This window comes from Microbacterium sp. AK031 (genome assembly GCF_024807145.1).
In the GTDB taxonomy this organism is placed as follows: Bacteria; Actinomycetota; Actinomycetes; order Actinomycetales; family Microbacteriaceae; genus Microbacterium.
In genome coordinates this window covers 506,703-558,527 of sequence record NZ_JANUCA010000002.1, presented here as the reverse complement: position 1 = coordinate 558,527, position 51,825 = coordinate 506,703, and the positions used below count along the sequence as shown (strand labels likewise).

The 51,825-nt window shown below is 66.6% G+C and carries 52 protein-coding genes (1 of these 52 cut by a window edge); 31 read left to right on the top strand and 21 right to left on the bottom strand.

The genetic code is table 11. The features are described from left to right. Positions 1 to 226 precede the first annotated feature (226 nt). Positions 227 to 1,597, bottom strand: coding sequence for an MFS transporter (locus tag HDC95_RS08020; protein ID WP_259062824.1), 1,371 nt, complete (start codon positions 1,595 to 1,597; stop codon positions 227 to 229). Between the two features lie 76 nt (positions 1,598 to 1,673). On the opposite strand from HDC95_RS08020, the gene HDC95_RS08015 reads away from it, so the two are divergent. After that, complete coding sequence (locus tag HDC95_RS08015) at positions 1,674 to 2,063, top strand: hypothetical protein (protein WP_259062822.1); 390 nt, start codon at positions 1,674 to 1,676, stop codon at positions 2,061 to 2,063. Positions 2,064 to 2,090: 27 nt separating this feature from the next. Here the strand turns inward: HDC95_RS08015 and HDC95_RS08010 are convergent, their stop codons facing one another. Beyond that, complete coding sequence (locus tag HDC95_RS08010) at positions 2,091 to 2,930, bottom strand: serine protein kinase RIO (RefSeq protein WP_259062820.1); 840 nt, start codon at positions 2,928 to 2,930, stop codon at positions 2,091 to 2,093. A gap of 274 nt (positions 2,931 to 3,204) precedes the next feature. On the opposite strand from HDC95_RS08010, the gene HDC95_RS08005 reads away from it, so the two are divergent. Beyond that, the gene (locus HDC95_RS08005) at positions 3,205 to 4,395 is read left to right on the top strand and encodes an MFS transporter (protein WP_259062817.1); all 1,191 of its coding nucleotides are present in this window, start codon (positions 3,205 to 3,207) and stop codon (positions 4,393 to 4,395) included. Between the two features lie 63 nt (positions 4,396 to 4,458). Here HDC95_RS08005 and HDC95_RS08000 read toward each other — a convergent pair whose 3' ends face one another. The 7 genes from HDC95_RS08000 to HDC95_RS07970 are packed head-to-tail and all read right to left on the bottom strand — an operon-like array spanning position 4,459 to position 11,112. After that, the gene (locus tag HDC95_RS08000) at positions 4,459 to 5,367 is read right to left on the bottom strand and encodes a helix-turn-helix transcriptional regulator (RefSeq protein ID WP_259062815.1); all 909 of its coding nucleotides are present in this window, start codon (positions 5,365 to 5,367) and stop codon (positions 4,459 to 4,461) included. A gap of 28 nt (positions 5,368 to 5,395) precedes the next feature. Then, a complete protein-coding gene (locus tag HDC95_RS07995) occupies positions 5,396 to 6,166 on the bottom strand; it encodes an ABC transporter ATP-binding protein (RefSeq protein WP_259062813.1) in 771 nt (256 codons plus the stop codon). Continuing rightward, positions 6,163 to 6,981 carry an ABC transporter ATP-binding protein gene (locus tag HDC95_RS07990; RefSeq protein WP_259062812.1) on the bottom strand — a complete coding sequence of 273 codons (819 nt, stop codon included), beginning with the start codon at positions 6,979 to 6,981 and terminating at the stop codon, positions 6,163 to 6,165. The genes HDC95_RS07995 and HDC95_RS07990 overlap by 4 nt, the downstream gene beginning before the upstream one ends. Next, positions 6,978 to 7,856, bottom strand: a complete 879-nt coding sequence (locus HDC95_RS07985) for an ABC transporter permease (protein ID WP_259062811.1) — start codon at positions 7,854 to 7,856, stop codon at positions 6,978 to 6,980. Before HDC95_RS07985 ends, HDC95_RS07990 begins: the two co-directional genes overlap by 4 nt. Continuing rightward, positions 7,853 to 8,815 carry an ABC transporter permease gene (locus HDC95_RS07980; protein ID WP_259062848.1) on the bottom strand — a complete coding sequence of 321 codons (963 nt, stop codon included), beginning with the start codon at positions 8,813 to 8,815 and terminating at the stop codon, positions 7,853 to 7,855. The genes HDC95_RS07985 and HDC95_RS07980 overlap by 4 nt, the downstream gene beginning before the upstream one ends. A gap of 59 nt (positions 8,816 to 8,874) precedes the next feature. Next, positions 8,875 to 10,362: an ABC transporter substrate-binding protein gene (locus tag HDC95_RS07975; protein ID WP_259062810.1), complete on the bottom strand. Its 1,488-nt coding sequence runs from the start codon at positions 10,360 to 10,362 to the stop codon at positions 8,875 to 8,877. Between the two features lie 30 nt (positions 10,363 to 10,392). After that, positions 10,393 to 11,112, bottom strand: coding sequence for a DUF1684 domain-containing protein (locus tag HDC95_RS07970; protein ID WP_259062809.1), 720 nt, complete (start codon positions 11,110 to 11,112; stop codon positions 10,393 to 10,395). A gap of 173 nt (positions 11,113 to 11,285) precedes the next feature. Here HDC95_RS07970 and HDC95_RS07965 point away from each other — a divergent pair, with 173 nt between their 5' ends. The 3 genes from HDC95_RS07965 to HDC95_RS07955 are packed head-to-tail and all read left to right on the top strand — an operon-like array spanning position 11,286 to position 13,091. After that, a complete protein-coding gene (locus tag HDC95_RS07965) occupies positions 11,286 to 11,714 on the top strand; it encodes a hypothetical protein (RefSeq protein ID WP_259062808.1) in 429 nt (142 codons plus the stop codon). A gap of 51 nt (positions 11,715 to 11,765) precedes the next feature. After that, positions 11,766 to 12,227, top strand: coding sequence for a DUF3817 domain-containing protein (locus HDC95_RS07960; protein ID WP_259062807.1), 462 nt, complete (start codon positions 11,766 to 11,768; stop codon positions 12,225 to 12,227). A gap of 33 nt (positions 12,228 to 12,260) precedes the next feature. Next, positions 12,261 to 13,091: an alpha/beta fold hydrolase gene (locus HDC95_RS07955; RefSeq protein ID WP_259062806.1), complete on the top strand. Its 831-nt coding sequence runs from the start codon at positions 12,261 to 12,263 to the stop codon at positions 13,089 to 13,091. Between the two features lie 37 nt (positions 13,092 to 13,128). Here the strand turns inward: HDC95_RS07955 and HDC95_RS07950 are convergent, their stop codons facing one another. Next, positions 13,129 to 13,806 carry a hypothetical protein gene (locus HDC95_RS07950; RefSeq protein ID WP_259062804.1) on the bottom strand — a complete coding sequence of 226 codons (678 nt, stop codon included), beginning with the start codon at positions 13,804 to 13,806 and terminating at the stop codon, positions 13,129 to 13,131. 159 nt (positions 13,807 to 13,965) lie between these two features. Here HDC95_RS07950 and dnaK point away from each other — a divergent pair, with 159 nt between their 5' ends. The 4 genes from dnaK (at position 13,966) to HDC95_RS07930 (ending at position 18,016) form a co-directional block, all read left to right on the top strand. Then, positions 13,966 to 15,828, top strand: coding sequence for a molecular chaperone DnaK (dnaK, locus tag HDC95_RS07945; protein WP_259062802.1), 1,863 nt, complete (start codon positions 13,966 to 13,968; stop codon positions 15,826 to 15,828). After that, entirely contained in the window at positions 15,828 to 16,493 is a 666-nt protein-coding gene (gene grpE, locus HDC95_RS07940; RefSeq protein WP_259062800.1) for a nucleotide exchange factor GrpE, read from the top strand. Before dnaK ends, grpE begins: the two co-directional genes overlap by 1 nt. Before the next feature lie 11 nt (positions 16,494 to 16,504). Further along, positions 16,505 to 17,491 carry a DnaJ C-terminal domain-containing protein gene (locus HDC95_RS07935; RefSeq protein ID WP_259062799.1) on the top strand — a complete coding sequence of 329 codons (987 nt, stop codon included), beginning with the start codon at positions 16,505 to 16,507 and terminating at the stop codon, positions 17,489 to 17,491. A 99-nt stretch (positions 17,492 to 17,590) separates the two neighbouring features. Next, positions 17,591 to 18,016, top strand: coding sequence for a heat shock protein transcriptional repressor HspR (locus tag HDC95_RS07930; protein WP_259062797.1), 426 nt, complete (start codon positions 17,591 to 17,593; stop codon positions 18,014 to 18,016). Positions 18,017 to 18,033: 17 nt separating this feature from the next. Here HDC95_RS07930 and HDC95_RS07925 read toward each other — a convergent pair whose 3' ends face one another. Continuing rightward, a complete protein-coding gene (locus HDC95_RS07925) occupies positions 18,034 to 18,717 on the bottom strand; it encodes a cytochrome P450 (RefSeq protein WP_259062795.1) in 684 nt (227 codons plus the stop codon). Positions 18,718 to 18,812: 95 nt separating this feature from the next. Here HDC95_RS07925 and HDC95_RS07920 point away from each other — a divergent pair, with 95 nt between their 5' ends. From HDC95_RS07920 to HDC95_RS07895, 6 genes are all read left to right on the top strand, one after another. Beyond that, complete coding sequence (locus HDC95_RS07920) at positions 18,813 to 19,088, top strand: hypothetical protein (RefSeq protein ID WP_259062794.1); 276 nt, start codon at positions 18,813 to 18,815, stop codon at positions 19,086 to 19,088. Positions 19,089 to 19,223: 135 nt separating this feature from the next. Beyond that, complete coding sequence (locus HDC95_RS07915) at positions 19,224 to 19,886, top strand: GntR family transcriptional regulator (RefSeq protein WP_259062847.1); 663 nt, start codon at positions 19,224 to 19,226, stop codon at positions 19,884 to 19,886. Between the two features lie 112 nt (positions 19,887 to 19,998). Next, the gene (locus tag HDC95_RS07910; RefSeq protein ID WP_259062793.1) at positions 19,999 to 20,967 is read left to right on the top strand and encodes a tripartite tricarboxylate transporter substrate binding protein; all 969 of its coding nucleotides are present in this window, start codon (positions 19,999 to 20,001) and stop codon (positions 20,965 to 20,967) included. A gap of 57 nt (positions 20,968 to 21,024) precedes the next feature. Then, positions 21,025 to 21,552, top strand: a complete 528-nt coding sequence (locus HDC95_RS07905; RefSeq protein ID WP_259062792.1) for a tripartite tricarboxylate transporter TctB family protein — start codon at positions 21,025 to 21,027, stop codon at positions 21,550 to 21,552. After that, positions 21,549 to 23,198 (top strand): tripartite tricarboxylate transporter permease, encoded by a 1,650-nt coding sequence (locus tag HDC95_RS07900; RefSeq protein ID WP_259062791.1) that lies wholly within the window; start codon positions 21,549 to 21,551, stop codon positions 23,196 to 23,198. The genes HDC95_RS07905 and HDC95_RS07900 overlap by 4 nt, the downstream gene beginning before the upstream one ends. Then, positions 23,195 to 24,064: a dihydrodipicolinate synthase family protein gene (locus tag HDC95_RS07895; protein WP_259062790.1), complete on the top strand. Its 870-nt coding sequence runs from the start codon at positions 23,195 to 23,197 to the stop codon at positions 24,062 to 24,064. The genes HDC95_RS07900 and HDC95_RS07895 overlap by 4 nt, the downstream gene beginning before the upstream one ends. Positions 24,065 to 24,172: 108 nt before the next feature. On the opposite strand, the gene HDC95_RS07890 is transcribed toward HDC95_RS07895, so the two are convergent. Further along, positions 24,173 to 25,201 carry a lactonase family protein gene (locus tag HDC95_RS07890; RefSeq protein WP_259062789.1) on the bottom strand — a complete coding sequence of 343 codons (1,029 nt, stop codon included), beginning with the start codon at positions 25,199 to 25,201 and terminating at the stop codon, positions 24,173 to 24,175. Between the two features lie 281 nt (positions 25,202 to 25,482). Between HDC95_RS07890 and HDC95_RS07885 the strand changes: the two genes are divergently transcribed. The 6 genes from HDC95_RS07885 to HDC95_RS07860 are packed head-to-tail and all read left to right on the top strand — an operon-like array spanning position 25,483 to position 31,751. Continuing rightward, a complete protein-coding gene (locus HDC95_RS07885; RefSeq protein ID WP_259062788.1) occupies positions 25,483 to 26,799 on the top strand; it encodes an ABC transporter substrate-binding protein in 1,317 nt (438 codons plus the stop codon). A gap of 60 nt (positions 26,800 to 26,859) precedes the next feature. Next, positions 26,860 to 27,750, top strand: coding sequence for a carbohydrate ABC transporter permease (locus tag HDC95_RS07880; RefSeq protein ID WP_259062785.1), 891 nt, complete (start codon positions 26,860 to 26,862; stop codon positions 27,748 to 27,750). Beyond that, complete coding sequence (locus HDC95_RS07875) at positions 27,747 to 28,637, top strand: carbohydrate ABC transporter permease (RefSeq protein ID WP_259062784.1); 891 nt, start codon at positions 27,747 to 27,749, stop codon at positions 28,635 to 28,637. Before HDC95_RS07880 ends, HDC95_RS07875 begins: the two co-directional genes overlap by 4 nt. Further along, positions 28,634 to 30,130, top strand: a complete 1,497-nt coding sequence (locus tag HDC95_RS07870; RefSeq protein ID WP_259062783.1) for an L-fuculokinase — start codon at positions 28,634 to 28,636, stop codon at positions 30,128 to 30,130. Before HDC95_RS07875 ends, HDC95_RS07870 begins: the two co-directional genes overlap by 4 nt. Then, positions 30,127 to 30,783, top strand: coding sequence for a class II aldolase/adducin family protein (locus HDC95_RS07865; protein WP_259062782.1), 657 nt, complete (start codon positions 30,127 to 30,129; stop codon positions 30,781 to 30,783). Before HDC95_RS07870 ends, HDC95_RS07865 begins: the two co-directional genes overlap by 4 nt. 8 nt (positions 30,784 to 30,791) lie before the next feature. Continuing rightward, entirely contained in the window at positions 30,792 to 31,751 is a 960-nt protein-coding gene (locus tag HDC95_RS07860) for a ketose-bisphosphate aldolase (protein ID WP_259062781.1), read from the top strand. Positions 31,752 to 31,779: 28 nt separating this feature from the next. Here HDC95_RS07860 and HDC95_RS07855 read toward each other — a convergent pair whose 3' ends face one another. Further along, a complete protein-coding gene (locus HDC95_RS07855; RefSeq protein WP_259062780.1) occupies positions 31,780 to 32,577 on the bottom strand; it encodes a DeoR/GlpR family DNA-binding transcription regulator in 798 nt (265 codons plus the stop codon). Between the two features lie 130 nt (positions 32,578 to 32,707). On the opposite strand from HDC95_RS07855, the gene HDC95_RS07850 reads away from it, so the two are divergent. From HDC95_RS07850 to HDC95_RS07840, 3 genes are all read left to right on the top strand, one after another. Continuing rightward, the gene (locus tag HDC95_RS07850) at positions 32,708 to 33,691 is read left to right on the top strand and encodes a LacI family DNA-binding transcriptional regulator (RefSeq protein ID WP_259062779.1); all 984 of its coding nucleotides are present in this window, start codon (positions 32,708 to 32,710) and stop codon (positions 33,689 to 33,691) included. Between the two features lie 94 nt (positions 33,692 to 33,785). Continuing rightward, positions 33,786 to 35,273: an FGGY-family carbohydrate kinase gene (locus tag HDC95_RS07845; protein ID WP_259062778.1), complete on the top strand. Its 1,488-nt coding sequence runs from the start codon at positions 33,786 to 33,788 to the stop codon at positions 35,271 to 35,273. A 19-nt stretch (positions 35,274 to 35,292) separates the two neighbouring features. Further along, complete coding sequence (locus HDC95_RS07840) at positions 35,293 to 36,927, top strand: fucose isomerase (RefSeq protein WP_259062777.1); 1,635 nt, start codon at positions 35,293 to 35,295, stop codon at positions 36,925 to 36,927. A 109-nt stretch (positions 36,928 to 37,036) separates the two neighbouring features. Here HDC95_RS07840 and HDC95_RS07835 read toward each other — a convergent pair whose 3' ends face one another. Next, on the bottom strand, positions 37,037 to 37,606 hold the full coding sequence (locus HDC95_RS07835; protein ID WP_259062776.1) for a TetR/AcrR family transcriptional regulator: 570 nt from the start codon (positions 37,604 to 37,606) through the stop codon (positions 37,037 to 37,039). Between the two features lie 69 nt (positions 37,607 to 37,675). On the opposite strand from HDC95_RS07835, the gene HDC95_RS07830 reads away from it, so the two are divergent. Further along, on the top strand, positions 37,676 to 38,251 hold the full coding sequence (locus HDC95_RS07830) for a dihydrofolate reductase family protein (protein ID WP_259062775.1): 576 nt from the start codon (positions 37,676 to 37,678) through the stop codon (positions 38,249 to 38,251). A 74-nt stretch (positions 38,252 to 38,325) separates the two neighbouring features. After that, the gene (locus HDC95_RS07825; protein WP_259062774.1) at positions 38,326 to 39,669 is read left to right on the top strand and encodes an FAD-dependent oxidoreductase; all 1,344 of its coding nucleotides are present in this window, start codon (positions 38,326 to 38,328) and stop codon (positions 39,667 to 39,669) included. Here the strand turns inward: HDC95_RS07825 and HDC95_RS07820 are convergent. From HDC95_RS07820 to HDC95_RS07810, 3 genes are all read right to left on the bottom strand, one after another. Next, complete coding sequence (locus HDC95_RS07820) at positions 39,626 to 40,279, bottom strand: Pr6Pr family membrane protein (protein ID WP_259062773.1); 654 nt, start codon at positions 40,277 to 40,279, stop codon at positions 39,626 to 39,628. The two genes, HDC95_RS07825 and HDC95_RS07820, sit on opposite strands and share 44 nt — an antisense overlap. Before the next feature lie 113 nt (positions 40,280 to 40,392). Next, the gene (gene mgtE, locus HDC95_RS07815) at positions 40,393 to 41,763 is read right to left on the bottom strand and encodes a magnesium transporter (RefSeq protein ID WP_259062771.1); all 1,371 of its coding nucleotides are present in this window, start codon (positions 41,761 to 41,763) and stop codon (positions 40,393 to 40,395) included. A 346-nt stretch (positions 41,764 to 42,109) separates the two neighbouring features. Continuing rightward, positions 42,110 to 42,697 (bottom strand): hypothetical protein, encoded by a 588-nt coding sequence (locus HDC95_RS07810; protein ID WP_259062769.1) that lies wholly within the window; start codon positions 42,695 to 42,697, stop codon positions 42,110 to 42,112. A 156-nt stretch (positions 42,698 to 42,853) separates the two neighbouring features. Here HDC95_RS07810 and HDC95_RS07805 point away from each other — a divergent pair, with 156 nt between their 5' ends. Then, a complete protein-coding gene (locus HDC95_RS07805) occupies positions 42,854 to 44,074 on the top strand; it encodes a glycosyltransferase (RefSeq protein WP_259062846.1) in 1,221 nt (406 codons plus the stop codon). A gap of 2 nt (positions 44,075 to 44,076) precedes the next feature. Continuing rightward, on the top strand, positions 44,077 to 45,267 hold the full coding sequence (locus tag HDC95_RS07800) for a glycosyltransferase family 4 protein (protein WP_259062768.1): 1,191 nt from the start codon (positions 44,077 to 44,079) through the stop codon (positions 45,265 to 45,267). A gap of 36 nt (positions 45,268 to 45,303) precedes the next feature. On the opposite strand, the gene HDC95_RS07795 is transcribed toward HDC95_RS07800, so the two are convergent. Continuing rightward, entirely contained in the window at positions 45,304 to 45,864 is a 561-nt protein-coding gene (locus HDC95_RS07795) for a hypothetical protein (protein ID WP_259062767.1), read from the bottom strand. 28 nt (positions 45,865 to 45,892) lie between these two features. Beyond that, positions 45,893 to 46,054, bottom strand: a complete 162-nt coding sequence (locus HDC95_RS07790; protein WP_259062766.1) for a hypothetical protein — start codon at positions 46,052 to 46,054, stop codon at positions 45,893 to 45,895. A 109-nt stretch (positions 46,055 to 46,163) separates the two neighbouring features. Here HDC95_RS07790 and HDC95_RS07785 point away from each other — a divergent pair, with 109 nt between their 5' ends. Next, entirely contained in the window at positions 46,164 to 47,129 is a 966-nt protein-coding gene (locus HDC95_RS07785; protein WP_259062765.1) for a GlxA family transcriptional regulator, read from the top strand. 20 nt (positions 47,130 to 47,149) lie between these two features. Here the strand turns inward: HDC95_RS07785 and HDC95_RS07780 are convergent, their stop codons facing one another. Both HDC95_RS07780 and HDC95_RS07775 read right to left on the bottom strand, forming a co-directional pair. Further along, on the bottom strand, positions 47,150 to 47,839 hold the full coding sequence (locus HDC95_RS07780) for an NRDE family protein (RefSeq protein ID WP_259062764.1): 690 nt from the start codon (positions 47,837 to 47,839) through the stop codon (positions 47,150 to 47,152). 37 nt (positions 47,840 to 47,876) lie between these two features. Continuing rightward, positions 47,877 to 49,352 carry a peptide MFS transporter gene (locus HDC95_RS07775; protein ID WP_259062763.1) on the bottom strand — a complete coding sequence of 492 codons (1,476 nt, stop codon included), beginning with the start codon at positions 49,350 to 49,352 and terminating at the stop codon, positions 47,877 to 47,879. A 92-nt stretch (positions 49,353 to 49,444) separates the two neighbouring features. Between HDC95_RS07775 and coaBC the strand changes: the two genes are divergently transcribed. Further along, positions 49,445 to 50,647 (top strand): bifunctional phosphopantothenoylcysteine decarboxylase/phosphopantothenate--cysteine ligase CoaBC, encoded by a 1,203-nt coding sequence (coaBC, locus tag HDC95_RS07770; RefSeq protein WP_259062762.1) that lies wholly within the window; start codon positions 49,445 to 49,447, stop codon positions 50,645 to 50,647. Between the two features lie 56 nt (positions 50,648 to 50,703). After that, on the top strand, positions 50,704 to 51,825 hold the 5' portion of the coding sequence (locus HDC95_RS07765; RefSeq protein ID WP_259062760.1) for an ATP-dependent Clp protease ATP-binding subunit. Its footprint extends 1,032 nt past the window's final position; 1,122 of the gene's 2,154 nt are visible here — the first part of the coding sequence; the start codon lies at positions 50,704 to 50,706; its stop codon lies off the right edge, out of view.

Here is a 51,825-nt window from a genome sequence, read left to right as displayed (position 1 = left end):
CTGCGGTTCTGGTTCGAGAAGGGCTCGGACCTCTCCACACACACGCCCGAGGACCTGCGCCGGGTCGCTGCGACGCTGAATCGTCGACCCCGACCGACTCTCGAGCTACAGACTCCAGCCAACCGACTCAACGAGCTACTACTCGCCGCATGACCCCGGCGTTGCTCCCACCACTTGACATTGCCGCGGAATGACCGGCACTTTCCTCCTTTGAGCGGCCTGAGCGCTACTCGATGACGGCCTGCTTGGCTTTCACGGGGATCATCAGCACCAGTCCGACGAGCAGCACGAGCACGATGCCGAGGATGCCGAGGCGGGTGTCGCCGCTGAGGCCGACGAACAGGGCGAACAGGGTGGGTGCCAGGAACGACACGGCGCGACCCGTGGTCGCATACAGGCCGAAGATCTCGCCCTCGCGGCCTTCCGGTGTGATGCGTGCCAGCATCGACCGGCTCGCCGACTGCACGGGCCCGACGAACATGCACAGGATGAGTCCGGCGATCCAGAAGCCCAGCTGCGCATCGCCGATGAACAACACGGCGGTGCCGGCCACGACCAGCCCGACGAGTGAGGTCATGATCACCCGCTTTGGCCCGAATGCATCATCCAGGCGGCCCGCGAGGATCGTGCTGATACCCGCGACGACGTTGGCCGCCACGGCGAAGTAGAGCACCTGCGAACTGGAGAACCCGAAGACCTGTGCGGCGATGATCGCGCCGAAGGTGAAGACGCCGGCCAGTCCGTCGCGGAACACGGCGCTGGCAACCAGGAACATCAGCACCTGACGGTTGCCGTGCCAGAGCTTCGAGATCGTGCCGGCGAGCACGGCGTAGGAGCGGAAGAACCCGACGCGGTTCTGCGATTCGCGCGCCGGGATCTCCGGGACGCGCAGTAGCACGGGAATCGCGAAAGCGCCGAACCAGATGGCTGAGGCGAGCACGGCGAGCCGGATGTGCAGGCCGCCGTCGGTGGTGATACCGAGCGGACCGGGGCTGGAGACCAAGCCGATGAAGCCGACGAGCAGGATGACCAGCAGCACGATCCCGCCGACGTAGCCCATTCCCCACCCGAAGCCCGACACGCGGCCCATGTTCTCCTTCGTGGAGACCTGCACGAGCATGGCGTTGTAGTTCACTCCGGCGAACTCGAAGAAGACGTTGCCGACGGCGAGCAGCGTCGCACCGAGGATGAGGTACTCGGGAGCGCCGACGACAAAGACCATCGCGGCCATGGCGAGCACGACGAGGCCCGTGTTGATGCCGAGCCAGAGTTTGCGTCGCCCTGTGCCGTCGGAACGCTGGCCGAGCACAGGAGCGAGGACGGCGATGAGAACCCCGGCGATGGCGAGTGCCCAGCCGACCAGGCTGGCGTTCCCGGCGAGTGCGGCGACGAGCGCCGGGTCCTTCGCGTCACCGGCCGCCGCGGCCACGATCTCGGGGTCGACGAACAGCTGACTCGCGAGGAATGTGCTGAAAACGAAGGTCGTGACGACAGCGTTGAATGCGGCGGATCCCCAGTCCCACAGGGCCCAGGCGAGGACGCCGCGGCTGCGAGAGGGGCGTTCGTGGCCGTCGGCCGTCGGTGCGGAAGCGCTCATGCTCGAAGTCTGGCGGGATCCGGTGAACGAGAGGTAGCGGCGCGCCGCTCTGGCAGGCCGCGAGTAGTGTCGACGCATGCCGCGGCGCCCTGGTCGGCGCGGCATGCTCAAGGAGGATGGCGATCCGGAAGCCCTGGGCTTCTTCGGCTGTGAGCGCGACCTCGAAGACGAGGTGATCGCGGCGGCCGGCCCGGATCTCGTGCTGGACACGCTCGCCGAGCGCGGCGAACTCAGGCGGTTCCGGATGTTCCAGACGCAGCCGGCGCAGCGCACCCGCACCATCGAGGCGCAGCTGCGCCGTTTCGCCGGCACCGCTGCGGGACGCAAAGCGAGAATCGCGGCCGACATCATCGACGCACTCCCCGTCGAGAGCATGCCGAGGCCGCTCGTCGCCCTGCTCGAAGAGGTGCTCCGATTTCCAGAACCGGACGAGCCTGCGAACGCGTCGAGGCGTGCGCGGGCATAGTCCTCCGTAAGTGCGAGATCGACATCCTCAGGTGTACGAAGAAGCCATCAATTCGGCGAACAAATCCTCTGCATCGCACTCGACTCGGTGTCTGATGAACCAGTCGCACACGTTCACGCAGTCTCGGTGCAGCAGATCGAGCCCCTGCGGGTTCGCGATGATGTCGACGATCTGCGGCAGATCGATCACCCGCACACGCCCGTCGTGCACGAGGAGGTTGTAAGGCGAAAGGTCACCGTGCGCGAAGCCGGCAGCCGCGAAGATACGCATGATGTCGACGATCTGAGTGAAGTAGTCCGCGAGGACGCGACGGTCGCCGCGCTCCTGTGCGAGTCGAGGAGCGGCGGTCGCATCGGTGCCGATGAACTCCATCAGCAACTCGGTGCCGTTGACCTGCACGGGATACGGCACCGGGGCGCCGAGGTCCCACATCCGGCATAGCGCGTTGAACTCGGCGAACGACCACTCGGCGGCGGCGACCCCGCGTCCGAACGACGACTTCTTCGCGAGAGCTCGTCCGTCGCGCGAATTCTGCACACGGCGGCCTTCGGTGTACACCGCCGACCGATGGAAGGAGCGATGCTCCTCGCTGCGATACCGCTTCGCCGCCAGCAGCGTGCGCTGCGTCGGATCATCGGGGACGGCACGTTCGATCAGGAACACGTCGGCCTCCTTGCCGGTCTTGAGGATGCCGAGCTCGGTGTCGAGCGCGCCGGCAGACGTCACGACCCACGCCGGCCACGGCTGCGGTCCGCGTTCGGACGGGGTGATCGCCGGCCACGTGGACCAGCGTTGGTCGTCGCCAGGATCGACGTCGGCGAAGGAGAGAGAAGAGGATGCGTCGAATGACGCGAATGGTTCAGCCACGGTGGTTGCTCCGGAAGGGAGACCACACGCTGATCAGGAGCGGGTGGCCTCGAGGGGAAGGATGTCGGCGAGAGGCGCGACAAAGACGTTGGACATCTGAGGCTCCTTCCGCTCGTTTCTTCCCGGGCAGATCCCGGTACCCTCCGACATTACCGCGAGGGTGCGGGTGTGTCACGTGATGTGCCGAATCCAGGAGTCCCGACCGCGGACGAATGGTCGGATGCCGCGGACGCCCGGTCGGGTGCGGCATCCGCGCGCCTGTCAGCATGGGACGATGACAACGACCGCGCCCGTACCCATCAACGTCTCCGCCCCTGCCGAGCGGATCCGTTACGGCGCTCTCGTCGTAATGATGCTGCTGAGCTTCCTGCTCGTCACGGCGGAATTCCTGCCCAACGGCATGCTCACCGAGATGGCGGACGCGCTCGGCGTCACCCCCGGCCAGGCAGGGCAGACCGTCACGGTCACCGCGCTCGTCGGCCTCCTCGTCGCGCCGACCGTCGGCATGGTGTTCCCAAGAATCGACCGCAGAACTCTGCTGGTATGGATGGCGCTCGCCGCTGCGGCATCGAACCTCATCGTCGCGATCTCGCCGAATCTGATCATCGTCCTCATCGCCCGCTTCCTGCTCGGTGCGGCACTCAGCACCTTCTGGTCGATGTCGATCACGGTCGCGGTGCGGATCGCCGGACCGGAACGACTCGGACGCGCCGTGATGTTCACCTCCGCGGGCACCTCGCTCGCAACCGTCGCCGGCGTCCCGGTCGGCGTCATGCTGAGCCAGATCATGGACTGGCGCGGGGTGTTCGCGCTCGCGGGCGTCGTCACCGGCCTTCTCGCGGTGGCGCTGCGCACCATGCTGCCGCCCGTGCCCGCAGCGCAGACATCGAGCTTCGCGCTGCTCGCCGACACGATCCGGCGCCCCGGCATCGGGCTGGGCCTGACCGGACACGTCCTCGTCGTGCTCGGTCACTTCCTCGCCTACACGTACGTCCGTCTCGCGCTCGAGCGGATTCCGGAAGTCGACGCCGGCACGATCGTCGTGCTGCTGGCGGTGTTCGGCGTCGGCGGCCTGATCGGAAACCTCACGATCGGGCTGATCATCGACCGCTCGTTCCGGCTGTTCGCCGTGCTCGCCCCCGCTGTGATCGCGGTCGCGGTGGCCGCGACGATCCTGCTGTCCGGTTCGGTGCTCGGCGTCGCGATCGCCGTGTTCGTCTGGGGCTTCTTCTTCGCATCGTGGCTGATCGTGGTCAACACCTGGGTCGGGCACCGGATGCCCGATCGCCTCGAAGCCGGCGGCAGCCTCGTCGTGGTCGGATTCCAGGCCGCTATCATGGTCGCCGCCGGCGTGGGAGGGGTACTCGTCGACAGCATCGGCGTGGAACCCTCGTACGGCCTCGGCGCTGCCGCGCTCGTCGTGGGAGCTGTGCTGTTCGGACTCTCGAACCGCGTGCGCGGCTGAGCTCCGCGCTTCGGCACCCGGCCTCCGAGGCTCGCCGTCGTACGGCTGTGACCGGCCCGAGTACTAGGCCGGCACGCCTGCGCGCTGCGCCCGCCATGCCGACGGGGTCATCCCGACGTGGCGGCGGAACGCGCGGCTGAAGCCCTCATCCGAGGAGTAGCCGAGCTCTCTCGCCGTCTCCGACACGGTGCGTCCGGCGGCGAGCAGCGACCTCGCGGCATCCATTCGCACGTCGGTGACATAGCTCGCCGGAGACCGGCCGATCACGGAGCGAAAACGCTCGGCGAACACCGAGCGCGACATCGCTCCGACGCCGGCGAGCGAGTCGACCGTCCAATCGCGTCCTGGCGCCTGATGAATCGCGGTGAGTACCCGGTCGAGGAAGGGATCGCGCGTCCGCGCCGCCCATTCGTCGGGAGCGCAGCCGTTCTCCGCCCATGCGCGGATCACCGAGAGCAGCACGGTGGTCGCCATCATGCGGCAGATCACGGGGTCGCCGTACCGCTTGTTCGGATCGGCGGGAGTATCGAGCCCCAGTTGCGCGGCCAGAGCGGCGGCCGCGGGCTCGAGTGCGGCGAACTCACTGACCACCGCAAAACCTGGCACCATGTGCAGCGACGTCGGGTCGGTGAGCTGCAGTTCGCCGACGACGAGAGTGGCGCCGTCCGGCGCGTCGAGTATGACCGAGCGATCACCCAGCGTGAGCAGTGCTCCGCCGGCGCCGAGCTCTTCGCGCGTGCTCGGCTGCCTGACGCTGATGGTCTGGGTGTTCCGGTCGATGCCGAGGGTGCAGCCGCTGGAGAGCGGCGGATGGCCGCGCACAACGCCCGCGACCACGTGCACGAAGCTCACGACGCCATCGGTGAGCGGGAGCGCTCCGGATGCCGGCAGCTCGACGCGGCGCGTGCCCCCGGAGAGCACATTCACGCTCGAGAGCACGCGCTCAAGTGTCGCCTGATCGATCGTCGCCATGGTGGTGGCAACGATCCGGCGGCGGAGCCTATTCCGCGGAGGGCGAAGACGGCAGGCGTGGGATCGCCGACACGAGCGTGCGGGCGTAGCCGGTCTGCGGGTCGTGCAGCACATCGCCGGTCGATCCGGCTTCGACCACGCGGCCATGCTGCAGTACGACGGTCCGTTCGCAGAGCGCGGCGACGGCGCTCAGGTCGTGGGAGACCATGATGAGTGCGAGTCCCGTCTCGCGGCGGAGCGCCTGCAGCAGCTCGATCACCTGGATGCGGGTGGTGACATCCAGCGCGCTCACCGGCTCGTCGGCGAGCAGCAAGCGAGGCTTCGACACGACGGCGCGCGCGATCGCGATGCGCTGCCGCTGGCCGCCGGAGAACTCGTGCGGGTATCGCCGCAGCACATCGGCATCGAGGCCGACGGCGGCGACGGCATCCATCACTGACCGACGTGCCTCGTCACCGCTCGCGATGCCGAGCGAGCGCAGGGGCTCTGCGACGATCCGATCGATGCGCTGACGGGGATCGAGAGAGGAGTACGGATCCTGGAACACGGTCTGCACGTACGCGCGGAATCGCCGCATGAGGCGACGATCGCGGCGGTCGAGCGGCGCGCCGTCGAAGAGCACGCTGCCTGTGCGGGGTGTGGCGAGTCCGAGCAGCAGCGACAGGATCGTGGACTTGCCGGCGCCGGACTCTCCGACGAGGCCGACGGCTTCGCCTGCGGAGACGCTGAGGGAGACGTCGTCGACCACGGTGCGGTGGCCGTAGGCGAATCCCGCGCCCTGCAGTTCCAGAATGCTCATCGGCTCACCTCCCCGTCCACAGGTGGGGAGGCAGGCGTGTCGAGCGCGGAATCCAGAGCGCGCGCACTCGCGACCAGCGCAGCCGTATAGGGATCGTGCGGTTCGCCGACGATCTGATCCACTGTGCCCTGCTCGACCGCCCGACCGCCGCGCATCACGACGACTCGGTCGGTCATGCGGCTCACGACGGCGAGGTCATGGCTGATGAACATGAGCGCCATGTCTCGTTGGGCCACGAGGCGGTCGAGCAGAGTGAGGATCTCATCCTGCACAGTCACATCGAGCGCGGTGGTCGGCTCGTCGGCGATCAGCAGTTTCGGCCGCGCGGCGAGGGCGATCGCGGTGGCGACGCGCTGCCGCTGCCCGCCGGACAACTCGTGCGGGAACGCCTTCGCGAACCGGGGATCGGGCAGCGAGACGTCTCCGAGAGCCGCGTGCACGGCATGCTGCAGCGATACTCCGCGCAGACCGAGATGGCGGCGCATCGGCTCGGCGATCTGCCGCCCGACGCGCATGAGCGGATCGAGCGCGGTCAGCGGCTCCTGGAACAGGATGCCGGCCACCGGACCGCGCAGCGGACGAAGCCCACGGTCCGGGGTGCCGATGACCTGCGTGCCGTCTAGCAGCACCGATCCGGAGGCGGTGAGCGCATCTGCCAGGAGCCCCGTGACCGCGAGGGAGGTCACGGACTTTCCCGAGCCGGATTCGCCGATCACGCCGACGCGCTCGCCCGGCGCGATCGTGAACGACACGTCGTCGACCAGCCGCTGCTGCCCGGCCGAGACGGTGAGGCCGGAGACGTCGAGAAGCCTCATCGCTGCCTCCTGCGGGTGGGATCGACGAAATCGCGCAGGCCGTCGGCGACGAAGTTCACGCCCAGCACGAGTGTGACCAGCGCGATGCCTGGTGCGATGGCTCCGAACGGGGCCGCGAGCACCGTGCCCTGTGCCTCCTGCAGCAGACGGCCCCATGAGGCGTTGGGCGGCGGAGCACCGAGGCCGAGGTACGACAGGCTCGCCTCGGCCAGCACCGCGGCGCCGAACTGGAGAGCGAGGTTCACACCGAGCGTGGGCGCGATGTTCGGCAGCACGTGGAACAGGACGATGCCGTGCCAGCGCGTGCCGCTCGTGCGCGCCGCGGTGATGAACTGCTCCTGCAGCACGCGACGGGTGAGGATGCGGGTGAGCCTGGCGACGACGGCGGACATGGCGAGTCCGATCGCGAGGATCGCCGACCACAGGGAGGCGCCCTGCACGGCGACGACGAGCATCGCCAGCAGCAGTACGGGGAAGGCGATCACGACATCGAGCGTGGCGGAGAGCGAATCGTCGACCCACGGCTTGGCGAACGCGGCGACGAGGCCGATGAGCACACCGAGCACGGCAGCGAGGGCGACGGAGCCGATCCCGACGAGCAACGCGATGCGTGCGCCGATCATGAGCTGCGTGAACAGGTCGCGACCGAGCTTGTCGGTGCCGAGCAGGTGCTCGAGGCTGGGTGCTTCCAACCGCCCGCCGCTGATGTCGGAGGGCGGGTACGGCAGCCACACGAGCGAGACGATGGCGAGCAGCACGACGACGCCGGTCAGAGAGAGTCCGAGCACGAGGGTCGCGTGACGGCCGATGCGGCGCCGGGGCGCGGCATCCTCCAACTGCTGTTCGACGTGCTGTTCCACAAAGCTGGTGCTCATCGGTTTCCTGCCACGCTGCCGCGCAACCGCGGATCGATCAGTCGCTGGCCGATGTCGGCGACGAAGCCGACGAGCAGCACGAAGAGGGTGCTCACCACGAGCACGCCCTGGATGTTCGCGAAGTCGTGCTGTGCTATCCCGGTCAGGAGCATGCTGCCGAGGCCGGGAAGCGAGAAGACACTCTCGACCACGACCGCCCCGAGCAGGGTGGTCGACAGTTCGATGCCGAGGATGGCGACCACTGGCACGGCGCCGTTGCGCAGCCCATGCCGAAGCAGCGCTTCGCCGAGACCGGAGCCGCTGGCTCTCGCGGTGCGCAGATAGTCGCTGCCCAACACATCGAGTGTTGCCGCGCGCACGTAGCGGGCGAGCGAGGCACTCATGACGAGAGCGATCGTGATGACCGGCAGGGCGAGGGCGCGCAGCGCCTCGCCCGGATCCTCCCAGTCCTCGCGAGGGAAGCCACCGGAGGGAAGGATGCCGAGACCGAGGGCGAAGATCCAGACCAGGATGATGCCGACCCAGAACACCGGGACAGCGATGCCGAGCTGCGAGAATCCGGAGAGCACCGATCCGTACCAGCGGTCGGACTTGACGGCGGCAGTGATGCCGACGACGACCGAGATGACCAGAGCCAGCGCGAATGCGAGGAGCGTCAGCGGGAGGGTGATCAGAAGGCGGGATGCGATCTCCGGCGCGACCGGGAGTGTGCTGATGTACGAGTCGCCGAGGTCGAAGCGCAGCATCTGCCCCGCCCAGATGAAGAACTGCTGCGCGAGGGGCTGGTCAGATCCGACCTGCGCCCGCGCTGCGGCGATCTGCTCCGGCGTGGCATCCACCGACAGCAGCGCGTTCGCTGGGTCACCGGGCAGCAGCCGCAGCAGCACGAAGATCACGATCATGGCGACGACGAGCGACACCACCAGGAACGCGAAGCGACGGAGGAGATAGGGGAGCATGAGCACGAGGAATCAGTGTGTGGGGCCGCTGTCCAGGGCCCGCACACACTGCGAGCGGATCAGGACTTGACGATGTCGTAGGCGAAGAACTGCGAATTCAGGCCATTGACAGGGTATCCGGTGACGTCAGCCGAGGCGACGACGATCTGCGGGTAGAGGTAGAGCCAGACGCTCGCGGCATCCTCGGCGATCTGACGATTCACCTTCTTGAGCAGCTCGGTCTGCTCCTCCGGTGTGGCCGCCTGCTCGGCTTCCGCGACCCACTGCTGCACGTCGGCATTGTCATAGCCCCAGTAGAAGTCGGGGTTGCCGTACCAGACGACATCGCGGTCGTTGACGTGCTCCTGCAGTGTCGCTTCGAAGTCGCGTTCCTTGAACACCTTCGTGTACCACTCGTCGGCGCTGATGGTGTTGATGTTCACCGTGATGCCGACCTCGGCGAGCTGCGACTGCAGGAACTCCGCGACGGCGGGGTGCGGGTCGTAGCTGGGGGTGTCGAGGGTGAACTCGAAGCCATCAGGGAAGCCCGCCTCGGCGAGCTGCTGCTTCGCGAGGTCGACGTCGTAGGGGTTAACGTCGGTGAGGTCTTCGTACCAGGGGTCGGTCGGCGGCACCATCGATCCGATGAGCGTGCCGTAGTCGGCCCAGATCGAGTTCAGCAGCTTCTTCGTGTCGACCGCCGAGTAGATCGCCTTGCGCACGAGCGGGTCGTTGAAGGGCGCGACGCGGTCGTTGAAAGCGAGCAGCTCCTTGGTCGTCGAGGTTCCTTCGCTGATCGTGTACGAGTCGTTGTCGAACTGCTCCAGGGCGTCGGGGCTCTGGATGCTCGTGATCAGGTCGATCTCGCCGGTGAGGAGCGCGTTGTTCTGCGCTGTCGCGTCGGTGTAGTAGTTGAAGACGACCTCGCCGTTCTTGGCGGCCTCACCCCAGTAGTCGTCCCAGCGGGTGAGGGTCAGGGTGCTGCCCTGCTTCCACTCGTCGAGCGTGTACGGTCCGGTGCCGTCTTCGGTCGTGGTGAGATCGGTCGCCTCGCCGTTGACGATCCAGATGTACGCGAGGTTGTACAGGAACGAGATCGACGGCTCGGAGAGCGTGAAGACCACGGTCGCCTCGTCCGGTGTCTCGATGCCGGAGATCACAGCGAAGGCCGAGGCGCGGGCCGACTGCGAGTCCTCAGCCGTGACGGCCTCGACGCTGGCCTTCACATCTGCCGAAGTGAGGGCCTTGCCGGAGTGGAACGTCACGTCGTCGCGCAAAGTGACCGTGTAGGTGAGCCCGTCTTCGCTCTTCTCGGCATCCGTCGCGAGCAGCGGCTCGACTTCGCCGTCATCCGTGAGCCGGTACAGGCCCTCGTAGACATTGCCGTTGAAGGCCTCGGTGACACCCTGCCCGCCGCCCTGCGTGTTGCTGAGGTTCTGCGGTTCGTAGAGCGAGCCGATGTGGATGCCGGCGTCCTCTTCGGCCGTCTCGCTTCCGCTCGAGGAGCAGCCGGCGAGGACGAGTGCCGAGACGGCGATGGCCGCGACGAGCGCGAGTGGACTTCTCAAAGGGTTCTCCTGGGCGTGTTCGGTAGTGAGTCAGAGCGCGGCGTAGATGTCGAAGTCGCCCTGGAAGACGACGTTCTTCTCTCCGGCGCGGATCGGCTCGGTGAAGCGGTTCTGCGGCGGCGGCATCGGGCAGTTGTACTGCGCCGAGAAGCCGCATGGCGGCACGAAGGCGCGGTTGAAATCGAGGATGACAGTGCCCGCGGAGCCGAACTCGGCGGCACCTCGCGGCACGAAGAGGAAGCGTCCGGCCCCATACGTCTCCGTGCCGTTCGTGGCATCGCCGAAGACGAGCAGCAGCGAACCGGCGTCGTCGAACGCGGCGAGCCGGTGCTCGACGCCGCCCAGGGTGAAGGTGATGTCGCCGGGCACGACCAGTTCGCGAGAGCCGCCGTTGTCGCGGATGTGCTCGAACGGCACGGTGCGGTCGGTGTCGACCGGTGTGAACTGCGCCTCGATCACCCAATCCGGGTCGTACTCGTACGTGTCGATGTGGTCGAATGCCCTGATGGCCGGTGACTCGGCGTCCCAGATCCGCAGGCCGTACTCGGCCTCGCCTGTCGTGAGGTCCTTGCGCTCGAGTGCTGTCACGGTGACGGAGGCTGAGGCCTGTTCAGCGGCGAGGTCGGGCCGCTCGGATCCGGTCCAACGCGTCTCGATGAGTGCGAGATTGCCGGTCCGCGCCGTCACGGCATCGCGCCGCTCGGCGCGCCAGCGCGTGTGTTCTTCGGACGTGGTCAGAGATGTCGACATGGCTCTTCGATGGTAGGAGATCGGGTGGTGGCGTGCAGACAACGGCGTCACGGTGGGCAACAGGGCATTGCCTCGGGGAGAACGCGGGTCTTCTCGCCTCTGTCCCCAACGCCGGAGGGCGCGGGACTATTCCGGCGGGATGCGCGACCGACGCTTTGGCTACGTTCAAGACCATGGTCACGATCGCGCTCATCGCCGCTGCCGTCCTCATCGCGGCGCTCGGCGCCGCGCATTCGATCCTCGGTGAGAAGTACATCATCGGCTGGCTGCTGACGCACGACCTTCCCCGCTTGTTCGGAGGCACGTCCTTCACAGCCGGGACGATCCGGTTCGCCTGGCACCGCACGACGGTTCTCTTCGTGGGTCTAGCCGGTGTGCTCCTCGCCATTGCGCTGGGCGCGCCTACGTCGACCGTGCTCGTGGGTGATCGGATCCACCTTCATCGTGAGCGCCGTGCTTCCGATCTGGTTCACGCGGGCACGGCACTTATCGTGGGTCGTCCTGCTGGTGGCGGGCGGGCTGTGCTTATGGGGCGCCGTCGGCTTCTAGCGTCAGAGTTCCGTGTGACCGCACCGAAGCGCTCAAGTCCCGCAGGGAGATAGCGCATAACCCGGACGCGTACTGTGGAAGCACCCAGATCAGCAAGGAGCACGATGTTCCGTACGCCCGCCCATCTCTACCGCGCCCTCGCGATCGCTGAGGCCATCACCTGGACGATCCTGATCGCCGCGCTGATCGCGCGTGCGGTCGGAGCGCCGGGAATCGTCGTCACGATCGGCGGTGGCATCCACGGATTCGTCTTCCTCTCCTACGGCGCGACGGCGATCCTCGTGGCGTTCAACCAGCGCTGGTCGATCGGCGTCGGAGTGCTCGCCGTGGCCAGCGCGATCGTTCCCTATGCGACGATTCCGATGGAGATCTGGCTGCACCGCACCGGGCGGCTCAAGGGCGACTGGCGTCTGGAAGAGAGCGACCACCCGCAGGACCGCACCTGGTACGACCGCACGATGCGCTGGTTCCTGCGCCGCGCGTGGGTTCTTGTGGTGCTCATCGCCGCCGCGGTGATCCTGCTCTATGTGGTGCTGCTTCTGATCGGCCCGCCTGGCGGCAAGTGATGGAATGCTCTGCTTCTGGCGGATGATGCTCAGATGATGACGTACGAACTCCGGGAGACGCTCGAGTGGCGAGGGCGCAAAGTCGCCTGGGACCGCTTCGGGTCTGGTCCCGCGCTCGTGTTCCTGCACGGGACGCCATGGTCATCGGTGCTGTGGCGCCCGCTCGCGGATGCGCTCGCCACGAGGTACACCGTGTATCTCTGGGACATGCCCGGCTACGGCCAATCATCGATGGATGCCGCTCACGCAGTGGATCTCGGTGCGCAAGGCGAGTTGTTCGCCGCGCTCCTCGATGAGTGGGGTCTTGACCGCCCGCACGTCATCGCGCATGACTTCGGCGGAGCGGTGGCGCTGCGGGCCCGCCTGTTGCACGCTGCTCGCTACGGTTCGCTCTGCCTCGTCGACGTCGTCGCACTCCACCCGTGGGGCTCACCCTTCTTCACGCTCGTCCAGCAGCATGCCGACGTCTTCGCCCGACTGCCGGCCGCCGTGCATCGAGGTGCCGTGGAGGCCTACATCCGCGGTGCCAGCCATCGCGGCCTCCGCGCGGAGGAGCTCGAGATGCTCGTCGCTCCATGGACGGGAGAGGCCGGACAATCAGCGTTCTACCGCCAGATCGCGCAGGCCGACGAGCGCTACACGGACGAAGTGGAGTCGCTCTATCCTCTGATCGACCACCCAACGCACGTCATCTGGGGCGCCGACGACACGTGGATCCCCGTCGACCGTGCGCATCGACTGCAGTCCTTGATCCGCGGTTCGTCGCTTTCCGTCATCGACGGCGCCGGGCACCTCATCCAGCTCGATGCCCCCACGCATCTCTCCGTTGAGATCACCCGCTGGGTCGATGCGCAGACGTCCTGAACGGGAGCGGAGTGCTACTCCAGATCCGTACGCATGATCAGTACGCGATGAGAGCGTTCTTCTCGATGACTTCCGCGAGCACGGCCTTCGTGTCACCGCCGGTGCAATCGACGATGAGGTAGACGCCGAGACCGGGTGTGGCGAAGGCGCGAGCCGACATGATCCACGTGCGATCGCCATCCTGACCTGTGATCTGCCGATTCGCGACGTCAGTGTTCCCGCCCACCTGGTAGCTGAAGGCGCCGTCGACGGCGTTCGGGGTGATCGTCGCGGCATCCGTCTGGAGAATCGCGCCGAGCATCGCATCGGAGGACGCGCTGTCGTCCCCAGGGGTGACCTGCACATCTGAGGTGTATCCCTGCCAGAACTGCGCCGTGCATGTGCCGTCGATCGTGCCGTACGCCCACCCACCGTTGCCGTCGTCAGCAGAGGTGGTCTCCCATCCGTCATCCGTCATGAGGCCGTCGCCCCATTCGATGTACACGGAGTCCGAAAGCAGATCGCCGTCTTCGAACGAGAGGGTGGCGGGCGCTCCGTCGTTTTCCCCTGAGTCGCCGCCGGTGGTCGGTTCAGGAGTGCTGATCGGGTCTTCAGCCGCCGGTGTGTCGGCGGGGATGGAGTTGAACAGGCATCCGCTGAGCGGCAGGATCGCGAGCGCCATGACGGCACCCGCAGCCAGGCGGGACGGGGAGGCCTTCGTGCGCATGCTGCTCATGCAGGTCAGCCTAGCCTCCGAGTAAACTTGAGCGCAGTCGTATCAAGTTTGTTTGACAACTTTTCGATCGGTAGGTACAGTTGAGCCATCGCGACTCAGGTTTGCCTGGTCGCCGCAGGTTTGCGAATCAACCAACGTCAGCAATAGAAGGAGAATCACATGGCACGTGCTGTTGGAATCGACCTCGGTACGACGAACTCCGTCGTCAGCGTCCTCGAAGGTGGCGAGCCGAAAGTCATCGCCAACGCCGAGGGCTTCCGCACAACTCCCTCGGTGGTCGCATACACGAAGGACGGCGAGGTGCTCGTCGGTGAGACCGCGAAGCGTCAGGCCGTCACGAACGTCGACCGCACCGTTGCATCCGTCAAGCGCCACATGGGCACCGACTGGAGCTTCGACATCGACGGCAAGAAGTGGACGCCGCAGGAGATCTCCGCGCGCATCCTCATGAAGCTCAAGCGCGACGCCGAGTCCTACCTCGGCGACACCGTGACGGATGCCGTCATCACCGTTCCCGCATACTTCAACGACGCCGAGCGCCAGGCCACGAAGGAGGCCGGCGAGATCGCAGGCCTCAACGTGCTGCGCATCATCAACGAACCGACCGCCGCCGCTCTGGCCTACGGCCTCGACCGCGGCAAGGAGGACGAGCTCATCCTCGTCTTCGACCTCGGTGGCGGAACGTTCGACGTCTCGCTGCTCGAGGTGGGCAAGGACGACGACTTCTCCACAATCCAGGTGCGCTCGACCGCAGGCGACAACCGCCTCGGCGGTGACGACTGGGACCAGCGCCTGGTCGACCACCTCATCAAGCAGTTCAAGGAGACCAGCGGCGTCGACGTCTCGGGTGACAAGATCGCTCTGCAGCGTCTGAAGGAGGCTGCAGAGCAGGCGAAGAAGGAGCTCTCCTCCTCGACCAGCACCTCGATCAACCTGCCGTACCTGTCGCTGACGGAGTCGGGTCCCGTCTCGCTGAGTGAGACGATCACGCGCGCGAAGTTCGAGGACCTCACCAAGGATCTGCTCGATCGCACCAAGAAGCCCTTCGAGGACGTCATCCGCGAAGCGAACGTCAAGGTCGCCGACATCGACCACGTCGTGCTCGTCGGTGGCTCCACGCGTATGCCCGCCGTCGCCGACCTCGTCAAGCGCGAGACCGGCAAGGAAGCGAACAAGGGCGTCAACCCCGATGAGGTCGTCGCCGTGGGCGCCGCTCTCCAGGCCGGAGTCCTCAAGGGCGAGCGCAAGGACGTTCTGCTCATCGACGTCACCCCGCTGAGCCTCGGCATCGAGACCAAGGGCGGGCGGATGACCAAGCTCATCGAGCGCAACACGGCCATCCCGACCAAGCGCAGCGAAACCTTCACCACGGCAGACGACAACCAGCCGTCCGTCGCGATCCAGGTCTTCCAGGGCGAGCGCGAGTTCACTCGCGACAACAAGCCGCTGGGCACGTTCGAACTCACCGGCATCGCCCCGGCTCCCCGTGGCGTCCCGCAGGTCGAGGTCACGTTCGACATCGACGCGAACGGCATCGTGCACGTGTCCGCCAAGGACAAGGGCACGGGCAAGGAGCAGTCGATGACCATCACCGGCGGCTCGTCGCTGTCGAAGGAAGACATCGAGCGCATGGTCCGCGAGGCCGAGGAGAACGCCGCTGAGGACAAGAAGCGCGCCGACGCTCTCGAGCAGCGCAACCAGGCCGAGACTCTGTCGTACTCGATCGAGAAGCTCATCAAGGAGAACGAGGACAAGCTCCCCGCTGACGTCAAGGACACCGTCCAGGCTGACGTCGATGCTCTGAAGACGGCGCTCGCAGGCGAAGACGATGACGCCGTGAAGGTGGCGTTCGACAAGCTGAACGAGTCCCAGGGCAAGCTCGGTGAGGCGATCTACGCACAGTCCCAGACGGATGCCGCTGCAGGCGAGTCCGCTGAGGGCGAGGCTCCGGCCGACGACGCTTCCGCTGAGGAAGACGTCATCGACGCCGAGGTCGTCGACGACGAGGACGAGAAGAAGTAATGACGAAGAAGAACTTCGACGAAAACGACGAGGTTCCTGAGGACGAGGGGTCGGATGCTGCGGCATCCGGCCCATCGCCGCAGGAAAGCCCGTCACCGCACGAGAACCCCGACTCCTCCGAGGCGGCTGCCGCCGAAGGATCTGACGAAGAACCCTTCGACGTGGCTGAGGACGAGCTCACGATCGACGACATCCTCGGGGCGGAGCAGACCGGTGAGGCCGCGGCAGAGGATGCTGTGCTCGCAGACCTCGAGACCACGCTGCTGAACGACCTCAAGCGCCTCCAGGCCGAGTACGCCAACTATCGTCGGCGCACCGAAGAGCAGCGTCAGGTCGAGATCGACCGCGCCCAGGGCGAGGTGGCCAAGGGTCTCATCCCTGTGCTCGATGATCTCGACCGGGCGACCCAGCACGGCGATCTCGTCGAGGGGACGCCGTTCTTCGTGATCGGCGAGAAGATCCGCACGGTCGTCGAACGTCTCGGTGTCGTCGCCTATGGCGAGAAGGGCGAGGAATTCGACCCCCAGCACCACGAGGCGATCTTCCAGCAGCCGACTCCGGGAGCGGAATCCTCGACGATCCTCGAGGTCGTCGAAGTGGGCTATCGCCTCGGCGATGTCGAGCTGCGTCCGGCGAAGGTCGTCGTCGCGGTGCCCGCTGAGTAGGCGGGTGATCGATGGCTAGCCAGGACTGGTTCGACAAGGACTTCTACAAGACGCTCGGCGTCGAGAAGAATGTCTCCGATGCGGATCTGAAGAAGACGTACCGCAAACTCGCGCGCAAGTACCACCCCGACTCCAATCAGGGTGATGCGAAGGCCGAGGCGATGTTCAAAGAGATCAGCGAGGCGTACTCGGTGCTCTCCGATCCGGAGCAGCGCAAGGAGTATGACGAGATCCGAGCCATGGGCTCGGGCGCGCGATTCACTGCGAGCGGCGGCGGAGCCGGTGGCTTCGAAGACGTGTTCAGCCGGTTCGGTCAGGGCGGGCGGGGTCAGAGCAACGCCGACTTCGAGGACATCTTCGCGATGTTCAACCAGAGTCAGGGCGGAAGCTTCGGCTCCGGGCGCTTCGGTCAGACCAGCGGCGGTTATCGTGGCTTCGGGGGACCGCAGAAGGGTGCGGACGTCACGGCGCGCACGACGCTCGACTTCACCACCGCCGTGCAGGGCGAGACGATCACCCTGCAGGGCGAGGACGGCAAGCCGTTCAAGGTGAAGATCCCCGCCGGCGTCGCCGACGGACAGAAGATCCGTCTGCGCGGCCGCGGGCGCCCCTCGCCCGACGGCGGGGAGAACGGCGACATCGTCGTGCAGATCAAGGTGCGCCCGCATCCGGTCTTCACGCGCGACGGTCTGAACCTGCGCCTCACGGTGCCGGTGACCTTCACCGAAGCGACGCTCGGCGCGACGATCGAGGTTCCGACGCTCGCCGGCGACATCGTGAAGCTGCGTGTGGCACCAGGCACACCGTCGGGACGCGTCCTGCGCGTCAAGGGCCGCGGAGTCGCATCGTCGAAGGGCACCGGCGATCTCCTGGCCGAACTGCAGGTCGCGGTGCCGACGCACCTGGACGACGCGGCGCGCGAAGCGCTGCAGAAGTTCCACGACCTGGAACCGAAGGAGAACCCGCGCGCCGACCTGATGTCGAAGGCGCAGGTATGACGCACGGAGGCCAATCCGCGGGTCGTTGAGCGAACGAAGCGAGTGCAACGAGTCGAGACGTAGAGTCGAAACCAAGAGCACGAAAGGACGGTGATCGCGATGGTCGATGATGAGGATGCCCCGATCTTCGCGATCGCCGTCGCCGCCGAACTCGCAGGCATGCACCCGCAGACTCTGCGTCAGTACGACCGGATAGGCCTCGTCGTCCCCGGTCGCACGCGCGGGGGTTCTCGCCGCTACTCGGCACGCAACATCGCTCAACTTCGCGAGGTCGCACGTCTCTCCGCCGACGGCATGAGCCTGCCGGCGATCGCCCGCCTGCTCGATCTCGAGGATGAGGTGCGGATGCTGCGCCGCCGAGTGCTCGATCTCGAAGGGGCGCTGCGCGCTGAGCGTGAGAACCGCCCAGGCGTGCGCGTCTTCGCTGCCGGGGCGAGCGGCGTCGTTCCCGTGCCGAGCGGTCGGCGCATCCGCCGTTCCACCGACATCGTGCTGTGGCGGCCGGGCGGGCGCGGCGAGAGTTGAACCCGCGCGGCCCGGCCTCAGCGGAACGGGCAGCGCGACGCGGAGGCGTCTGCCGATCGCACGCGACCGCCTGATGCGGGCTTGGTCGGAAGGCGTCGCCGATTCACCTCAAGGCCTGTCCCGGCTATCGCGATGCGCGGGTCGCTCAACGTGGCAACGGCTGCGGCCATACCGGCGATCGCGAGCTTCTCGCCCGGACAGCGGTGACCGGATGCCACGTCTGCACCGCCATGCGGGATGAATGCCGTGAGTGACTCGTAGTCTTCGACACCGACGAATCGTGCCGGGTCGAACTCATCGGCCCGTTCCCATGACAGCTCGTCGGTATTGGTGCCGAGGATGTCGAGAACCACCCGACCTCCAGCAGTCACCTTCTCTCCTTCGAGTTCGATGTCGGCGATGGCACGACCGGGCAGCATCGGCACGATCGGTGCCGTCCGACGAATCTCCTGCGCGAACGCCGTCGCGAGTGGGCCGCTGACGAGCGATCCGCGCTCCGCCGTCTCGGCCGCGATGCGATCGCGCCACTCGGGACGATCGTGCAGCTCCTTCGCTGCGAAAGCGACGAAGCGGGCGACCGCGATCATCGGGCGGATGCTGTTCTGCAGCTCGACACCGGCGGTTCGAGCCGGCAGCAGCTCTCGGTCGGTGTTGCGGTGCCATGCCCACTCGTGCAGTGCCCTCCGCAGCCTCGAGCGCACCTGTTCGAACCGCCTCGCTCCCGGTCGAGGTGCGGCGGCAGCCTTGCCACCTGCGCGTCTTCGTAGGTGACGTGGACGAACGTCGACTTTCGGTGGTGGTGCTCGTCGCCGTCGAGACTGTGGACGGAACCGTGTCCGAAGAGCATCTCTTGAACGATCGCCGGCATCGCGCCGTGGCGCGCGCCCTTGCGCTGGTCATAGAAGAGCTCAACGACCCCGGCTCCGCGTACGAAGATGGTGTCGTCTCCGAGGAGCCGCATCGGCGCCGATCTGGCGCCGTCGCGCACCCTCTGCCAGATGCGCGCGCCGAAACCGTAACCCTGCAGGAGGATCGAGGGGGCGTCGTCGTTGAGTGCAGTCATGACTGCTGATCGCGTCTTGCTCGGCTGCATGGATGCCACGTTGCCAGATGCGAGCGCGGGAGTCTCAGGGGGCGGTGAGGGTGATTGTGCTAGAGGACGCGAGGAGGTGTGTATCCTGTCAACAGTCAACAGGAGGGCGTCGTGATGCAGACAGTGAAGCGCGCTGAGTCCCTTGGCGCCCAGGTCGCCGGCGTGCTGCGACACCGGATCGTGCGGGGAGAGCTCGCACCAGGCGAGCGCATCACCGAGGAAGCGCTCGCGGAGGAGTTCGACGTCAGTCGCGGTCCGATTCGTGACGCGCTGATGCAGCTCAGCTTCGAGAAGCTGGTAGAGGTGCAGCGCCCGCGCGGGGTGTACATCGTCGGCCTCAGCCGGGACGATGTCGACCAGCTCTACAGTCTGCGAGGCGCTCTTGAGCAGTTGGCGCTGTCGCGCGCGATGCGGGTCGAGGATCCGTCGCGCTGGACGGCGATGGCTGCGGCCGTGGGGCGAATGGGGGCAGCGGCAGACTCCGGTGATCACGCGGCATTCGTGGCTGCGGATCTTGAGTTCCACTCGCAGATCTACGCCCTCGCCGACCATCCACGACTGGCGGGTGCGTGGAGTCAGTACCTGCCCACGTTCGCGGCACTTCTCGAAGTGACGATCAATCATGACGACGACCTGCATGAGTCGTCGGGTGATCACGTCAGGCTCATGGACGTCATGCGCAGCGGCTCACCTGAGCAGGCAGCCGCTGTACTCACCGAGCATCTCGACGGCGCGCGCGACCGGATGCTGAGCGAACTCTCGCAACGGCGCCCCTGAGGCAGTTGCCTGATCGGCGTCAGTGGTTTGCTTCGCGTTGACTGTTAACAGTCAACAATGCTACGCTCGGCCAGTCGGTAAGGTCCCCACCTGCACTCAAAGAGGAGCAAAGATGCCCATCAAGCGTATGAACCGCGTGTTCGCCGCCGCCGCGGTCTTCACCACAGCAGCACTCGTGATGTCCGGCTGCACCAAGGTCGAAGAGGGCGGCGATGCCGCGTCCTCTTTCCCCGAGAAGGACATCCGGCTGATCATCCAGGCGAACCCCGGCGGAGGCTCCGACCTCTCGTCGCGCGCGCTCGCCACCGAACTCGAGAAGATCCTCGATGTCAGCGTCATCCCGGAGAACATGCCCGGTGCTGCCGGCGCGCTCGCGATGGAGTATGTCGCCGAGCAGGACCCGGACGGCTACGTGATCGGCTTCGGCCCCGTCGAGATCGCCATGCTGAACACCACGCAAGACGCCAACGTCCTGCCCGAGAACTTCGACATGCTCGGCCAGATCATGTTGGCTCCTGGAGTCATCTCGGTGTCGGCCACAAGCGACATCCAGACGCTCGAGGATCTCGTCGCGCAGTCCAAGACCGCACCGGTCACGATCGCCAACTCGGGTGCCGGGTCGATCTGGGAGGCGGCCAGCATCGCGCTCGGAGCCGAGACCGGCGGCGAGGTGACCCCGGTTCCGTACGACGGCGGTGCGCCAGCTGTCGCCGCGGCGGCTTCCGGCGAGACCGTCGCCGCGGTCTCCGGACTCGGTGAGGCGCTGTCGCAGGGCGACGCCGTGCGCATCCTCGCTGTGATGAACGACGAGCGTCACCCCGATGCGCCCGACGTGCCGACCGCGGAAGAAGCCGTCGGCACCGAGCTCGTCTTCGGTGGCTGGGGTGGCATCTATGCGCCCACCGGTCTGCCGGACGACGTGCACGCCACGCTCGAGGCGGCCATCAAGGAAGCCGTCGAATCCGACAGCTACACGAAGTTCCAAGAGGATGCCGGCAACCTCGTCGTCTATCGGGACTCGGCAGAGTTCACCGAGTTCGTCGGCGAGCAGTTCACGCTGTTCCAGGAACTGCTGGGCTGATCCCGCGAAGGAGGCCGGGGGAGCGACCCCGGCCTCCGCATCCGTCGAAGGAAGCACATGTCGTCTTCAGAGGTCGCGGACAGCGGCGAGTATCAAGGTGCGAGGCCATCACGGCCGCTCGAGATCGCGTTCGGCATCGTGGCGGTCGCCGTCACCGCCGGTTATCTGGCGCTCACCACGCAGATCGATCTGCGCCGCGAGGCTGCTCCCGGTCAGATCGATGCCCGCTTCTGGCCCATGGTCCTCGCCGTCATCGGCGTCGTCGTCGCCATCGCCATCCTCGTCATGGCGATCGTCCGACCTGCGCCAGGGCGTGAGGATCTCGAGCGCATACAGCGCCAAGGAGTCGTCCGGGTCCTCGCGACACTCGTGATCTCCGTCGCATTCATCGCACTGTGGTCGCTCGGTTCCGTCATCCTGTTCGGCTACCGCATCGAGGTCTTCCCGATTGCGGCAGCCCTGCTCATGGCCAGCCTCATGCTCGTGTACGGGCACCGCCGCTGGCTGAGTCTCATCATCTACACCGCATCCCTCACGGCGTTCATCTACGTCGTGTTCGGGATGCTGCTGAGGATCCCACTATGACTCCGCTGATGGAGGGGCTGAACTCGCTCCTCGACATCTCGATTCTGCTCTACATGCTCGTCGGCCTCCTGCTGGGCTTCATGGTCGGGGCCTTCCCCGGCATCACCGCGACCATGGCCGTCGCGCTGGCGGCCGGCTTCACCATGACGCTGGAGCCGGTGCAGGGTCTCGCGGTGCTGCTCACCATCTACGTCGCCGCGAACTTCGGCGACCGGGTGCCCTCGATCCTCATCAACACGCCAGGCACGCCGGCATCCATCGCGACCACGCTCGATGGCTATCCGATGGCCAAGCAAGGCAGGGCCGGCCTGGCACTCACGATGTCGGCCATCGTGTCCGCCGTCGGCATCCTCGCCTCGCTGGTGCTGTTCGCGCTGGCAGCAGTGCCGATCGCCAGTTTCGCCCGCGATTACTTCAAGTCGCCGGAACTGTTCGCGCTCGTCGTGTTCGGTATCGCGATCATGATCGGTATCTCGTCGAAGTCGATGCTCAAGGGCATCCTCGCCGGTGTCTTCGGCCTCATGCTCGGCACCGTCGGCACCTACGCCGCCACGGCAGACAAGCGCTTCACCTTCGGATCTCTCGATCTCGTCGAAGGCGTGAACTTCATCGCCGTCATCATCGGACTCTTCGGCATCGCCGAACTGTTCGACCAGCTGCTCACGCATCGGGCATCCAAGGTGCGCCCGATCTCGAGCCTCGGTCGCTGGTTGCCGAACAGGTCCGAACTGAAGCAGAGTGGCCGAGCGACCGCGGTCGGCGGCGCTGTCGGGCTCGGCGTGGGGCTCATTCCCGCCGCGGGTGGAGACATCGCCGGTCTCATCGGCTGGGAGCGCGCGCGCAAGGCGTCGAAGCATCCTGAGCAGTTCGGCAAGGGATCCATCGAGGGCGTCGCGGCGTCCGACTCGGCATCCAGTGCGACGCTCGGCGGGTCGCTGACGACGACGATGGCGCTGGGCATCCCCGGCGACTCTGTCATGGCCGTGATGATCGGCTCGATGATCATCTGGGGCATCACACCTGGCCCCGACCTGTTCACGAACCGTCCCGACCTCGTCGTCTCGATCGTCGGCATCATGCTTGTCGCCACTCTGCTCTCGCTCGTTCTGAGCCTCATCCGCATGAAGGGCATGGTGAAGCTGCTCGATGTGCCGCAGCCGTACCTGTGGAGTGGCATCCTCATCTTCTGCGTCATCGGCACCTATGCGACCTCGAACAGCCTCGCGACCGTCGTCACGATGCTCGTGTTCGGCGTCATCGGTGTACTGCTCAAGCGCATGCAGGTGCCGGCCGGACCCGTCGTGCTCGGTCTTCTCCTCGGCCCTCTCGCCGAGGAGAATCTGGCCCGCACTCTGGCGATCCTTCCTACGCGCCCGTTCTTCGAGGTCGTCAGTCCGATCGCGATCGTGCTGCTCGTGCTCGCCGTGCTCTCGATCGTCATGCCGGCCATCCGCGCCGCCCGCAAGCCAGGTGCAGAGCGCGCGTCGTTCGCCGGTTCGGTGCTCGACACCGAGAGCATTGCGCAGATCTCGAAGGCGCACGATGAGCTCGCCGCAGACCCCGAACTGCTCACCTCGACCGTGCGCAACCCGCCTGCGGCGAAGACCCGCCGTCCACGCAAGAATTCCAAGGAGAACAAGAAGTGACCCGCTATGACATCCTGACTGCCGTCCCGACTGCGTTCCACCGCGACGGGAGTCTCGATCTTGAAGGGTCGCGCGCGATCTTCCGGTTCGTCGGTGAATCCGGCAACGAGGGCGCATTCGTGCTCGGCACGACGGGCGAGTTCCCTGCCGTGGACGTGGCCGAGTTCACGTCTCTGGTCGAGGCGGCACTCGCAGAGCTCGCCGATCGGATGCGTGTCGTCGTGCACGTCGGCCAACCCAGCACGTTCGAAGCGGTGCGTCTCACGCGAATCGCTCGTGAACTCGGTGCGACGGAGTTCGCTGCCCTCACCCCGTACTACCTGCGCTCCACCGATGACGCGATCTTCGACTACTACCAGGCAGTCTCGGATGCCGTGGGCGACGGTCGCCTTTACGTCTACATCTACCCGGCGCGCAGCGGGAACCCGGTCTCGCCGGAGCTGCTGGTGCGACTTTCCACCCTGCCGAACGTGGTCGGAGCCAAGATCAGTGAGCTCTCGCTCGACGACATCGCCGAGTACCGTTCGGTGGTGCCGGCGGACTTCGAGCTGTACACCGGCGCCGATCGTGATCTCATCGCGGCCGTCGGTTCCGGCGCCCAGGGCGTCGTCTCGGGAGTCTCATCTGTCACGCCCAAGCCGTTCCGATCGCTGGCGGATGCCGCCCGTTCGGGAGACGCCGCTGCCATCGCTTCGGCCCAGGATGCCGTCGACGAGGTCGTCGCGCTCATCGGCGGCGACATGGCGCGCATGAAAGAGGGCTACCGCGCTCTCGGCGTCACCGACACGCATTGCCGGATGGCGATCGCCGAGCCGACGGATGCTGAGCGTGCCGCTGTTGCGCAGGTGGTGGCCAAGCACCGCTGAATCGCGCTCTTCACGCCGAAACAGGTCCTGCCGCACGAGATATGTCGTGCCAGGGCCTGTTCCGTGCGGCAGGGCCTGTCTCGCGGCCGTGCTGTCGCGGCCCGAAGCTCAGACGAAGCGGACCCAGTTCGCGCCGCGACCGGTCTCGACCTGCTGAAGGAACTCGAGATCGTCGTCGCGGACGCGGTAGAGCGAGAGGGTCGTCGACATCTCTCCCGCGGCGACGAGGTGGGCGCCGTCGGGGCTGAGCGCGAATCCGCGTGGTTGCGGCTCGGTCACGGTGAAGTGCTCCGAAGCGGAAAGCGATCCGTCCTCGGCCACCGCCACAGCGCCGAGCGTGCTCTCGGTGCGCTCTGAGCTCCACAGGCGACTGCCGCCCGCGCCGAAATGCAGATCGGCGCCCCAGATGTAGTGGTGAGCGAGCGGATCCGCGCCGAACACGCTGTGCCCGAGACTCTTGGTCGTGTCGTGGGCGGTGGCTGCACCACGAAGGGTGAGCTCTCCACTGGTCTCGTCGCGGCTGTAGTGGAGCACCTCGCCGGAGAACTCGGTGAGCACGTACGCCGCATCCTGCGCCTCGTTCATCACGAGATGGCGCGGCCCGCTGCCGGCCGGCGCGGCCACGGTCTCGGGTTCCAATGGCGCGAGTCGAAGGTCGTGGGACAGCGCGTACTGAGCCACGAGATCGGCGCCCAGCGACACGAAGTAGGCGAATCGAGCGTCTGCGCTCGGCAGTACGGAATGCAGGTTCGGGAACTCGATCCTCGAGACTGGCTCGCCCACGGTGCCGTCGGAGACCGGGCAGCTGATGCCGTAGCCGCCGCCATATGAGGCGCCGAGCAGACCGGCGCCATCCGGCGTGAGGGCGAGGTAGTTCATGCCTCCGTCGGGGAGATCGAGGCGGGACTTCGGGGTCAGCTGTCCGCTCTCGCGATCGAGCGCGAGAGTGAGGATGCCGGCGGGCGCGCCCTTCACTCCGGCATAGACGAGATCCCTGGCAGCGTCGATGGCGAAGGTCGAGCATCCGTCGAGTCCGTCAGTGACAGCCAGGCGATCGAGCCGCCCGTCTTCGAGGCGGAAGGTGCTGATGGATCCGTCGCCCGAATTGGCGACCAGGACGAGCGCGGAATCGGTCATGCCTCGATCGTACGGGGCTGTCGGGATGCCGCGTGATGAGACGCGTTGTATGCGTCCCGATGTGGCGCGGGTTGCGATCAAGTAAGGCTGTCGGTGCGTCGTCGCACAGGACATCTCAAAGCGGACTTTCGTTTACGCAACTACTCGCATGCGATAACACAAAAATAGAAAGAACTTCACCAAATCTGCCCGATTTTGGGTGTCCAAAACACAAGTAAAACTAAGCTGAACAGCGGCCGGCACGTTGCCGAAGACTTTACAGAGAAGTAAGGGGATTGCAGATGAAGCTCAAGAGGAGCCTGGCAGGGGCGGCGACAGTCATCACTGCACTGGGGGTCACCGCGTGCGCCGGCGGTGCGGCGCCGGCGGAATCGGAGAATGCGTCCGGGGACGCGATCACGTTCCGTTCCTGGAGCCCGATCGAACAGACTACGCGTCAGATGATCGACGCCTTCCAGGCCGAGAACGAGGGCGCGACGATCGACGCAACGATCTTCAACTACCCGGAGTACCTTGTCGACCTGCAGAGCCGCGCGAGCTCGAACACGATGCCCGACGTGCTCGGTCTGCAGCCCGGTGCGCTCACGCAGCAGTACCGCGAGAACCTGATGCCGTTGCAGGACTGCGCGGCCGAGACGTGGGGCGACGACTGGCAGAGCAAGTTCTACCCGATCGGCATCGAACAGGCTCGGATGGGCAACCCCGAGGGCGACGACAACTTCTACTCCCTGCCGATCCTCACCCAGACGGTCAACTTGTGGGCCAACTCCGAGATCTTCGACGACGCGGGCCTGAGCGTGCCGAAGACGTGGGACGAGCTCGTGCAGACCACGAAGGACCTCAGCAGCGGCGACGCCGCACCGTTCCTGCTCCCGGCCAAAGACTCCTGGCTGCGCAACGTGGTCTTCCTGCAGATCGCCAACAATGTCTCCCCTGGCACCGTGTACGAAGCGGAGACCGGTACTACGGACTGGACCGATCCCGCGATCGTGGAGGCCTTCGAGTACTGGGGCAAGCTGTTCTCCGACGGCATCGCCCAGGACGGGGCGATCGGACTCGACGCCTACCCTTCGGCCGTGAATCAGTTCGAGGCAGGTAACGCGGCCATGATCCCGCTCGGCGCGTGGTGGATCCAACAGTCGGACCCGACCAAGTCCGACATCCCGCCGCTGTCCGAGGGCATGTCCGGGTACGAGCCGTTCCTGTTCCCAACCATCCCGGGTGGCGCGGCCGAATCGCAGTTCGTTGGCGGCATCGACGTGAGCCTCGGTATCTCGAAGAACACCGCGAATCCCGACCTCGCCTGCAAGGTGCTCGCGGACTTCATCGCCGGTTCCGCGGCGCAGAAGCTCGTCAACACGATGAACGACGTCCCCGCCGTCACCGGCCTCGCTCCCGAGAAATTCACGAGCGAGAAGCAGGAGCAGATCTGGAACCTCTTCGTCGACGAGTGGCTGCCGCAGGTGAAGTGGTCGCGCTACTTCGAATCTCCCAAGCTCGACCAGGCGGTCGCAGACGCGCTGGCCGCGATCGCGACCGGTGACGCCACTCCGCAGGAAGCCGCGGAATCCGTGCAGGCTGTCCAGGACACTCTGTAACAACCGGATTCGCGCAGGGTTCGGGGCGTCAGCCTCGAACCCTGCCCGAGAGGAGCGCGCATGAAGATCTTGACGAGAGAGAGACTGGTGGGACTGGCCTTCTTGGCCCCGACCCTCATCCTTTTCGGCGTTTTCGTCGTCTACCCCATCTTCTACAACGTGCAGGCGAGCACGCTGCAATGGGATGGTGTGAACGTCGGCACGGCAGTCGGGACCGACAACTACCTGGAGCTGTTCCGGGATCCGACGTTCCTCATCACGCTCCGCAACTCCACCTTCTGGATCGTGCTCACGATCATCCCGCAGGGCGTGATCGGCTTCCTGCTCGCGGTCGCCCTCAACCAGGGGCTGCGGGGCAGCACGATCTACCGGGCGATCTTCTTCATCCCTGCGATCCTCTCGCCGGTGGTCGTCGGCATCGTCTGGCAGCGGATACTCGATCCGTTCAACGGCGTGCTCACGGCCATCGGCAAATCCGCCGGGTTGAGCTTCCTCGGCGGAAACTACCTCTCCGACCCCCAGACCGCGATCTTCGCCGTGATCTTCGTGAACGTCTGGATGTGGACCGGGTTCTCGATGCTCTTCTACCTCGCGGGTCTGCAGCTGATCGATCCCAGTCTGATGGAAGCGGCGCGGATCGATGGGGCGAACGGCTTCCAGACCATGCTGCGGATCACCTTCCCACTCCTGAAAACCACGACGCTCTCGCTCGTCCTGCTCGGGATCATCGGCTCGCTCAAGACGTTCGAACTCGTCTACGTGCTCACCCAGGGCGGCCCCAATCACGCATCCGAGATGCTGCCGACCTTCGCGTTCCTCGAGGCGTTCCAGCTGCAGAACGTGGGCTACGCCTCCGCGATCAGCGTGGTGCTGCTCGTGATCGCCGTCGTGAGCTCGCTTTCGATGGTGAGGGTGTTCGGAGCCGGATTCATCACAGGAGACGAGAAATGACCGCGATGAACGAGACCCGCAACCTCATCGTCCCGAAGGAGGGGGCGAAGACCCGCTCCCGGCACGGGGCACCCGGTCGCCGGGTGGGCTGGCTCCACTTCGTGCTCGTGCCCCTGTCGGTGCTCTGGCTCGTGCCGATCATCATGGTCATCGGGCTGTCGATGATGCCGCCGAATAACCCCGGCACCCAGTTCTTCGGGATCTTCCCCGAGGAGTTCAGCATCAAGAACTACATCACGATCTGGGCTCAGAATCCGATCCTGCTACACCTGCTCAACAGCCTTCTGATCACCGTGCCCTCGGTGCTCCTGGTCTGCCTGCTCGGCTCGATGACGGCGTTCGCGCTGGCCCGGCTGCGCGTGCCGTTGAAGGCGCTGATCTTCGGCATCCTGATCCTCGCGCTGATTTTACCGATGTCGAGCATCGTGGTCGCGACCTTCCGGATCCTGCAGTCGATGCAGCTCTACAACAACCTCCTCGGGCTCGTGCTGGTCTACACCGCGCTCGGGCTGCCGTTCGCCGTGATCATCATCCGCACCTCCTACCTCGCGATCCCGCTCGAGACCTATGAGGCTGCGCGGCTCGACGGCGCGAGCGCGTGGCAGATCTTCTGGCGCATCTACCTGCCGCTGGGCAAGCCCGCCCTCGCGGTGGTCGCGGTGTGGCAGACGATGATGAGCTGGAACGACTTCCTGCTGCCGCTGGTGACGTTGGGCGACAACGCCCTCAAGCCGCTCACCCTCGTGCCGCTCGCGTACCGCGGCATGTACCTGTCGCAGCCCGGAGCACTCTTCGCGATCCTGGTGTTGATCTCGATCCCAGTCGTGTTGCTGTTCCTCTTCATCCAGAAGTACCTGGTGAACGGCCTGTCGGGGGCGATCAAGTGAGCGTCATCGGACTGGACCTCGGCACCAGTGGCGTGCGCGCTGTGGCGTTCGCCGCAGAGGGCGATGTGCGTGGTGCGTCCTCTGCGGCGCTCACGCTGCTGCGCGACGGCACGGGGCGTGTGGAGCTGGAGGCCGGCGAGATCATTACGGCAGCGGAAGACGTGGTTCGTCGTGCAGCTCAGCAGGCCGCGGAGGCCGGGGACCCGGTGCAGGCTATCGGCTTCAGCGTGCTCGGCGAGGCAGTCGTCCCGATCGACGAGGTCGGCGCACCGGTGGCCCGGATGGCAGTGAGCATGGACACCCGCGGGACGGCGGCAGCTGCCGCGATCGGCGAGATCCTGGGCGAGGGACGCTTCACCGCCATCACGGGCCAGCCGCTGCACGGCATGTTCTCACTGTTCAAGATCATGGCCGGCGACGCCGCCTGGGCGGGGGGCGACGGCTACCGATGCGTCGGCGACCTGCTGGCTGAACGATGGAGCGGTGTCGCCGCGATCGACCTGGGGCAGGCAGCGCGCACCGGCATCCTCGATGTGGACAGCGGGGAGTGGAGCACGGAGATCCTTCGCGCGGCCGCGGTGTCGGCGCCGTGGGTGCGGGCAGAGAGCCTGCCGGTTCCGGTTACATCCGGCAGCGTCATCGGGCCGGTGAACGAGAGCGCCGCCGCAGCGCTCGGCATCGCAACGGGAACCCCCCTCGTGGCGGGCACGCACGATCAGGCCGCCGCCTTCCTGGGCGCGGGAGGTGAACCAGGGGTGCGCTCGGTGATCGCTCTCGGGTCGAGCGACTGTCTGACCGTCGGCTCGCGCGGCCGCCCCCAGGGCCTCGGCGCCACCGGGTTCGCGAGCTACCGTGTCGATGACGAGCTGTGGGTGACCCTGGCGGGCACCGCGGCCGGCGGCTGGGCCCTGGAGTGGCTCGCCGGACTGCTGAAACGCGAGGTCGCCGATGTGTTCGGCGCGCTCGCTGACGCTCCTCCCGCGCTGCTCGTGCTGCCCTATCTTGCCGGCTCGGGCACGCTCGACAACGACCCCTCCGCGCGTGGCACGATCCACGGGCTGACCCTCGATACCACGGTGCCCGAGCTCGCCCGCGCGGTGGTCGAGGCCGCGGGCTTCGAGTTCCACAAGATCATCGCCGCGTTGCGCGCGCACGGCGTGGAGGTCTCTGACCTGCACGTCACTGGCGCAGGAGCGGAGAACGCGGACGCGCTCGCCGCCCGCGCGGCGGCCGCAGGTGCATCGCTGACGCCCGTCGGTCGGGATGCCTCGGCCCGTGGTGCCGCGATGCTCGCGGTCCGCGGCATCGGTGGAGACCCGGCGCCGTTGCTACTCGAACCGGGTCACGCGACGCCACCCGGTTCGGATGACGCGGATGCCGACTGGTACGCCGATCAGCGCGCCGCCTATGTCGCGCTCTACGAGGCGACCCGCTCCCTCGCCCCGCACCTGACCACACGACCCCAGCCACACCAGAAGGAGAACATGACATGACCGAGACCACGCTGCAGGTCGACTTCGACATCGCCGCCGCGAAGAAGGAGATCCTCGACTATTGCCTGCGCTCGATGGAGTACGGACTCAATTTCAACACGCAGGGCAACATCAGTATCCGCGTGCCCGGAGTCGAGGACCGCTTCCTCATCACGCCCACCGATCTCGAGTACGACAAGATGACCCCCGAGGACATCGTCCTGGTCAACGGCGACAGCGAACTGATCGATGGACGACTCGGCCCGTCGAGTGAGGTCACTGTGCACATGGCCGTGTACAAACGCCGCCCAGACGTGAACGCGATCGTGCACTCCGAACCCATCTACTCCAACGTGTGGGGCGTCGTGGGTTCCCCGATCCTGGGAACGCTGGTCAACATGGTGATCTACACCAAGGGCGACGTGCCGATCATGCCGTTCGAGCTCAGTAACAACACCGAGTTCGGTGAGCACATGTGCGACGCGATGGGCGACCTGAACGCTGTCGTGTGGGCGAACCACGGGCTGCTGACCGTGGGATCGAACCTCCGCGACGCCTTTAAGACGAGCGTGGCCGTGGAGTCCGCCGCCAAGGTGCAGGCGTACGCCCGCGCTCTCACCGACACTCCGATCGTGCTCGACTACGACACCCTCGGCATCACCGAGTCGCTCTGAGGCTCGGGATGACACTTCAGACATTGCGGGCTGCGCTCGCCGAGGCCGAAGCGGGCGAGTACGCCGTCGGCGCCTTCAACGTGTCGAGCATCGATCAGGCCATCGCCGTGCTCGACGCCGCTGCGGCGGAGCGCTCTCCCGTGATCGTGCAGTCGATCGCCGGCATGTCGGCGTACGACGACGAGTCGCGCTGGTGGACCCGTCTCCGCGGTCTGGTCGAGGAATACAACGAAGTGCCGGTCGTGCTGCACCTCGACCATGGCCGCACCTACGACGACTGCGTGAGGGCCATCGGCCATGGCTTCACGAGCGTGATGATCGATGCGAGCCGGGTTGCGGGCACCGACCGGCCGGCTTCGTTCGCCGAGAACGTGGCGCTCACGCGGCGCGTCATCGAGGTCGCCACGCCAGCCGGCGTCAGTGTTGAGGGCGAGCTCGGTACCATCGGTGGGGCAGAGGCTGGGGTCGCCGGCGTGGTTGAGGAGATCGTCTTCGCCGACCCGGATCAAGCGGTCGAGTTCGTGGCGCAGACCGGGGTGGATGCCCTCGCAGTGGCGGTTGGAACCAGCCATGGCTCAGTGAAATTCACCGACGAGGCGGGTGGACAGCGGCTGCGGCTTGAGCTGATCGCCGAGATCAAGGACCGCCTACCCGAGACGTTCCTCGTGCTTCATGGCTCGTCGTCAGTGCCCGCTGATGCCGTCGCCGTCATCAATGCCCATGGTGGCGGAGTGCGTCCGTCTTACGGCATTTCCCCGGAGCAGAAGGCCGAGGGCATCGCTGCAGGTATCCGCAAGATTAATCAGGGGACTGACTCGCACCTTGCTTGGAGCGCCGCACTGCGCAGGTTCTTGCAGGAGAACACCGCAATCGTCGAGCCGAGCGAACAGCTCCGCCCCGCGATCAGCGGCTTTCGAGAGATGGTGGCTCAGCGGATGAGGGAATTTGGCTCGGCGGGTCGCGCCTGAATGAATCATCCATTGCATCCAACTGACGTCAGGCGAGTTCGATAGTCAGCCCCGCGTCTCGAAGCGTCTCCAGTTCGGCCGGAGGCGCTTCGATGCCGGTCACGAGAATGTCTATGCGAGCCAGTGATGCGACTTGGATCACTTGGCTCTTTCCGATCTTCGAGCTGTCGGCGACAACGATCGCTCGCGCGGCCGAGTCGAGATATCGCCTCTTCATGGTCACCTCGGGGAGGCTCGAGTTCGTGAAACCGCGCGCAGACACCCCGTTGCAGCCGATGAAGCAGATGTCGCTGTGCACTGAGCCGATGAACATGTCGCCTAGCGGGTCTATGAGCGAGCGCTGCTTGTAGTTGACCGTGCCGCCGGTGACTACGACGGTGATGTGGTGCGGCTCAGCGACACCGAGCTCAAGAGCGATCGTGAGTGAGTTGGTGAAGACCACGACGCCCCGCAGATCCTCGCGAGCGCGGAGGGCGCGGGCGATTGCGAGTGTGGTGGTGCCAGCATCGAGCAAGATCGCCATCTCGCTCTCGACAAGGGCCGCCGCCAAGTTGCCGATGCGTCGCTTCTCTGTGACCGCGCGGCCGAGCGCGCGTTCGTAGTCGGGGGATTGCGCGGTCGATTTGATGCCCGAGATGGCACCGCCGTGCACGCGCTGGATCACGTTCTCTTCGGCGAGCAGGTCGAGATCGCTGCGCACCGTGACCTCGGAGACGCTTAGCGCTCGGCTCAACTCCTGTACGCGCGCGAAGCCCTGGCGTTCGACGATCGACACGATGTGTTCGCGCCGCACCGTCGCGGGAACCGACTGCGACCACTCTGGCATGGTGTTCAGCGTAGCCGCGTATCGAGGAACCCCAGCTCTGAAGTACCGCCTCAGCCCTCGCACGAGGGGTAGGTCAGTCGGCGAGATACTGTTCATTCAGGGTGGCGGGAAGAAGAGTGATGAGGCAGGCATGACCACGATCTATGACGTCGCGAAGCATGCGGGGGTATCGCCGGCGACCGTCTCGCGCGTCTTCAACGGAACGAATGTGTCCGCCGAGAAGGTGGCGGCCGTCCGCGAGGCGGCCGAGTTGCTGAAGTTCACGCCGAATCGCACCGCGCGCTCCCTGCGGCTGCAGAGTTCGGAGGTCATCGCGCTCGTCATCCCCGATATCGAGAACCCTTATTTCACAGAGATGGCGCGCGGCGTGGAGGATGCCGCCTCCGAAGCCGGATATTCGGTCGTGCTCTGCAACTCCGATTCGCAGACGGAGAAGGAAGCGACGTATCTGAACATCGCCGTCGCAGAGCACATGTCGGGGGTCATCATCGCTCCGGCATCGGAGAAGACCGACCTGACTCCTGTTCTGTCGACGGGGCGCCCCGTCGTCGTCGTCGACCGTGGCACCGGACATGACGTCGACGGGGTCGTGATGGCGAACCGCGTCGCAGGGGTCGCGGCCACGCAAGCCCTGATCGACGCGGGCTACCGGCGCATCGCCTACATCGGCGGTCCTGAACACATCGACACCGCTGTGGAGCGCGCGGAGGGATGGCGATCGGTCGTCTCCGCCGCGGATCCTGCGTTCGACACCGGCGCTCTGGAGCGGTTCGCGACGTTCCGCGTGGACGGCGGCCGTGAAGCCATGCAGGAGCTGCTGGCGCTGCCGGAGCCCCCGGATGCGGTGGTCGCAGGTAACAACCTCATCGGCGTCGGCGCGATTCAGGTGCTCACCGAGCGAGGGCTCACGCCGCCTCAGATCGGCGTCGCCGTCATCGGCTCGCTGCCGTTCACGACTCTGTCTCCGACGGCGGTCACCGTCGTGCGTCTCCCGGCGCGCCACATGGGCATGACCGCGGCCAAGATGCTGCTCGAACGCATCCGCGGGGATAAGCAACCGGCGCGCACGGTCGTGCTGTGCAACGAGGTCCAGGTGGCCAGCGCCATGCGCTGACCTGCTGCGGACTGCTCGGCTCGGCTCTTTGCCTTGCGCCATGAAATCGATTTCGCGTAAGCTCGAAGAACGAAAGCGTTCAGGGAGGACCGCCATGCACTGCACGCTCGGAGTCGACGTCGGCACGTCGAGCACCAAGGGCGTTCTCGTTGCCGCAGACGGCTCGATCGTGGCATCCGCAACGCGCGCCCACGACGTCGACCGCCCTCACACCGGCTGGGTCGAGATGGATGCGCACATCTGGTGGGACGAATTCGTCAGCATCGCGGGGGAGCTGATCTCCGCGCACCCGGATGCGGAGATCGCCGCGGTCGGTGTGAGCGGGATGGGACCGTGCGTGCTGCTCGTGGACGCGGACGACGAACCGGTGCGATCTGCGATCCTCTACGGCGTCGACACGCGCTCCGGCGCCCAGATCGCACGCATGGCCGACGAACTCGGCATCGACGAGATCACGCGCATCGGCGGATCGACCCTCACCTCTCAGGCCGGGGGAGCGAAGATCGCGTGGATCTCCGACGAGGAGCCGGATGCCTGGGCCAAGGCCCGGCGCTTCTTCATGCCGGCATCCTGGCTCGCCCGGAAGCTCACCGGCGCCTATGTGCTCGACCACCAGTCCGCGAGCCAGACATCTCCGCTCTACGACATCGAGAACGAGACCTGGTACGACCCGTGGTGGCAGCGGTACGCCGGCACGATCGAACAGCCGCGGCTCACCTGGGCGGGCGACATCGCCGGCGAGGTGACGGATGCGGCATCCGTGCTTACCGGCATTCCAGCAAGCACACCGGTCATCACCGGCACGATCGACGCCTGGACCGAGGCCGTCAGCGTCGGCGCCCACGAGGTCGGCGACCTCATGCTCATGTACGGCACGACGATGTTTCTCGTCGCGACCGGCGAGCAGACGCTGCGCACACCCTCGATGTGGACCACTGCCGGGGCCTTCCCCGGCACCCGCAACCTCGCGGGCGGGCTCTCCACATCCGGCGCACTCACCGCCTGGCTCAAGGACCTCACCGGATCCGACTACCCCGAACTGCTCGCCGAGGCGGAGGTCTCGGGGCCCGGAGCCAACGGCCTGCTGATTCTGCCCTACTTCGCGGGGGAGCGCACGCCCATCCAGGACCCGGACGCTCGCGGCGTCATCGCTGGCCTCACCCTCCAGCACGGTCGGGGCGACCTGTATCGTGCAGCCCTCGAGGCTACGGCGCTGGGCGTGCGCCACAACGTCGAGACGATGCGGGCCTCCGGCGCCGACATCACCCGGATCGTCGCCGTCGGCGGCGGCACGCAGGGGCAGCTCTGGCTGCAGGTCATCTCGGATGTGACCGGCCTCGTGCAGGAGGTGCCCGAGACCACGATCGGCGCCAGTTACGGTGCGGCATTCCTCGCCGCATCCGCCGTCGCATCCGATGGTGCAGAACCAGCGATCACCGGCTGGAACCCGATCGTGCAGACGATCACCCCGAACCCCGATCTTCGCGCGTTCTACGACACGCTCTTCGACCGCTACGTGCGGCTGTACGAGAGCTCTAAGGACGTCATCCACGAACTCGCCGCCGACCAGCGCGGCACCTGACCCCAACCCCGGAGGAATCATGACCAGCTACACACTTCCCGCCGCGGCATCCCGCCCGGCATCCGCCCCGAAGACCGCATATCTGATCACGTCAGGTGACCTGCGCGAGTCGGCCAACACCGCGGGGTGGGCGACCCAGGCTGCACTCGAAGCCAGCGTCACCGGCGTCTTCAACGACTTCGGCTGGAACGTCATCCGTGCGTTCGACGTCGACCCCGAGACCGGCCACGGCTACATCTCGAGCCAGCGCATGGGCATGGAGGTCTTCAAGAACATCCCGACCGACGCTCCGCTCATCGTCGCGATCGCCAACTGGCAGTACTCGCACCATGTGCTCGCAGGGCTGCGCACGCATGAGGGCCCGATCCTCACGACCGCGAACTTCGCGCCCGACTGGCCAGGGCTGGTCGGTCTGCTCGGCCTGAATGCCGGACTCACCAAGATGGGCAAGCCCTACTCGACGACTTGGTCGGTCGACTTCTCCGACGACTGGTTCAAGACGACCATCAAGGAGTGGATCGAGACCGGCACGATCACCCACGACTCCTCGCACGTGCGTGAGCTGCCGGCACTGCCGGACAGCCCCGAGAAGCAGCTCGGCGAGGCGCTCGCGGCCCAGCTGCGCGACGAGAAGGCGATCATCGGCGTCTTCGACGAGGGCTGCATGGGCATGTACAACGCCATCTTCGACGACGAGTTGCTCAACCAGACCGGCATCTACAAGGAGCGGCTGTCGCAGTCGGCACTGTACGCCGAGATGCTCGAGGTGAAGGATGCCGAGGCGGACGCCGCATACGACTGGCTCATCGACCACGGCATGACGTTCCGCTACGGCGAGGATGGCACCACAGAGCTCACCCGCGAGCAGGTGCAGTGGCAGATGAAGATGTACATCGCCGCCCTGCGCATCGCGGACGACTTCGGTCTGGATGCCGTCGGCATCCAGTACCAGCAGGGCCTGAAGGACCTCGTCCCGGCATCCGATCTCGCCGAGGGCATCCTGAACTCCACCGAGCGCCCTCCGGTGACTTCGCGCGACGGGTCGCGGGTGCTTCACGAGGGCCGCGCCTTCCCGCACTTCAACGAGGCCGACGAGGGCGTCGCGGTCGACGCGCTGGTCACCGACCGCGTGTGGCGCGCCATGGGCCTCGTGCCCGACAACACGCTGCACGATGTGCGCTGGGGTGAGGAGTACGACGGCCAGTTCGTCTGGGCGTACGAGATCTCCGGCTCCGTGCCGGCCTCGCACCTCGGCGGCTGGGACAAGGCGGAGGGATGGCGTCAGGGCCACGTGTTCTTCCCCGCGGGTGGTGCCACCCTCAACGGCGTCTCCATGCCGGGTGAAGTGGTGCTGAGCCGCGTGTTCATCGCCGACGGCATCCTGCAGGCCGACATCTTCCGCGCATCCGTCGTCGAGCTGCCGAAGGAGGAGACCCGGCGCCGCAAGGCCGCGACGAACGAGGAGTGGCCGCTCGCGCACGTCGTGCTGCACGGCGTCTCGCGCGACCAGTTCATGGCACGCCATAAGGCCAATCACGCACAGCTCGTCTACGCACCGGATGCCGAGACCGCCGACAAGGCGCTCATCGCGAAGGCGGCGATGTTCGGCGGCATGGGCATCAAGGTGAACCTGATCGGCGACGTCGCGATCTGACGGTGCTCCCCGCGCGAGACAGGACTTCCCGCACGAGACTGGGTGTGCGAAGTCCTGTTTCGTGCGGGAAGCCCTGTTTCGGGAGAAGCTGGGGTGCTCGCCCCGGCGATCAGCCTGGCAGCAGCCCCGCGACGAGGGCGTCGACGACTTCGTCGGTCGGGGTGCCCGGATCGATGGGAGAGGTGAGCCGATCGAACACCAGGCCCTCGATCGCGTAATGGAACAGGGCGACTTCACGGCGCCCACCCGGCAGCCCGGCGGCCTCGTTGAATGCGACATCGCCGTCGAACGCGGCGCGCTGCCATTGGCCCAGCGACGCGGCGAGCTCCGGGCGGCGGGACGCATCGAGACGCAGTTCGTAGAGCGCGATCGTCACCTCACGGTTCGTGATCAGACGGCGGACGATGTCACGGATGTAGTCCGCGAACAGCTCGCGACTCGGCTGCTCGGCCGCGCGGGTCTCGAGATCTTCCGGCGTCGGTGCCAGGCGAACGCCGATGCGCTCGAACAGCCCGGTGATCAGAGCCTCCCTGCTGCGGAAGTAGTTCGACGTGGTGCCGAGCGGAACGCTCGCCTCAGCATCGATGGCCCGATGAGTCAAGCCACGCGAACCATCGCGCGCCAGCACCGCGATGCCCGCATCGGCGAGGAGCGCTCGCCGCGTTTCGTTCTTGGCCATGACCCGACACTAGCGCAACCACTGCAACTGTTGTAGTCTCCAATCACTGCACCTGTAGTTATTGGAGACATGATGCGAGAACTCACCTACTACGTCGCTGTGAGCATCGACGGATTCATCGCTGGTCCTGGGGGCGAGTTCGACCAGTTCCTGTTCGAGGGAGACCATGCCGCCGACATCGCGAGGAGGTACCAGGGCACTGCGCCGACCCAGCTCGCTGAGCGGGCCGGGTTCCCGGTCGACGGCGGACCGTTCGACACCGTGCTCATGGGGTGGAACACCTACGCCGTCGGACTTCCCGATCTGCCCGACCCGTACCAGCACCTCAGGCAGATCGTCTTCACGCGCGGGCGCGAGGCGCCGGCAGGCTCCGACGGTGTGGAGTTCACCGACCGGGATCCCGTCGAAGTGGTCCGGGAGGTCAAAGCCGCAGAGGGCAGGGGGATCTGGCTCTGCGGCGGTGGGGCGCTCGCCGCGGTGCTGCGAGACGAGATCGACCGCCTGGCGCTCAAGCGCAATCCGGTGCTGTTCGGCGCCGGCATCCCGCTGTTCGAGGGGCGCGACTACGCGCCCGCCGCCTTCCGTCCGACCGGTATCACGCCCTACGAGTCTGGCGTGGTGCTCGCTGAGTACGTGCGCGCCTGAGCGGTGACGGCCGCCCGTGCCTTCCTCGAAGCGTGAAGTCGACCGGGAACGGGTAGTGTGGCCACACGATGAGGATGACGCGTCGCGAGCTGCTGATCGGCGCCGGAGCAGGCGCCCTCAGCGTGCTGCTCGTATCCTGCACGCCGGAGCCGAAACCGACGCCGACCCCGACGCGCACTCCCACACCGTGGCCGACGACGATGGTGCCGCCGCCCGCCGCGAGCATGCGCAGCACTTGGGCCACGGACCAGTACGCGCGCGGCGCCGTGAGCTACACGCGCATCGGCGTGCAGTCGGCCACGCGCGCGACGCTGTCCGAACCCGTCGACGGGCGGGTCTATTTCGCCGGCGAGGCCACCGACGTCGACAACCCCGGCACGATGCGCGGCGCCATCCACTCCGGGCAGAGCGCCGCGATGCGACTGCGGGCCACCGCGGAGGCGGGCGAGCGGATCGCCGTGATCGGCGCCGGTCTTGCCGGCGCGACCGTCGCGGCTGATCTCGCCGACCTCGATGTCGAGGTGACCGTCTTGGAAGCGCGCGATCGCGTCGGCGGACGCCTGCACTCTCAGCTCGACGACGACTGGCCGCTGCCTGTTCAGCTCGGCGGATGGCTGGTCGGGGCGGACGACGACACCGATCTCGCTGAGACGGTGGAACTGTCCACTGCCCTCTGGCGTTCGCCGGAGGGAGCGATCGAGCCGACCGGCAACGCGCCGCTCGAGACCGCGATCGCCGCGGCGCAGGCTCTCCCTGCCGACGTCGCGCTGGCCGAAGCCCTGGTGGAGACGGGTGCCGATCCCGAAGAGCCGGGGCTCGCTGCCCTTCTCGCATATCTCGCGACCTCGTCCGGTGCGGACGCGGACCAGCTCTCGGCATGGTTCCCGCCCGCATTGCCGCAGTCGGCATTCCGAGGAGCCGTCGGCGATCTCGGCGCGTTCGTCGAAGAGCTCCTGGGCGACGCGCAGCTGACCCTTTCGTCACCGGTGAGCCGCATCGCCTACGACGATTCCGGCGTCAGCCTGCGACTCGGCACCGGTGAGTCCACGTCATTCGACCGCGTCGTGGTCACTGTCCCGCTCGGAGTGCTGCAGCGTGACGGCATCGAGTTCGCGCCTCCACTGCCCTTCCCGCACCGCGGCGCGGTGAATGCCCTCGGGATGGGGCATATCGAGACGATCTGGCTGAGGTACGACGAGCCCTTCTGGGATACTGAAGCGACGATCTGGCATGCGGTCGGCGGTGACCATGCCGTACGCACGTGGATCAACCTGCTGCCGGTCACCGGCGAGAACCTGCTGGTCGGCATCGTCGGCGGTGCCGACGCGGTGGAGTTCGCGGAGCTCAAGGAGCAGGATGCCCTGCTGGCAGCGCTCAGGTCGCTTGAGGCGTTCGTGCCTTCCGACGCGACGGGCTGATCCGGCTTATCACCGCGAGCACGGTGGAGATGAGCGCGAACATCGCCAGAGCGAGCCCGCTCGTGATGAGGAACTCACCGATGCCGCTCACTTGCCTCAGGTCCAGGAAATAGTAGGGATACCATCCGATCATCGGGCCGCGCCACATCGTGACCCCGCCCCACACGAGCGGGAACACGAGAGAGCCGGGGATGATCCACCACGGCACTGAGCGGTGACCGGGCGTGAGGGTCCACGCGATGGCGGTGAACGCGGGCAGCCAGAAGTGCAGCACATGGTCAGACCACGGCACATCGACGCGGATGCCGCGGAGCCCGGCCTGCCAGACGATGAGCGCGAATGCGAGCCCCGCGGTGATCGTCCACGTCAGAACGAGCGAGAGGGCGATGCTGAACCAGCGAGGATCGTCGTCACGGCGGAACGCGAAGATTCCGCCGATCACGAGCAGGATGACGAGAGCGCAGTTCGATTCGACCGTGAGGTACGCGAAGAAGTTGCGACCGGCGATCGTCTGGGAACTCAGGCCCCAGAACAGTCGATGCACGAGCGCGGTCAGGCACACCGCGGCCGTGGCCAGACGAAGCACGCCGAACGTGGTTCGTGCCTTCACTCTCGCTGCTCTCCCCTCGGACGCGCCTCCACGTCATCCGGCGATTCTACGGAGGACTCCTCCGTGCTCGAACCCGAGGCAGTCGAAATCGCGTTCCGCGTCGCCTGGCCGACTCAGATTCCGAGGATCAGCCGGGCGATGAGGAAGTAGATCACCAGTCCCGTCGCATCCACGAAAGTCGTGATGAACGGATTCGAGAACACGGCGGGATCCACGCGGATCATCCGCGCGACCAGCGGCATGATCCCGCCGATGGTCGCGGCAGCAGCGCACACCGCGATGAGCGTGCAGCCGATCACGAGTCCGATCCGCCAGTCGTACACGAGCGCCGTGATACCGAACCCCAGCAGGCCGAGCAGTACGCCGAGCGACACACCGACTCGCAGCTCCCGAGTCAGGACGCGCAGCAGGTCTCGCGGGCGGACTTCGCCGAGCGCGAGCGCACGGGTCACGGTCGTCGCCGCCTGATTCCCGGTGTTCCCGCCGGTGCCGATGAGCAGCGGGACGAACAGCGCCAGCACGGTCATCTGCTCCAGCGTGGCCTCGAACACCGACAGCACTTTCACCGTGAGCGTTGCACCGACGGCGAGCACCAGCAGCCAGACGACACGCGAACGCACGATCCGGCGGATCGGAGTCGAAAGATACGGGCGGCTGAGCGGCTCGACGCCGCCTTGCCGGGCGGCATCCTCGCTCTCCTCGCGCTTGAGGATGCGTGCGGCGTCATCGATCGTGAGGATGCCGACCAGACGCGCCTCGCTGTCGACCACGGGGACCGCGAGAAAACCCAGCTCGGTGCAGTCGCGGGCGGCGGTCTCGGCATCCGTGTCGGCGCTGACCGTGTGCGCCTCGTGCATCAGCGAATCGACCAGCGCGTCGTCTGCGGCGGCGAGCAGATCACGGAGGCTCACAACCCCGACGACCTTTCGCGCGTGATCCGTCACGGGCAGCGTGTAGATCGTCTCCGCGTCGGCGATGCGCGCGCGCATCCGCTGCAGTGTCTGCGCAACGGAGAGGTCGGGGTGCGTGGTGACGTACTCCGGGCTCATGCGCCGACCGATCGAGTCATGCGGATACCCGAGGACAGACGCCGTGAGATCGCGCTCGTGCGCCGAGAGACCGCGCAGCAGACGCGGAGCGAGGGATGCCGGCAGTTCGTCGAGCAGCCAGACGCGGTCGTCCGGGTCCATCTCCGCGAAGAGGGCGGCGACCTCGGCATCCTGAAGACCGTGGACGAGCTCACCCTGCAACTCGGGCGACAGCGCCTCGAAGACTTCGACGGCTCGCTGCTTCGGGAGCAGGCGGTATACGACGGCGCACTCTCGAGGGCTCAGTCGTTCGAGAACCTGCACCACCTGCCAGATCGGCACTGGTGACAGGCTGGCGGATGCCGTGGCGAGATCGCGATTCGACATGCTTTGCTCGATCGTGTCGAGGAGCTGCGTCGTCGAAGGTGCAGTGGCCGGGATCTGCTCTGTGGTCATGGGCGTGCTTCTTTCAGGCATGCCGACTAGAGGAGCGCGGATACGCGCGGGCGGGCGTCGGCTGGACGGATGTGTCGAAGCCGGAGTTCCGCAGGAGCCGTCAGAGGCGGGTTGCCTCGAGAGCGATGGCGGAGTCCGGATGCTGATGGCAACTATCACCACTCATGGGAGTACCACCTCGCTTCCGTCTTCGTGTCCGCTGTGCTGTGATCGGATCGCGGCGGAACGCACGTTCCTGCCTCGGCCAAATGTAGTCGATCCGGATGGACGACGCCTGCGCACCGCCGGCGGCGCGATCGCCGACGTCAGGGTCTCGTTGAATTCGACGTGCTCCTGCTGAATGCGGTCAGGCGGGATCGATCCGCAGTACGTCAGGTGACTCGCCGCCGGAGAGATCGTCGGCGATGCGGATGCTGCGGGCCAGATCGTCAAGAGCCGGGATGAGCGTGCCGAACGTCTCACGGGAACCGCCCACAGCAGTGAGCGTGACCAGATGCGTGCCGGTGTCCCACGTGTACGTGGCGAACGGAGGTGCGGTGGGCTGCTCAGGGAACGACATCACGAGCTTCTCGCCGGCGCCGAGCCTGGAGGGGAACGACTCGGTGTCGTCGTACTCCATCGGCATCATGGCCCGCGCGGCGCGCACGTCGTTCGTCAGTTCCTGCGTCGACGCCATCGCGACCACGAGTTCCGGCTCTGCCTTCCACGTCCACACCAGCACACGGCCGTTCGCGCGCTTCATCATCGCCGGCGCGAGCTGGCTGATCGCCCAGGCGCCGATGCGCGATCCTCGAGCCGGAGTTCCGCCGCCCGCCTGCACGGCATTGCCCATCAGCATCCGCAACGCTGCCTTGCGATGACGGCGGCCCCGCCATCCGAAGGACTCCGTGACGGGAATCCAGAGCTGCGGGTCTGCGGAGCTGGAGATGCGCATGTCACCACGGTAGAGGAAGAGTCTGCGCGGGCTCTGACTGCGGCTGGCCTCCGCGGGGTGTGCGGAACGCTCGGGTAGAGTTGCCAGCGCCCTGAACCGGGGCTCATCCCGACGCGTACCTTAAGGCTGCCATCCGTGACCTCCTCTGACGCTCCGATCGACAAGGTCGTTCCGTCGAGCGCCCCTGAGCCCGCCCCGTCCCGCAGTGATCGACCGTTGCGCATCGTGATCGGCTGCGACACCTTCGCTCCCGACATCAACGGTGCCGCCCGCTTCGCCGAGCGGCTGGCGGCCGGTCTCGTCCAGCGCGGTCACGACGTGCATGTCGTGGCGCCGAACCGGAAGTACCGCCGGGCAGAGCCTGCGACCGAGGTGATCGAGGGCGAGCCCATGACACTGCACCGCCTGCCGTCGGTGCGCTGGGCACCGCACGACTGGCTGCGCTTCGTCTGGCCGTGGCGTGCCAAGCACTACGCCCGCAAGGTGATGGACCGGGTGCAGCCTGATGTCGTGCACATCCAGTCGCACATCGTGATCGGTCGCGGTCTCTCGCGCATCGCCCACGAGCGCGGCATCCCGGTCATCGCCACCAACCACGTGATGGCAGAGAACATCCTCGACCACACCACGATGCCGAAGTTCATCGACAATCTGGTGCTCAAATTCGCCTGGGCCGATGCCAAGCGCACGTTCGAGCTGACACGCGCCATCACCACGCCGACTCGTCGTGCCGCCGACTTCCTCGAGCGCACCGTCGAGGTGCAGGGTGTCATACCGATCAGTTGCGGCATCGATCGCACACAGTACACACCCGTGCTCGCCCCGCGCGAGAAGAACCGCATCATCTTCGTGGGGCGCCTCACCGCAGAGAAGCAGGTCGAGGTCATCCTACAGGCGATGACCAAGCTCGATCCCGCGCTCGAGACGACGTTCGACGTCGTCGGCGGCGGCGATCAGCGCAAGAGCCTCGAGCGTCTCGCGGCCGACCTCGGGCTCGCCGAGCGCGTCGCATTCCACGGCCGCACTACCGATGAGGAACTGCGCGCACTGCTCTCGCGCGCGAGCCTGTTCGTGATCGCCTCGATCGCCGAGCTGCAGTCGATCGCGACCATGGAGGCGATGGCCTCGGCGCTGCCGATCGTAGCCGCGGATGCCGTCGCGCTGCCGCATCTCGTGCATGAGGGCGAGAACGGTTACCTTTTCGAACCGGGGAACGCCGCAGAACTCGCCGCGCGCCTCACCGATGTGCTCACGGCAGAGCCGGCCGAATACGAGCGGATGCAGCAGGCATCGCTCGACGGCGTCATGGTGCACGACATCAACCGCACGCTCGACACCTTCGAAGCGCTGTACCGCGACGACCCGCTGCCGGCATAGCGATGCACATCGTCTTCTTCGGCGATCAGCACCTCGCTTCGCTCGGCGGCGCGCAGGTGTCGATGCGGCTGCAGAAGCAGTACCTCGAGTTTGCAGGCCACACGGTGACCGTGGTCGCCCCGAAGATGCACAACGGCAGCGTCTTCGGGTGGCCGAACCCCTTCGACCTCCCCTCCATGCCGATCACCCTCGACCGCGAGTACTCGATGTCATGGCCGGGGCGGCGCACCGATCGCTTCCTCGACCGGGCGTTCGCCTCGCGCCCCCCGGTCGACCTCGTGCACGTGCAAGCCGACTTCTGGGGTGCGTTCATCGGTCATCGGTTCGCGCATCGCTATGGCATCCCGGTTGTGCACACCATGCACAACCGCGTGGATGTCGGCATGGCCGCCGTCACGCGGCTGCACAGGCCCGCGCTGGCCGTGCTCAACGCCTGGCGGCGATCGGCGATGCGGGGGATCGGCAGGCCGGTCGGCGGGACTGACGGATGGGCGTTCCTGCGCGGCATCGCACAGGGATCGAGCGCGGTCACCGCTCCCTCCGGCCACTTCGCGCGCCGGCTCGAGCAGCACGGCGTCTTCGAGCGTGTGGACGTGGTGTGGAATGGCATCGACGACGAGCTTCTGGCGCAGACGCTCGCGGCGCGGGACTCGAACGCTGCGCCCGACGTCCGACGACCGCGCTTCGTATGGCTCGGACGGATGAGTCCCGAAAAGCGGCTGCTGCCGTTCCTCGAAGCAGTCGTCGAATCGCGCGTGGATGCTGAGGTCGAGGTGATCGGCGGGGGCGGGCAGCTGCGCGCCGCTGAGAAGATCGCCCGTGGGCACGACGGCATCCGATTCGCCGGACGCCTCCCTTATGCCGAGACTCTCGCGCGGATCGCCGCGGCGGATGCCGTGGTACAGACCTCGATCGGCTTCGAGACGCAGGGCATGACGCCGTTCGAGGCGGCGACGCTGGGCACGCCGACCGTCGTCAGTGACCCGGACATCGCCGCTGAGCTGCGCGGTGGATTGTGGGCGGTGCCGGATGCGTCCGTCACCGCGCTCGCCGAGACGCTTCAGCGCGCAGCATCCGACATCACGGCAGGGACGGCACCGACCCCCGATCCTGACGTCGCAGCGGCATTCCGCCAGTCATCGCGCACAGCGGCGATGATCGAAATCTACGAACGCGTGCTCGCAGAGCGCTGATCGCAGGACGGCGGCTCGTGGTTCGGGCGCAGGGCTTCAGAAGTAGAGCACCGCGCTGAACGCGGTGAGGATGAAGCTGAACCCGGCGCCGACGACGCCGGCCCCGCCGAGTCCGGTCGCGATGCCCGCGAGTCCGTGAGGCGCCCCTGGTCGACGGAGCCCGACGATGCCGAAGATGAGAGCCGCCAGTGCTGCGAGAAAGGTGATCACTGCGAACGCCCCACTGATGAGGCTGATCAACTGATAGTCGGAGGTGCGGATCATGATCTGGATGATCACACTCGACAGCAGACCGAGGAAGAGCCCCACGAGTCCGATGACGAATCCGATCCGACCCGGCGTGTTGGCGCCGGACGGGCCCCGCGCGGCCGACGGATACGCGGGCTGACCGTAGGGCTGCTGGGTCTGCGGGTGCTGGGTCTGCGGGTGCTGGGCTTGCGGCGCCCCGCCCTGGTAATAGTGGTTCGCGGTCGGAGCCGGCGCGGCGTTCGGCGCAGGCTGCCCCGCGTAGCCGGGTTGCGCCGGATGGCCGGGCTGCGGTGGCTGAGGAGCGTTCGACGCATACGGCGGAACCGGGGGCTGCTGCGGATCGCTCATGCCGTTGAGCATATCCGCGGCTCCCTCGTCAGCGGTAGATCAGTGATGTTTCCGCGTCGCTGAGGCTGTCGCATTCCGCGACGCGCGTCCAGTCCGTTGCGACTGCACGGAAGCCGTCGCGACGCAGTTCCACGAGTGTCGCGACGACGCCGGCCAGGGCGAGTGCTGCAAGAAGGATGATGATGACCATGGCAGAAATACTACGGACGGCGTATTCATGCCACGAGTGGCAGAATCGACATAGATCATCACAAAACTGCCAAACTGTAATGGTCGAGTTCAGGAATCGAGGGAGCGCCATGAAGACCGTCGCCTGCATCGTTCAAGAAGGGTTCGCCCCGTTCGAGTTCGGAGTCGCCTGTGAGGCGTTCGGCCTCGACCGCACGGATGACGGTGTGCCGAACTTCGACTTCCGCGTCGTCACCGCCGATCCGGGCGCAGTGACCTCGAAGATCGGCTTCTCCATCAATGTCGAGGATGACCTCTCGTTCGCATATGAGGCCGACCTCGTCGTCGTCTGCCCGATCCCGCGTACATCGTGGGGAGCCACCGACGAGCGTGTCCTCGATGTGGTGCGCGATGCGGATGCGAGGGGTGCCTGGCTGCTCAGCATCTGCAGCGGATCGTTCATCCTCGCGCAGGCGGGGGTGCTCGACGGCCGCCGCGCGACGACGCACTGGATGTACGCCGACGAGATGATCGCGATGTTCCCCCAGATCGACGTCGATCCCGATGTGCTGTTCGTGCAAGACGCGCGCATCATCACGAGTGCGGGGACCGCCGCCGGTCTTGATGCCTGCCTATATCTGCTGCGTCAGGAGATCGGCGCGGAGCTCACGAACCGCATCGCTCGTCGCATGGTCGTGCCGCCGCAGCGCGACGGCGGTCAGGCGCAGTACATCGATCGCCCGCTGCCGGTGGCGCAGACCGACTCGCTCGTCGCGGTCACGGACTGGGCGATCGGGAATCTCCGCGAGGAGCTGACCGTCGATCAACTCGCGACGCGTGCCCACATGTCGCCGCGCACCTTCGCGCGTCGCTTCAAAGCCGAGCACGGTGCGACGCCGGCTGCGTGGCTGGCCAGACAGCGCATCATTCACGCGCAGCGACTGCTCGAACGCTCCGACCTGGGTCTGGACGCGATCGCCGTGGAATGCGGATTCGGTTCTGCCGCCGTGCTGCGGCAGAACTTCTCACGGGTGCTCGCGACGACGCCGACGGCGTACCGTGCGAAGTTCGCGTGCGCAGACCAACCCGCGGCCTGACCTGCTCAGTCTTCGACGGGCTACCAGTGCCCCGGCACCGGTAGCGCGGTTCCGCGTACCTCGAGCCCTTCGTGGCCGACGGCGGCGACGCAGTACAGCAGAGACTGTGTCGGATACCCGTGCGGGCGGTTGTCACGGATGATCGCGGCGTCGTCGGTGGGGTCGAGGGCAGTGGATGCTGCGAGCAACTCGATCCACTCGTCGTCCCAATCGTCTGTCGTGGCCGCGTGGGCTCTGAACTCCGGCAGCCACCTGGCGATGCGGGCCGTCGCAGGGTCGTCGAGCCCATCGTGCGCGATCATGTGCACGCCCGTCGGCACCGGGGTCTCCGTCAGCACCTCTCCATCCCACGACAGCACGCGGGCAGCATCCGGTCCGACCTCCAGGAGATTGAAGCCGTGCATCGGCAGCGGAGCGACCGGCGACCGTCCGGCGACCGATTCCAGAGCCAGGCTGCCACGACTGCGCACCCGGTCTTCGGGAAGATCGAGGATGTCGGCGCGGTTCAGCAGCACGGCAAGACGCCGAGTGCGAGGATCCGCTGCGAGCCACGCACCGCCGGCACGGCGATCGCGGATGCCGATCACCCCCGCGTAGCGATCGGGCCACCATTCGCCGAGCGAATCCCAGGCGCGCTGGGGATCCTCATCTCGGACCGCGAGCAGTCGCGACCCTCCCGCCTCAGCGACATCGATCACGACGGTGCACACGCGACCGAGTCTAGGTGCTGCCGGATACCGGGGGGTGCTATCGCACACCCTTCATGAGGCGCAGCACGGGCTTGGCCCCGAGCAGCATCGCCACTCCCACTGCCGCCGCGATGAGTCCGAGAACGAGGAAGTACGGCACCTCGTCCGTCGGATCGTAGAACGTCGCAAGCTGGCCAGCCAGCGCCGTGCCCAGCGACACGGAGAGGAAGAAGAGCGCGACCATCTGCGTGTGGAATGCCTGCGGCGCGAGCTTCGTCGTCACCGAAAGCCCGACAGGGGAGAGCAGCAGTTCCGCAACGGTGAAGGCGAACAGGATGCCGATGATCGCCAGCATCGGCGTCGAGTTCTCGCCGCCGCCGGCGAAGGGCAGGAAGAGCAGGAATGCCCCTCCCATGGCGATCGCGGCGATTCCGAACTTCACCGGCGTCGACGGCTGGCGTGTGCCGAGTCGCGTCCACAGCCAGGCGAAGACGCCCGAGAGCACGATGATGAACACGGGGTTGATCGACTGCACCCATGAGACCGGCATCTCCCAGCCGAACAGATCGCGATTCAGACGCTTGTCGGAGTAGACCGTGAGCACCGTGAACTGCTGCTGGTACAGCGACCAGAACGCCACCGATGTCAGGAAGAGCGGCACGAAGGCCCACACGCGACTGCGTTCCTCGGACGTCACCTTGCGGCTGCCGAGGATCACGGCGAAGTACGCGATCGTCGCGGCGATGACCGTGATGATGACGACCAGTGCGAGGTTGTCGGCGCGGATGACGCCGATGAGGACGAGCGCGACGATGACGACCACTGCGCCTGCGGCGATGCCCGCGACGAGCGGGTATCCGCGCCGCGGGAGGGGGTTCGAGACCTTTCGAGCCTCCTCCGGAAGGCCGCGGCGACCGAACGAGTACTGCACGAGCCCGGCGATCATTCCGACGGCGGCGAGCCCGAAGCCCCAGTGGAAGCCGACCGTGGACTGCAGCAACCCGGTCAGGATCGGACCGAGGAACGCGCCGAGATTGATGCCGAGGTAGAAGAGCGAGAAGCCGCCGTCGCGCCGGGTGTCGTCTGCGGAGTACAGCGTGCCGACGACCGACGTCGCGGTCGCCTTCAGCCCGCCGGACCCGATGGCGACGAGGACGAGTCCGACACCGACTCCGACGAATCCGGGCAGCAGCGCCAATGCGAGGTGCCCTGCCACGATGACGATCGCGCTGAGGAAGAGCACGCGTTCCGCGCCGAGCAGTCGATCGGCGATCCAGGCCCCGAGGATCGTCGACAAGTACACGGCGCCGCCGTATGCGCCCACGATCCCGGCCGCCTCTGCCTCGGGCAGCCCGAGTCCGCCGTCGGTGGCCGAGTAGTACAGGTAGATGAGCAGGATGCCCTGCATGCCGTAGAAGCTGAACCGCTCCCACATCTCGACGCCGAAGATGTGTGCGAGAGCGCGCGGGTGGCCGAAGAAGCCACTGTCCGCGGAACCCAGAGTGGGCGCCGAGGGCGCCGGAGGAGTGCTCATATCCCGTCACGTTACGCTTTCGCGCCGCTGTCGTCACGGGATAGCCTCACATCGGCCGCCCCCGCCGTGCCGACACAGGGCAGAATCGACACATGAACATCGTCGTCGGCGTCACTGGCGGCATCGCCGCGTACAAGACCGTTCACCTCGTTCGACTGCTGATCAAGGCAGGACATGAGGTCACCGTGATCCCGACCGAGAATGCGCTGCGTTTCGTCGGCGCGCCGACCTGGGAGTCGATCAGCCGCAACACCGTCACGACGAGCGTGCACGATGACGTGGCGAAGGTGCGGCACGTCGCCATCGGGCAGGCGGCTGAACTGGTGATCGTCGCCCCCGCCACCGCGAACACGATCGCGAAGATAACCGCAGGGCTTGCGGATGATCTGCTCGGCACGACCCTGCTGGCGACGACGGCACCCGTCGCGATCGCACCGGCCATGCACACGGAGATGTGGCGGCATCCGGCCACCCAGGCGAACATCCAGACCCTGCGCGAGCGGGGCGTCAGCGTCTTCGGCCCCGACGAAGGCGAGCTGACGGGCGGCGATTCAGGTCCCGGCCGGATGCTCGAACCGGAGGAGATCGTCGATGCGGCCCTCGCGCTGCTCGACCCTCAGGACCTCGTCGGGATGCGAGTCGCCGTCTCGGCCGGGGGGACGCGCGAGCCCATCGATCCCGTGCGCTTCCTCGGCAATCGCTCGAGCGGAAGGCAGGGGGTGGCGCTCGCCGCCGAGGCCGCGGCCCGCGGCGCCGAAGTCGACCTGGTCGCCGCGAACATCGCGGATGACGTGCTCGCCGAGGCACGGCATCCGCGCATCCGCGTGCGTGGGGTCGGCACTGCCGCGCAACTCGGCGAGGCGATGACGGATGCTGCGGCATCCGCCGATGTCGTGATCATGGCGGCGGCCGTCGCCGACTATCGGCCGGCCGCGCCGTCGGATCAGAAGCTCACCAAGGAGGCCGGCCTTCTCGATCGCATCGATCTGGTGGAGAACGCCGACATCGTCGCCGGCCTCGCAGCCTCTCGCCCGCAGAGTCAGACGATCGTCGCCTTCGCGGCGGAGACGCTGTCCGATTCGGAGGAGCGACGCGAGCGCGCCCGGCGCAAGCGCGAGCGCAAGGGTGTCGATCTGCTCGCGGTCAATCTCGCGGATGCCGAGCACGGCTTCGAGAAGGCCGAGAACGCGATCGAGATCATCGGCGAGGGTGGATCGGTCGTGGGGATGGCCGATGGTTCGAAGCGTCACGTCGCTCGCGCTCTCTGGGACGCCGTGCAGAAAACGCGCCGTTGAGGTAAAGTTGAGTCAACACCACTCAACTTTGAAGAGAAGCAGTCCAGGAGGGGACGATGACCAATCCCGCACAGCCGCAGCAAGACGACCAGCAGTCCGCCCTCGAGCAGTTCGGCATCAACCTCACCGATCGCGCGCGTCAGGGCAAGCTCGATCCGGTGATCGGGCGTGACAGTGAGATCCGACGCGTCAGCCAGGTGCTCACCCGTCGCACGAAGAACAACCCCGTGCTGATCGGTGAACCGGGCGTCGGAAAGACCGCGGTCGTGGAGGGTCTTGCCCAGCGGATCGTCGCGGGAGACGTCGCGGAATCCCTCAAGGACAAAGAGCTCATCACGCTCGACATCTCGGCGCTGGTCGCCGGTGCGATGTACCGAGGTCAGTTCGAGGAGCGCCTGAAGCAGGTCCTCAAGGAGATCACCGAGTCTGACGGGCAGGTCATCACGTTCATCGACGAGCTGCACACGCTGATGGGCGCCGGTGGCGGCGAAGGATCGGTCGCGGCGTCCAACATGCTCAAGCCCATGCTCGCCCGCGGCGAGCTGCGGCTGATCGGTGCGACGACGCTCAACGAGTACCGGGAGTTCATCGAGAAGGATGCGGCACTCGAGCGCCGATTCCAGCAGGTCTATGTCGGCGAGCCAACGGTCGAGGACACCATCGCGATCCTGCGCGGGCTCAAAGAGCGGTATGAGGCGCACCACAAAGTGGCGATCTCCGACAGTGCGCTGGTCGCCGCGGCATCCCTCTCCAACCGGTACATCCCGTCGCGCCAGCTGCCGGACAAGGCCATCGACCTGATCGACGAGGCCGCCTCACGCCTGCGCATGGAGATCGACTCCGCTCCCGTCGAGATAGATGAGCTGCGCCGTCACGTCGACCGACTGAAGCTGGAAGAGCTCGCGCTCAAGAAGGAGAAGGACGCGGCTTCGAAGGAGCGCCTCGCAACGCTGCGCGCCGACCTGGCCGCTGAGAAGGAGAAGCTCGGCGAGCTGCAGGAGCGGTGGGAGCGCGAGCGTGCTTCGCTGAACAAGGTCGGCGATCTCAAGACCCGATTGGATGCTGCACGCAGCGACGCCGAACGCGCGCAGCGCGAAGGCAACCTGGAGAAGGCGTCACGGCTGCTGTACGCCGAGATCCCGGCGCTGGAGCGTCAGCTGATCGAGGCGGAGCAGTCC

Coding starts and splice junctions, on each gene's coding strand:
- HDC95_RS07840 (WP_259062777.1), top strand. CDS start 35,293: ATGACCAGCTACACACTTCCCGCCGCGGCATCCCGCCCGGCATCCGCC.
- coaBC (WP_259062762.1), top strand. CDS start 49,445: ATGAACATCGTCGTCGGCGTCACTGGCGGCATCGCCGCGTACAAGACC.
- HDC95_RS08005 (WP_259062817.1), top strand. CDS start 3,205: ATGACAACGACCGCGCCCGTACCCATCAACGTCTCCGCCCCTGCCGAG.
- grpE (WP_259062800.1), top strand. CDS start 15,828: ATGACGAAGAAGAACTTCGACGAAAACGACGAGGTTCCTGAGGACGAG.
- HDC95_RS07795 (WP_259062767.1), bottom strand. CDS start 45,864: ATGAGCGATCCGCAGCAGCCCCCGGTTCCGCCGTATGCGTCGAACGCT.
- HDC95_RS07970 (WP_259062809.1), bottom strand. CDS start 11,112: ATGTCGACATCTCTGACCACGTCCGAAGAACACACGCGCTGGCGCGCC.
- HDC95_RS07790 (WP_259062766.1), bottom strand. CDS start 46,054: ATGGTCATCATCATCCTTCTTGCAGCACTCGCCCTGGCCGGCGTCGTC.
- HDC95_RS07990 (WP_259062812.1), bottom strand. CDS start 6,981: ATGAGGCTTCTCGACGTCTCCGGCCTCACCGTCTCGGCCGGGCAGCAG.
- HDC95_RS08000 (WP_259062815.1), bottom strand. CDS start 5,367: ATGGCGACGATCGATCAGGCGACACTTGAGCGCGTGCTCTCGAGCGTG.
- HDC95_RS07860 (WP_259062781.1), top strand. CDS start 30,792: ATGACACTTCAGACATTGCGGGCTGCGCTCGCCGAGGCCGAAGCGGGC.
- HDC95_RS07850 (WP_259062779.1), top strand. CDS start 32,708: ATGACCACGATCTATGACGTCGCGAAGCATGCGGGGGTATCGCCGGCG.
- HDC95_RS07960 (WP_259062807.1), top strand. CDS start 11,766: ATGTTCCGTACGCCCGCCCATCTCTACCGCGCCCTCGCGATCGCTGAG.
- HDC95_RS07865 (WP_259062782.1), top strand. CDS start 30,127: ATGACCGAGACCACGCTGCAGGTCGACTTCGACATCGCCGCCGCGAAG.
- HDC95_RS07800 (WP_259062768.1), top strand. CDS start 44,077: ATGCACATCGTCTTCTTCGGCGATCAGCACCTCGCTTCGCTCGGCGGC.
- HDC95_RS08015 (WP_259062822.1), top strand. CDS start 1,674: ATGCCGCGGCGCCCTGGTCGGCGCGGCATGCTCAAGGAGGATGGCGAT.
- HDC95_RS07835 (WP_259062776.1), bottom strand. CDS start 37,606: ATGGCCAAGAACGAAACGCGGCGAGCGCTCCTCGCCGATGCGGGCATC.
- HDC95_RS07915 (WP_259062847.1), top strand. CDS start 19,224: ATGCAGACAGTGAAGCGCGCTGAGTCCCTTGGCGCCCAGGTCGCCGGC.
- HDC95_RS07995 (WP_259062813.1), bottom strand. CDS start 6,166: ATGAGCATTCTGGAACTGCAGGGCGCGGGATTCGCCTACGGCCACCGC.
- HDC95_RS07935 (WP_259062799.1), top strand. CDS start 16,505: ATGGCTAGCCAGGACTGGTTCGACAAGGACTTCTACAAGACGCTCGGC.
- HDC95_RS07775 (WP_259062763.1), bottom strand. CDS start 49,352: ATGAGCACTCCTCCGGCGCCCTCGGCGCCCACTCTGGGTTCCGCGGAC.
- HDC95_RS07905 (WP_259062792.1), top strand. CDS start 21,025: ATGTCGTCTTCAGAGGTCGCGGACAGCGGCGAGTATCAAGGTGCGAGG.
- HDC95_RS07810 (WP_259062769.1), bottom strand. CDS start 42,697: ATGCGCATCTCCAGCTCCGCAGACCCGCAGCTCTGGATTCCCGTCACG.
- HDC95_RS07930 (WP_259062797.1), top strand. CDS start 17,591: ATGGTCGATGATGAGGATGCCCCGATCTTCGCGATCGCCGTCGCCGCC.
- HDC95_RS07950 (WP_259062804.1), bottom strand. CDS start 13,806: ATGAGCAGCATGCGCACGAAGGCCTCCCCGTCCCGCCTGGCTGCGGGT.
- HDC95_RS07980 (WP_259062848.1), bottom strand. CDS start 8,815: ATGCTCCCCTATCTCCTCCGTCGCTTCGCGTTCCTGGTGGTGTCGCTC.
- HDC95_RS07875 (WP_259062784.1), top strand. CDS start 27,747: ATGACCGCGATGAACGAGACCCGCAACCTCATCGTCCCGAAGGAGGGG.
- mgtE (WP_259062771.1), bottom strand. CDS start 41,763: ATGACCACAGAGCAGATCCCGGCCACTGCACCTTCGACGACGCAGCTC.
- HDC95_RS07965 (WP_259062808.1), top strand. CDS start 11,286: ATGGTCACGATCGCGCTCATCGCCGCTGCCGTCCTCATCGCGGCGCTC.
- HDC95_RS07890 (WP_259062789.1), bottom strand. CDS start 25,201: ATGACCGATTCCGCGCTCGTCCTGGTCGCCAATTCGGGCGACGGATCC.
- HDC95_RS07910 (WP_259062793.1), top strand. CDS start 19,999: ATGCCCATCAAGCGTATGAACCGCGTGTTCGCCGCCGCCGCGGTCTTC.
- HDC95_RS07985 (WP_259062811.1), bottom strand. CDS start 7,856: ATGAGCACCAGCTTTGTGGAACAGCACGTCGAACAGCAGTTGGAGGAT.
- HDC95_RS07825 (WP_259062774.1), top strand. CDS start 38,326: ATGACGCGTCGCGAGCTGCTGATCGGCGCCGGAGCAGGCGCCCTCAGC.
- HDC95_RS07830 (WP_259062775.1), top strand. CDS start 37,676: ATGATGCGAGAACTCACCTACTACGTCGCTGTGAGCATCGACGGATTC.
- HDC95_RS07845 (WP_259062778.1), top strand. CDS start 33,786: ATGCACTGCACGCTCGGAGTCGACGTCGGCACGTCGAGCACCAAGGGC.
- dnaK (WP_259062802.1), top strand. CDS start 13,966: ATGGCACGTGCTGTTGGAATCGACCTCGGTACGACGAACTCCGTCGTC.
- HDC95_RS07900 (WP_259062791.1), top strand. CDS start 21,549: ATGACTCCGCTGATGGAGGGGCTGAACTCGCTCCTCGACATCTCGATT.
- HDC95_RS07785 (WP_259062765.1), top strand. CDS start 46,164: ATGAAGACCGTCGCCTGCATCGTTCAAGAAGGGTTCGCCCCGTTCGAG.
- HDC95_RS07885 (WP_259062788.1), top strand. CDS start 25,483: ATGAAGCTCAAGAGGAGCCTGGCAGGGGCGGCGACAGTCATCACTGCA.
- HDC95_RS08020 (WP_259062824.1), bottom strand. CDS start 1,597: ATGAGCGCTTCCGCACCGACGGCCGACGGCCACGAACGCCCCTCTCGC.
- HDC95_RS07855 (WP_259062780.1), bottom strand. CDS start 32,577: ATGCCAGAGTGGTCGCAGTCGGTTCCCGCGACGGTGCGGCGCGAACAC.
- HDC95_RS07880 (WP_259062785.1), top strand. CDS start 26,860: ATGAAGATCTTGACGAGAGAGAGACTGGTGGGACTGGCCTTCTTGGCC.
- HDC95_RS07955 (WP_259062806.1), top strand. CDS start 12,261: ATGATGACGTACGAACTCCGGGAGACGCTCGAGTGGCGAGGGCGCAAA.